The 56,605-nt window shown below is 62.1% G+C and carries 50 protein-coding genes (2 of these 50 only partly in view); 32 read left to right on the top strand and 18 right to left on the bottom strand.

Features of this window, described 5'->3' with window-relative positions; genetic code table 11:
• The 4 genes from AACW87_RS07330 to mltB form a co-directional block, all read left to right on the top strand.
• Nucleotides 1–1,414, top strand: partial view of an ABC transporter permease gene (locus tag AACW87_RS07330; protein WP_241324602.1) — the 3' portion only. Its footprint begins 272 nt before the window's first position; the window shows 1,414 of its 1,686 coding nt (coding positions 273–1,686); its start codon lies beyond the left edge, outside the window; the stop codon is at nucleotides 1,412–1,414.
• 16 nt (nucleotides 1,415–1,430) lie between these two features.
• Complete coding sequence (locus AACW87_RS07325; RefSeq protein ID WP_241324601.1) at nucleotides 1,431–2,096, top strand: ATP-binding cassette domain-containing protein; 666 nt, start codon at nucleotides 1,431–1,433, stop codon at nucleotides 2,094–2,096.
• A complete protein-coding gene (locus AACW87_RS07320; RefSeq protein ID WP_241324600.1) occupies nucleotides 2,089–2,712 on the top strand; it encodes a CDP-alcohol phosphatidyltransferase family protein in 624 nt (207 codons plus the stop codon). Before AACW87_RS07325 ends, AACW87_RS07320 begins: the two co-directional genes overlap by 8 nt.
• An 86-nt stretch (nucleotides 2,713–2,798) precedes the next feature.
• Nucleotides 2,799–3,890 carry a lytic murein transglycosylase B gene (gene mltB, locus AACW87_RS07315; protein ID WP_043557225.1) on the top strand — a complete coding sequence of 364 codons (1,092 nt, stop codon included), beginning with the start codon at nucleotides 2,799–2,801 and terminating at the stop codon, nucleotides 3,888–3,890.
• Nucleotides 3,891–3,935: 45 nt separating this feature from the next.
• On the opposite strand, the gene AACW87_RS07310 is transcribed toward mltB, so the two are convergent.
• A complete protein-coding gene (locus tag AACW87_RS07310; protein ID WP_043557226.1) occupies nucleotides 3,936–4,418 on the bottom strand; it encodes a MarR family winged helix-turn-helix transcriptional regulator in 483 nt (160 codons plus the stop codon).
• A gap of 95 nt (nucleotides 4,419–4,513) precedes the next feature.
• Here AACW87_RS07310 and AACW87_RS07305 point away from each other — a divergent pair, with 95 nt between their 5' ends.
• Nucleotides 4,514–5,395, top strand: a complete 882-nt coding sequence (locus tag AACW87_RS07305; RefSeq protein ID WP_241324599.1) for a DMT family transporter — start codon at nucleotides 4,514–4,516, stop codon at nucleotides 5,393–5,395.
• 105 nt (nucleotides 5,396–5,500) lie between these two features.
• On the opposite strand, the gene pgm is transcribed toward AACW87_RS07305, so the two are convergent.
• On the bottom strand, nucleotides 5,501–7,165 hold the full coding sequence (gene pgm, locus AACW87_RS07300) for a phosphoglucomutase (alpha-D-glucose-1,6-bisphosphate-dependent) (RefSeq protein WP_241324598.1): 1,665 nt from the start codon (nucleotides 7,163–7,165) through the stop codon (nucleotides 5,501–5,503).
• Between the two features lie 57 nt (nucleotides 7,166–7,222).
• A complete protein-coding gene (seqA, locus tag AACW87_RS07295; RefSeq protein ID WP_043138558.1) occupies nucleotides 7,223–7,732 on the bottom strand; it encodes a replication initiation negative regulator SeqA in 510 nt (169 codons plus the stop codon).
• Between the two features lie 289 nt (nucleotides 7,733–8,021).
• Between seqA and AACW87_RS07290 the strand changes: the two genes are divergently transcribed.
• The 4 genes from AACW87_RS07290 to fldA are packed head-to-tail and all read left to right on the top strand — an operon-like array spanning nucleotide 8,022 to nucleotide 9,944.
• Nucleotides 8,022–8,786, top strand: coding sequence for an alpha/beta fold hydrolase (locus tag AACW87_RS07290; protein WP_241325014.1), 765 nt, complete (start codon nucleotides 8,022–8,024; stop codon nucleotides 8,784–8,786).
• 55 nt (nucleotides 8,787–8,841) lie between these two features.
• Nucleotides 8,842–9,063: a DUF2788 domain-containing protein gene (locus tag AACW87_RS07285; RefSeq protein WP_042036907.1), complete on the top strand. Its 222-nt coding sequence runs from the start codon at nucleotides 8,842–8,844 to the stop codon at nucleotides 9,061–9,063.
• A gap of 20 nt (nucleotides 9,064–9,083) precedes the next feature.
• Nucleotides 9,084–9,380: a LexA regulated protein gene (gene ybfE, locus AACW87_RS07280; protein WP_005309699.1), complete on the top strand. Its 297-nt coding sequence runs from the start codon at nucleotides 9,084–9,086 to the stop codon at nucleotides 9,378–9,380.
• Nucleotides 9,381–9,419: 39 nt separating this feature from the next.
• Entirely contained in the window at nucleotides 9,420–9,944 is a 525-nt protein-coding gene (fldA, locus tag AACW87_RS07275; RefSeq protein WP_017412672.1) for a flavodoxin FldA, read from the top strand.
• Nucleotides 9,945–10,015: 71 nt separating this feature from the next.
• Here fldA and AACW87_RS07270 read toward each other — a convergent pair whose 3' ends face one another.
• The gene (locus AACW87_RS07270; protein ID WP_172955377.1) at nucleotides 10,016–10,489 is read right to left on the bottom strand and encodes a DUF4442 domain-containing protein; all 474 of its coding nucleotides are present in this window, start codon (nucleotides 10,487–10,489) and stop codon (nucleotides 10,016–10,018) included.
• Nucleotides 10,490–10,733: 244 nt separating this feature from the next.
• Between AACW87_RS07270 and fur the strand changes: the two genes are divergently transcribed.
• Complete coding sequence (gene fur, locus AACW87_RS07265) at nucleotides 10,734–11,162, top strand: ferric iron uptake transcriptional regulator (RefSeq protein ID WP_042036904.1); 429 nt, start codon at nucleotides 10,734–10,736, stop codon at nucleotides 11,160–11,162.
• 101 nt (nucleotides 11,163–11,263) lie between these two features.
• Here fur and glnS read toward each other — a convergent pair whose 3' ends face one another.
• From glnS to nagE, 3 genes are all read right to left on the bottom strand, one after another.
• Complete coding sequence (gene glnS, locus AACW87_RS07260; protein ID WP_043138570.1) at nucleotides 11,264–12,925, bottom strand: glutamine--tRNA ligase; 1,662 nt, start codon at nucleotides 12,923–12,925, stop codon at nucleotides 11,264–11,266.
• A 349-nt stretch (nucleotides 12,926–13,274) separates the two neighbouring features.
• The gene (locus AACW87_RS07255; protein WP_241324597.1) at nucleotides 13,275–15,938 is read right to left on the bottom strand and encodes a beta-N-acetylhexosaminidase; all 2,664 of its coding nucleotides are present in this window, start codon (nucleotides 15,936–15,938) and stop codon (nucleotides 13,275–13,277) included.
• Between the two features lie 121 nt (nucleotides 15,939–16,059).
• Nucleotides 16,060–17,514, bottom strand: a complete 1,455-nt coding sequence (gene nagE / locus AACW87_RS07250) for an N-acetylglucosamine-specific PTS transporter subunit IIBC (protein ID WP_241324596.1) — start codon at nucleotides 17,512–17,514, stop codon at nucleotides 16,060–16,062.
• 273 nt (nucleotides 17,515–17,787) lie between these two features.
• On the opposite strand from nagE, the gene nagB reads away from it, so the two are divergent.
• The 3 genes from nagB to nagC are packed head-to-tail and all read left to right on the top strand — an operon-like array spanning nucleotide 17,788 to nucleotide 20,962.
• Nucleotides 17,788–18,588, top strand: a complete 801-nt coding sequence (gene nagB, locus AACW87_RS07245; protein ID WP_042872490.1) for a glucosamine-6-phosphate deaminase — start codon at nucleotides 17,788–17,790, stop codon at nucleotides 18,586–18,588.
• Nucleotides 18,589–18,597: 9 nt separating this feature from the next.
• Nucleotides 18,598–19,743: an N-acetylglucosamine-6-phosphate deacetylase gene (gene nagA, locus AACW87_RS07240; RefSeq protein ID WP_098984506.1), complete on the top strand. Its 1,146-nt coding sequence runs from the start codon at nucleotides 18,598–18,600 to the stop codon at nucleotides 19,741–19,743.
• A 4-nt stretch (nucleotides 19,744–19,747) separates the two neighbouring features.
• On the top strand, nucleotides 19,748–20,962 hold the full coding sequence (gene nagC, locus AACW87_RS07235) for a DNA-binding transcriptional regulator NagC (RefSeq protein WP_042872493.1): 1,215 nt from the start codon (nucleotides 19,748–19,750) through the stop codon (nucleotides 20,960–20,962).
• A 196-nt stretch (nucleotides 20,963–21,158) separates the two neighbouring features.
• Here nagC and AACW87_RS07230 read toward each other — a convergent pair whose 3' ends face one another.
• From AACW87_RS07230 to aspS, 3 genes are all read right to left on the bottom strand, one after another.
• Entirely contained in the window at nucleotides 21,159–22,775 is a 1,617-nt protein-coding gene (locus tag AACW87_RS07230) for a phosphoethanolamine transferase (RefSeq protein WP_241324595.1), read from the bottom strand.
• A 287-nt stretch (nucleotides 22,776–23,062) separates the two neighbouring features.
• Nucleotides 23,063–23,803, bottom strand: coding sequence for a YebC/PmpR family DNA-binding transcriptional regulator (locus AACW87_RS07225; protein ID WP_241324594.1), 741 nt, complete (start codon nucleotides 23,801–23,803; stop codon nucleotides 23,063–23,065).
• A gap of 92 nt (nucleotides 23,804–23,895) precedes the next feature.
• Nucleotides 23,896–25,662 carry an aspartate--tRNA ligase gene (gene aspS / locus AACW87_RS07220; protein ID WP_241324593.1) on the bottom strand — a complete coding sequence of 589 codons (1,767 nt, stop codon included), beginning with the start codon at nucleotides 25,660–25,662 and terminating at the stop codon, nucleotides 23,896–23,898.
• A gap of 432 nt (nucleotides 25,663–26,094) precedes the next feature.
• Here aspS and AACW87_RS07215 point away from each other — a divergent pair, with 432 nt between their 5' ends.
• The 6 genes from AACW87_RS07215 (at nucleotide 26,095) to AACW87_RS07190 (ending at nucleotide 32,420) form a co-directional block, all read left to right on the top strand.
• Nucleotides 26,095–26,955, top strand: a complete 861-nt coding sequence (locus tag AACW87_RS07215; protein ID WP_241324592.1) for a DUF72 domain-containing protein — start codon at nucleotides 26,095–26,097, stop codon at nucleotides 26,953–26,955.
• A 388-nt stretch (nucleotides 26,956–27,343) separates the two neighbouring features.
• The gene (gene cmoA / locus AACW87_RS07210) at nucleotides 27,344–28,087 is read left to right on the top strand and encodes a carboxy-S-adenosyl-L-methionine synthase CmoA (RefSeq protein ID WP_241324591.1); all 744 of its coding nucleotides are present in this window, start codon (nucleotides 27,344–27,346) and stop codon (nucleotides 28,085–28,087) included.
• 3 nt (nucleotides 28,088–28,090) lie between these two features.
• Nucleotides 28,091–29,068: a tRNA 5-methoxyuridine(34)/uridine 5-oxyacetic acid(34) synthase CmoB gene (gene cmoB, locus AACW87_RS07205; protein ID WP_241324590.1), complete on the top strand. Its 978-nt coding sequence runs from the start codon at nucleotides 28,091–28,093 to the stop codon at nucleotides 29,066–29,068.
• 52 nt (nucleotides 29,069–29,120) lie between these two features.
• Nucleotides 29,121–29,909, top strand: a complete 789-nt coding sequence (locus AACW87_RS07200; protein WP_043141644.1) for an ATP-dependent zinc protease family protein — start codon at nucleotides 29,121–29,123, stop codon at nucleotides 29,907–29,909.
• Between the two features lie 3 nt (nucleotides 29,910–29,912).
• Nucleotides 29,913–31,451, top strand: a complete 1,539-nt coding sequence (locus AACW87_RS07195) for an inactive transglutaminase family protein (RefSeq protein WP_043141646.1) — start codon at nucleotides 29,913–29,915, stop codon at nucleotides 31,449–31,451.
• A 3-nt stretch (nucleotides 31,452–31,454) separates the two neighbouring features.
• Nucleotides 31,455–32,420 carry an alpha-L-glutamate ligase-like protein gene (locus AACW87_RS07190; RefSeq protein WP_043141648.1) on the top strand — a complete coding sequence of 322 codons (966 nt, stop codon included), beginning with the start codon at nucleotides 31,455–31,457 and terminating at the stop codon, nucleotides 32,418–32,420.
• A 148-nt stretch (nucleotides 32,421–32,568) separates the two neighbouring features.
• Here the strand turns inward: AACW87_RS07190 and AACW87_RS07185 are convergent, their stop codons facing one another.
• Entirely contained in the window at nucleotides 32,569–33,171 is a 603-nt protein-coding gene (locus tag AACW87_RS07185) for a peroxiredoxin C (RefSeq protein ID WP_042872512.1), read from the bottom strand.
• Nucleotides 33,172–33,317: 146 nt separating this feature from the next.
• Between AACW87_RS07185 and AACW87_RS07180 the strand changes: the two genes are divergently transcribed.
• Nucleotides 33,318–34,226 carry a hydrogen peroxide-inducible genes activator gene (locus tag AACW87_RS07180; protein ID WP_043141650.1) on the top strand — a complete coding sequence of 303 codons (909 nt, stop codon included), beginning with the start codon at nucleotides 33,318–33,320 and terminating at the stop codon, nucleotides 34,224–34,226.
• Between the two features lie 86 nt (nucleotides 34,227–34,312).
• On the opposite strand, the gene ahh1 is transcribed toward AACW87_RS07180, so the two are convergent.
• Nucleotides 34,313–36,178: a hemolysin Ahh1 gene (gene ahh1, locus AACW87_RS07175; RefSeq protein WP_241324589.1), complete on the bottom strand. Its 1,866-nt coding sequence runs from the start codon at nucleotides 36,176–36,178 to the stop codon at nucleotides 34,313–34,315.
• 836 nt (nucleotides 36,179–37,014) lie between these two features.
• On the opposite strand from ahh1, the gene AACW87_RS07170 reads away from it, so the two are divergent.
• Nucleotides 37,015–37,461, top strand: a complete 447-nt coding sequence (locus AACW87_RS07170) for a C40 family peptidase (RefSeq protein WP_241324588.1) — start codon at nucleotides 37,015–37,017, stop codon at nucleotides 37,459–37,461.
• A gap of 65 nt (nucleotides 37,462–37,526) precedes the next feature.
• Here the strand turns inward: AACW87_RS07170 and AACW87_RS07165 are convergent, their stop codons facing one another.
• Entirely contained in the window at nucleotides 37,527–37,820 is a 294-nt protein-coding gene (locus AACW87_RS07165; RefSeq protein ID WP_098984514.1) for a hypothetical protein, read from the bottom strand.
• A gap of 213 nt (nucleotides 37,821–38,033) precedes the next feature.
• On the opposite strand from AACW87_RS07165, the gene AACW87_RS07160 reads away from it, so the two are divergent.
• Genes AACW87_RS07160 through AACW87_RS07145 form a run of 4 tightly spaced genes read left to right on the top strand, consistent with a single transcriptional unit; the run spans nucleotide 38,034 to nucleotide 41,789 of the window.
• On the top strand, nucleotides 38,034–39,467 hold the full coding sequence (locus AACW87_RS07160; RefSeq protein ID WP_043141034.1) for a coniferyl aldehyde dehydrogenase: 1,434 nt from the start codon (nucleotides 38,034–38,036) through the stop codon (nucleotides 39,465–39,467).
• Nucleotides 39,468–39,485: 18 nt separating this feature from the next.
• Nucleotides 39,486–40,088 (top strand): TetR/AcrR family transcriptional regulator, encoded by a 603-nt coding sequence (locus AACW87_RS07155; protein ID WP_043141031.1) that lies wholly within the window; start codon nucleotides 39,486–39,488, stop codon nucleotides 40,086–40,088.
• Complete coding sequence (locus AACW87_RS07150; RefSeq protein ID WP_241324587.1) at nucleotides 40,069–40,587, top strand: SCP2 sterol-binding domain-containing protein; 519 nt, start codon at nucleotides 40,069–40,071, stop codon at nucleotides 40,585–40,587. The genes AACW87_RS07155 and AACW87_RS07150 overlap by 20 nt, the downstream gene beginning before the upstream one ends.
• Before the next feature lie 17 nt (nucleotides 40,588–40,604).
• On the top strand, nucleotides 40,605–41,789 hold the full coding sequence (locus AACW87_RS07145) for an iron-containing alcohol dehydrogenase (protein WP_241324586.1): 1,185 nt from the start codon (nucleotides 40,605–40,607) through the stop codon (nucleotides 41,787–41,789).
• Nucleotides 41,790–41,825: 36 nt separating this feature from the next.
• Here AACW87_RS07145 and AACW87_RS07140 read toward each other — a convergent pair whose 3' ends face one another.
• Complete coding sequence (locus AACW87_RS07140) at nucleotides 41,826–42,101, bottom strand: hypothetical protein (RefSeq protein WP_241324585.1); 276 nt, start codon at nucleotides 42,099–42,101, stop codon at nucleotides 41,826–41,828.
• Between the two features lie 156 nt (nucleotides 42,102–42,257).
• Entirely contained in the window at nucleotides 42,258–43,172 is a 915-nt protein-coding gene (gene cysM, locus AACW87_RS07135; protein ID WP_241324584.1) for a cysteine synthase CysM, read from the bottom strand.
• Nucleotides 43,173–43,306: 134 nt separating this feature from the next.
• On the opposite strand from cysM, the gene AACW87_RS07130 reads away from it, so the two are divergent.
• The 6 genes from AACW87_RS07130 to AACW87_RS07105 all read left to right on the top strand — a co-directional run bounded on the left by AACW87_RS07130 (nucleotide 43,307) and on the right by AACW87_RS07105 (nucleotide 48,627).
• Nucleotides 43,307–43,564, top strand: a complete 258-nt coding sequence (locus AACW87_RS07130) for a GNAT family N-acetyltransferase (RefSeq protein ID WP_011705401.1) — start codon at nucleotides 43,307–43,309, stop codon at nucleotides 43,562–43,564.
• Nucleotides 43,554–44,147: a nucleotidyltransferase family protein gene (locus AACW87_RS07125; RefSeq protein ID WP_241324583.1), complete on the top strand. Its 594-nt coding sequence runs from the start codon at nucleotides 43,554–43,556 to the stop codon at nucleotides 44,145–44,147. Before AACW87_RS07130 ends, AACW87_RS07125 begins: the two co-directional genes overlap by 11 nt.
• Before the next feature lie 70 nt (nucleotides 44,148–44,217).
• A complete protein-coding gene (locus tag AACW87_RS07120) occupies nucleotides 44,218–46,041 on the top strand; it encodes a SulP family inorganic anion transporter (protein ID WP_241324582.1) in 1,824 nt (607 codons plus the stop codon).
• A 135-nt stretch (nucleotides 46,042–46,176) separates the two neighbouring features.
• On the top strand, nucleotides 46,177–47,523 hold the full coding sequence (locus AACW87_RS07115; RefSeq protein WP_043141015.1) for an MATE family efflux transporter: 1,347 nt from the start codon (nucleotides 46,177–46,179) through the stop codon (nucleotides 47,521–47,523).
• A gap of 11 nt (nucleotides 47,524–47,534) precedes the next feature.
• Nucleotides 47,535–48,125 (top strand): hypothetical protein, encoded by a 591-nt coding sequence (locus AACW87_RS07110; protein WP_043557254.1) that lies wholly within the window; start codon nucleotides 47,535–47,537, stop codon nucleotides 48,123–48,125.
• A gap of 286 nt (nucleotides 48,126–48,411) precedes the next feature.
• Entirely contained in the window at nucleotides 48,412–48,627 is a 216-nt protein-coding gene (locus tag AACW87_RS07105) for a YdcH family protein (RefSeq protein WP_005313020.1), read from the top strand.
• 72 nt (nucleotides 48,628–48,699) lie between these two features.
• Here the strand turns inward: AACW87_RS07105 and AACW87_RS07100 are convergent, their stop codons facing one another.
• Nucleotides 48,700–49,827, bottom strand: coding sequence for a helix-turn-helix domain-containing protein (locus tag AACW87_RS07100; protein ID WP_241324581.1), 1,128 nt, complete (start codon nucleotides 49,825–49,827; stop codon nucleotides 48,700–48,702).
• Nucleotides 49,828–50,014: 187 nt separating this feature from the next.
• Here AACW87_RS07100 and AACW87_RS07095 point away from each other — a divergent pair, with 187 nt between their 5' ends.
• Nucleotides 50,015–52,507 (top strand): penicillin acylase family protein, encoded by a 2,493-nt coding sequence (locus AACW87_RS07095; RefSeq protein ID WP_241324580.1) that lies wholly within the window; start codon nucleotides 50,015–50,017, stop codon nucleotides 52,505–52,507.
• A 66-nt stretch (nucleotides 52,508–52,573) separates the two neighbouring features.
• On the opposite strand, the gene nifJ is transcribed toward AACW87_RS07095, so the two are convergent.
• Nucleotides 52,574–56,179 (bottom strand): pyruvate:ferredoxin (flavodoxin) oxidoreductase, encoded by a 3,606-nt coding sequence (nifJ, locus tag AACW87_RS07090; RefSeq protein ID WP_241324579.1) that lies wholly within the window; start codon nucleotides 56,177–56,179, stop codon nucleotides 52,574–52,576.
• Nucleotides 56,176–56,605, bottom strand: the 3' end of a protein-coding gene (locus AACW87_RS07085) for an NAD(P)-binding protein (RefSeq protein ID WP_241278314.1). It continues 1,217 nt past the right edge of the window; 430 of the gene's 1,647 nt are visible here — the last part of the coding sequence; the start codon falls outside the window, past its right edge — the gene reads right to left on this strand; the stop codon is at nucleotides 56,176–56,178. The genes nifJ and AACW87_RS07085 overlap by 4 nt, the downstream gene beginning before the upstream one ends.

Raw genomic sequence — 56,605 nt, 5'->3', positions numbered from 1 at the left:
CTTCTCGCTGCTGCAGCGCCTGCTCTCTCCCCTGCTGGCGCTGCCCCACGTCGCCTTCGCCATCGGCTTGGCCTTTCTGCTCGCCCCCTCCGGCTGGCTGCTGCGCCTCGTCTCGCCAGCGCTCACTGGTTTCGAGTTTCCCCCCGACTGGCAGACCATCAAGGATCCGCTGGGTCTTGGGCTGATCTTCGCCCTGATCCTCAAGGAAACCCCCTTTCTGCTGCTGATGGCGCTGGCCGCACTGGAGCCCGCCAAGCTGGCGCGCCAGCAGTGGCTCGGCGCCAGCCTGGGCTTCAGCGCGCCGCAGATCTGGTGGCGCCTGCTGCTGCCGGCGCTGTGGCCCGCCCTGCGCCTGCCTCTCTATGCGGTGGCCGCCTACGGGGTGGCCGTGGTGGATCTGGCCCAACTGCTGGGGCCCGATGCCCCCGCCCCGCTGGCGGTCAGGTTGTGGCTCTGGTATCAGGATCCGGATCTCGTCTGGCGTGGCGCCACCGCCAGCGGGGCCCTCTTGCTGCTCGCCCTCAGCCTGCTGCTGCTCGCCTGCCTCCGGCTGCTGGAGTGGGGCCACACGAGCATCGGCAAGCACGTCTGGCTCGATGGCCGCCGGACCGAGCCTGGTCTGTTGGCCGCCCGCCTGGCCAGCGGCAGCGTATTTGTCCTGATCGCGGTCAATCTGGCGGTGCTGGGGGCGCTGCTGCTCTGGTCGCTGACCCGGCGCTGGTCCTTCCCCGACCTGTGGCCGAGCCAGTGGAGCGGCCAGCATTGGCAAGATCTGCTGCCGGGCCTGATGCCGCTGCTCATTGACAGCGCCCTGCTGGCGCTGGCAAGCGGGATGCTGGCGCTGATCATGGTGGTGCTGAGCCTGGAGGCGCAGCAGGGACGCCGCCCCTGGCCGCTCTGGCTCATCTGTCTGCCGCTCTTGCTGCCCCAGGCCAGCCTGCTGTTCGGCGTCCGCCTGGGGCTCGACTGGTTCAGCCTCGGGTGGGGAGGAGACGGCATCGGCTGGGGCTGGGTGCTCTGGAGCCAGCTGCTGTTTGTCTTCCCCTACGTTTATCTTTGCCTGCACGGCCCCTATCGCCAGTTCGACCCGCGCCTGGTGCAGGCCGCGCTGACACTGGGGGCCGGCCCCTGGCGCACCTGGTGGCGGGTGAAGGGGCCTCTGCTGGCCCGCCCGCTGCTGTTCGCCTTCGCGGTGGGAGCGGCGGTAAGCCTAGCCCAGTATCTGCCGACCCTGCTGTTTGGTGCAGGAAGAGTGGTCACCATCACCACAGAGGCGGTGGCCATCGGCAGCGGCCTCAACCGGCGGCTGGCGGGCCTCTATGGCCTGCTGCAACTGCTGCTGCCGCTCTTTATCTATCTGCTGGCGCTCTGGCTGCCGGCCAGACTCAACCCGGCGCTCAAGGGCGCCCGCTGAACATGAGAACTTGCCGATGCTGAGCACCACGCCCCTTCGCCTCTATCTCGATGAAAACCTGCTGCTCTCGCTCCCCGCCCTGCAGGTGGCCCCCGGCGAGGTGCTGACCCTGATGGGGCCAAGCGGTTGCGGCAAGAGCTCGCTGCTGGCGGCGCTGGCGGGAGTATTGCCCCCCAGGGGCCCCATCCGGCTGGAGGGGGAGATACGGCTCGGCGAGCGGCTGCTCACCCCCTTGCCCCCCCAGGCGCGGCGCATCGGCATGCTGTTTCAGGATGACCTGCTGTTTGCCCACCTGACGGTGGCGGAGAACCTGATGTTCGGCATGCCCGCCACCCTCAAGGGATTGGCGGCCAGACGGGCAGCCGCGCTGGCCGCACTGGCGCAAGTGGCGCTGGCGGATCAGGCCGACAAGTTGCCGGAGGAACTCTCCGGCGGCCAGAAGGCGCGAGTCAGCCTGCTGCGGGCCCTGCTGGCCGAGCCGCAAGCCCTGCTGCTGGACGAGCCCTTCTCGCGCCTCGACAAACCGCTGCGCGCCGCGTTCAGAACCCTGGTGTTCGAGCGGCTCAAGGCCAGAGGCATGCCTGCCATCCTGGTGACCCATGACGAGGAGGATGCCCCCGGCACCATACTCGATCTCACACCCTCTCTTTGTCTGCCAACCGAGGACCCCGACCTTGTTTGATCGCCACCTTATTCCCCTGATCCGCAGCCCCCTCACCCGGCTGGCCAGGCCCCTGTGCCGGGCCGGGATCAGCGCCAACCAGATAAGCCTCACCGGCTTTGCCATCGGCATGCTGGCGCTGCCGCTGCTGGCGTTCGGCCTCTATCCGCTGGCGCTGGTCGTCATACTGCTCAACCGCTTGCTGGACGGGCTGGACGGCGCCGTGGCGCGGGAAACCGGGATCACCGACTGCGGTGGCTTTCTCGACATCACGCTGGACTTTATTTTCTACGCCGCCGTGGTGCTGGGCTTTGCCCTCGCCGCCCCCGCCAATGCGCTGCCCGCCGCTACCCTGCTGTTCGCCTTCATGGGCACGGGCTCGAGCTTTCTGGCCTTCGCCATCATGGCGGGCAAGCGGGGGATCGAAAACCCCGTCTACCACCACAAGTCCCTCTACTATCTGGGCGGGCTCACCGAGGGGAGCGAGACCATAGCCCTGTTCGTGCTGATGTGCCTCTGGCCCGCCGCCTTCCCACCGCTCGCCTACGGCTTTGCCCTGCTCTGCCTCATCACCACCCTGACCCGGCTCTGGAGCGGTTATCACACCCTGCGGCAGCAAGGGCACAGGGAGGGATGAACAAGCCCTGCGATGCACTGAGCACTTGCGCATGGATGACAATGTTTTACCATGGCGGCACTCTTTTTCAGGCTCATGAGAACCTTATGCGTCGCCTTGTCTCCGTGCTCACGCTTTCCCTGTTTCCCCTGCTCTACGGCTGCAGCAGCACGCCGGCTGCCAAACCCGTGGTCAAACCCCAGCCCAACAGCGCCTTCATCAACCAGACTCCGCCCAGCCGCCCCGTCTACGGCCAGGGGGTCAGCAAGGGGGATTTTGCCAATCGCAGCAACGTGGATCAGTTCGTGCAACGCATGGTGCAAAAGCACGGGTTTGATGGCGCAGAGCTGCACGGTGTGCTGGCCCAGGCACAGCGTTATGACTGGATCATCCGGCTGATGGATGCCCAGGCCCCCACACCGAGCAAGCCCACGGGCCCGACCGGCGCCTGGAATCGCTACCGCGCCAAGTTCATCACCCCGGACAACGTGCAAAATGGCGTCAGCTTCTGGCGCGAATACGAGAGCGAGCTCAACCGCGCCCAGCAGGTGTATGGGGTGCCGCCGGAGATCATAGTCGGCATCATAGGGGTGGAGACCCGCTGGGGCCGGGTGATGGGCAAGACCCGCATCCTGGATGCACTGGCGACCCTGGCGTTTGACTACCCGCGCCGGGCCGAGTTCTTCACCAGCGAGCTGGAATCCTTCCTGGTGATGACCCGGGACGAGGGGATGGATCCTACCGAACCCAAGGGCTCCTACGCCGGTGCCATGGGTTATGGCCAGTTCATGCCGTCCAGCTTCCAGCGCTACGCGGTGGACTTCAACGGCAACGGCCACACCAACCTGTGGGATCCGGTGGATGCCATCGGCAGCGTGGCCAACTACTTCAAGGCCCACGGCTGGGAGAAGGGCCAACCGGTGGCGGTGCGTGGTCAGGGCCAGTTGCCCGGCTATGAGCACGGCTTCCAGACCCGCTACCCCGTCGCCTCCCTGCGCCGCGCCGGGCTGACCCCCACCAGCCCCCTGGGCAATCACAGCGAGTCGAGCCTGCTGCGCCTGGACGTCGGCACCGGCTACCAGTACTGGTACGGTCTGCCCAACTTCTACGCCATCACCCGCTACAACCACAGCACCCACTACGCCATGGCGGTATGGCAGCTGGGGTTGGCGGTGAAGGATGCAAGAGGCGGTTACTGAACCGAGATCCGGCGACAACAAAAACGGGCCCTCGGGCCCGTTTTTTTATTCGTTTTCCAGCAGCCAGCGCTTGAGCAGGGCCGCCAGCTGGGCCTGCTCGGCCTGAGTCAAGGGGGCCAGCAGACGCCGCTCGTTGGCCACGTGCAGCTCGACCGCCCGGTCGATCAAGGTCTTGCCCGACTCCGTCAGGCAGACCAGCAGGCTGCGCCTGTCGCTTGGCGCCGCCTGCCGCTCTACCAGTCCCCGCTCGGCCAGCTTGTCGAGCCGGGCCGTCATGGCCCCCGAGCTCAGCATGGCGGATTGATAGAGCACGGTCGGCGTCAGCGGCTCGCCGGCCCGGCGCAGGGTCGCCAGAATATCGAAGTCGCTGCCGAGCAGGCCGCACTCCTTGAGCTCGTCGCTCACCTCGCGTCCGGCGATCGCCGCCATCCGCGCCACCCGACCCAGCACCCCCATGGGTGAGCAGTCGAGATCCGGTCTCTGCCGGGCCCACTGGGCCAGCAGCAGGTCTACATGATCACTGTCCATCTCAGGTCACTTATCTTTTTATCGAGATACTTGATAGTAAACCAATTTGGGACTAGATTATCTTTACTTGAAGATACTTTACAAAGAGATAAATCATGCCTCTGCTGATCGCCCTGCTGGCTCCCCTGCTCTGGGGCAGCACCTATGCCGTCGTCAGCCTCTATCTGACCGACTACTCCCCCTACTGGGTGGCGGTGTGGCGCGCCTTGCCCGCCGGGCTGCTACTGCTGTTGCTGCACCCGCGCCTGCCGCCCCTGCCCTGGGGCAAGCAATTTCTGCTGGCGTTTTGCAACATAGCCGCCTTCTTCGCCCTGCTGTTCGTCGCCGCCTTCCGGCTGCCGGGGGCCGTGGCGGGCACGCTCGGCGCCACACTGCCGCTGGTCTTGATGTTGCTGGCCTGGCTGCAGGATGGCACACGGCCCAGCCTGAAGTGGCTGCTGCTGGGGTTGATGGGGCTGGCCGGGGTCTTGCTGCTGCTCAACCCCTCCGCCAATCTGGATCCCGTAGGCGTGACCTGCGCCCTGCTGGCCACCCTGCTCATCGGCCAATCCAGCCGCTGGATGCAGCGCTGGCCGGTGAGCGATCTGCTGGCGCTGACCGCCTGGCAGTTGCTGCTCGGTGGCCTGATGCTGATCCCGCTCGCCTGGTGGCTGGCCGGCCCCATGCCGCTGCCGCAGCCGGCAAGCGCTCCCGGCCTGCTCTGGCTGATCCTGCTCAACACGGCGCTGGCCTACTGGGCCTGGTTGTGGGGGCTCAAGCGCCATGGCCCGGAAGTGATGGGCATGCTGGCCCTCACCAATCCCATGGTGGCTGTCTCCTGCGGCGTGCTGATGGTGGGTGAAACCCTGGATGGCCGCCAGTGGCTCGGCATAGGAGTGATCCTGCTCTCCCTCTTCCTGATGAAACTGCCGGCGCGGCCCTTCTTCAAGCGCTGGCAGGCCCGCAGGGCGAGCACTGGCCAGTGCGACCAGGCGTGAATGCCAGACCGCCTCGGCCGAGAGGAATAAAAAAGAGGAGCCATTGCGGCTCCTCTTTTGATTTTAAGTCAGTTTTTATTTAGCTTTCAGTGGCTTGATGCTGACTCAGACGCCCGCTTTAGCCAGCGCAGCGGAGACAATCTGCTGGGCTTCCTGCTGTATGAGGTCCAGGTGCGCCTCGCCCTTGAAGCTCTCCATGTAGATCTTGTAGATGGACTCTGTGCCGGAGGGGCGCGCCGCAAACCAGCCGTTCTCGGTCACCACCTTGAGACCGCCGATGGCAGCGTCGTTGCCCGGCGCCTTGGTCAGCTTGGCGATGATGGGCTCACCGGCCAGGGTAGAGGCTTCAACCAGCGCCGGATCCAGCTTGGAGAGCACGGCTTTCTGGGCACTGTTGGCCGGGGCGTCGATGCGGCGATAGCTGGAGCGACCGAACTTGGCTTCCAGCGCATCGTAGTGGGCCTGGGGATCCTTGCCGGTAACGGCCAGGATCTCGGCGGCCAGCAGCGCCAGAATGAAACCATCCTTGTCGGTGGTCCAGACGGTGCCATCCTTGCGCAGGAAAGAGGCGCCGGCGCTCTCTTCGCCGCCAAAGCCGAACTCGCCGCTGTAGAGACCATCCACGAACCACTTGAAGCCGACCGGCACCTCTTTCAGGGTGCGGCCAATCTCGCCGGCGACCCGGTCGATCATGGAGGAAGAGACCAGCGTCTTGCCGACCGCAGACTCTTTCGACCAGCCGGTTCTGTGGGTAAACAGATACTGGATCGCCACCGCCAGATAGTGGTTCGGGTTCATCAGCCCCGCCTTGGTGACGATGCCGTGACGGTCGTAGTCAGGGTCGTTGCCAAGGGCGATGTCGAACTTGTCTTTGAGCGCGATCAGGCTCGCCATGGCGAACGGACTGGAGCAGTCCATCCGGATCTTGCCGTCCTTGTCCAGGGTCATGAAGGAGAAGGTGGGATCTACCTTGTAGTTGACCACCTCTATGTTCAGGCCGTAGGTCTTCGCGATCACGTCCCAGTAGGCGACACCTGAGCCACCCAGCGGATCCACACCTATCTTGATACCCGCTTTCTTGATGGCGTCCAGATCCAGCACATTTTTCAGGTCATCCACATAAGGGGTGACATAGTCGTGCTCAACCACGAACGGGCTCTTGAGCGCCTCTGCAAACGGCATCCGTTTCACCCCGGCCAGGCCGGCTTCCAGAATGGCGTTGGCGCGGTCTTCCACCCACTTGGTGATCTCCCCTTCCGCGGGGCCGCCGTGGGGCGGGTTGTACTTGAAGCCACCATCTTCCGGCGGGTTGTGGGACGGGGTGATCACCACGCCGTCCGCCAGCGCCGCAGGCTTGCCAGCCCCTTCCTTGCCAGCGTTGTAGCGCAGGATGGCATGAGAGATGACCGGGGTCGGCGTGAAGCCGAGTCCTGCCTGAATGCGCGTCTCGACCCCGTTGGCGGCCAGTACTTCCACGGCGCTGGCAAAGGCGGATTCGGACAGGGCGTGGGTGTCCATGCCGACAAACAGCGGGCCCTGGATGCCGGCCTGCTGGCGATATTCCACCAGCGCCTGGGTCACCGCCAGGATGTGGGATTCGGTGAAGGCGTTGTGCAGGGCGCTGCCACGGTGGCCGGAGGTGCCGAAGGCTACCCGCTGCTCGGGGCGGCTCATGTCCGGCTTGTTGAGGTAGTAGGCGCTGACCAGACGGGGAATGTTGGTCAGGTCACTTAAACGGGCCGGCTGACCGGCGTGGGAATGCTGTGCCATGGCGTTGTCCTTGCTTGATGGCGGCCTTGCCCGGCAAGGCCTGAGTCTGATGAAGCGTTAAATTGCGCTGCACACCTGCGCGATCACCTCTTCGCCATAGCCCATGCTGGCCATCAGCTGGGCCACCATGTTCTGCTTGCGACTGGTATTGGTATTGGTGATCACCCAGAACGGGGTCTCCGGCACCGGCTTGGGCTTGGTGGTGCTGCCGCTGGCACGCAGTGCCTCGGGATCCTGCGAGAAATAGACGCGCTTGCGCCCCTTGATTTCGGTGGCCTGGGTAAACCCGACCGGGTCATCCCGGTAGAGGGTACTGAGCACCTGCATGAAGCGGTTGATGGACTTCTCTTCTTTTTGCAGCTCACCCGAGTCGAGCAGGGCCTGCAGCCCTATGGGGTCGGCGACGACGCGCGGCTGGGCAATGGCGACCGGCTCGGCCGGCGGCACTGCGATGTGCGTGGGGTGTTCCAGCAGACGGCGCAGGATATCGGAGGCACTCTCACCAATGTGCCGGGTCTGGCTGGCGATATAGAAGTAGAGATCGTCATCAAGCTCGATGGTTTTCATAGGGATGCGCTGGACTCGTCGAAATTCGGATGCGGCGATTATACATAGGCAAACCCGGCAGCCCAAGCCAAGGGCTGGCAGATGTGCATGAATCTCATCGAGAATACGGCATAATGGCGGGCCAAGTGTGTGATCCTCCGCACTGATAGCGCATACGGGGCCATTTTTTTGAAAAAAAACCACAAAAAAATGCCTCCCAGGGAATGAAATCCTTTTTCTTTCAGTGTGTTAAAAAACAGGCGAAAAAGCCCACGACCGGCAAGGTGTCATTTTGCAACAAAACTCATTATTGAACTTCAAGGAACAGGGCCAGGGCCCGGCCGTCGTGCTGATCCACGGTCTGTTCGGCAGCCTGGACAACCTGGGGCTGCTGGCCCGCGCACTCGGCGAGCACTATCGCGTCATCAGCGTGGATCTGCGCAACCATGGCGCCTCCTTCCACAGCGACGAGATGAGCTATCCCCAGCAGGCCGCCGACGTGCTCGCCCTGCTCGATGCCCTGGCGCTGGATCAGGTATCCCTGGTCGGTCACTCCATGGGCGGCAAGGTCGCCATGCAGCTGGCCAAGCAGGCCCCCGCCCGGATCGGCAAGCTGGTGGTGGCCGACATAGCGCCGGTCGCCTATCCCCATGCCCGCCATCAGAATGTGTTTGCCGGTCTCAACGCCACCCTGCGCCAGCCGGTGCAGAGCCGCAGCGAGGCGGAAGCCCTGCTGGCCCAATACGTCGAGATCCCCGGCGTGCGCCAGTTCCTGCTCAAGTCTTTCGCCAAGGGTGAGTCGGGTTGGGGCTGGCGCTTCAACGTGCCGGCGCTGGAGCGCAACTACGCCAACATCATGGGCTGGCCCGACGACCAGAGCCGCTTCGAGGGGCCCGCGCTCTTCATCAAGGGGGGGGATTCCGACTACATACAGCCTCAGCATACCGAGACTGTGATGGCGCAATTCCCGGCGGCAAGGGCGCGGGTCATCGCCGGAACCGGCCACTGGCTGCACGCCGAAAAGCCGGTTTTGTTCAACAAATTGGTTGTGGATTTCCTGTCGACAGGCGGTTAACAGTTTCAAATCCTTTGTGATATAGTGCGCCCGTCATAAGGAGTGTGCGCAATCCATGCTGAGTGAACATATCGATCTTATCGAGAGTCTGGGCCTGAAGTTGTTCTTTCTGGCCATTTTCATATTGATTGGCCTGGCCATTCACGACGTGCTCAAACGCGGTAATGTGCCCCGTTTCGGCCGACTCATCGTCTGGTTGGTTCTCTTTCTCGGTTGCGCGGGTTTTGTCGCCAAGGGGCTGATCGAATTGGGCTGGGAAGGCTCAGGGATCGGCTAACTTATTTTCATCTGTGATGTATGGCCAAACAGCAAACTGATCGAACAACACTGGATCTGTTCGCAAATGAGAAGCGCCCCGGCAGGCCAAAGACCAATCCACTCCCCCGTGAGACCCAGCTCAAGATCAACAAGCGCAACCAGCTTAAGCGCGATCGAGAGAATGGCCTGAAACGGGTTGAGTTAAAGGTGGAGGCCGAGTTGCTGGAGCGCCTGAACCAACTTGCGTTACAACAGAACGTCAGCCGAGCCGAGCTGATCCAATCTATCCTGAAGCAACAGATTGAGTCTGCTTTCGCAGCAGGCATCGCAATCTGACCGTTAAGCATTAACACCAGATACGGGTAACTAAACACTATGGCTAGTGTAGGTCTGTTTTTCGGCAGCGATACCGGTAATACCGAAGCTGTCGCCAAGATGATCCAGAAAGAACTGGGCAAACAACTGATTGAAGTCCGTGACATTGCCAAGAGCAGCAAGGCCGACATCGACAGCTTCGATCTGCTGATGTTCGGTATCCCGACTTGGTACTACGGCGAAGCCCAAGCCGATTGGGATGACTTTTTCCCCGAGCTGGAAGAGATCGACTTCACCAACAAGCTGGTCGCCATCTTCGGATGCGGCGATCAGGAAGACTATGCCGAGTACTTCCTCGACGCCATGGGCACACTGCGTGACATAGTCGAAGCCAAAGGCGCCATCATCATCGGCAACTGGCCAACCGCCGGTTACGAATTTGAAGCCTCCAAGGCTGTGGTGGATGACAAGCACTTCGTCGGTCTGGGTATCGACGAAGATCGCCAGCCGGAGCTGACCGCCGAGCGCGTCAAGGGCTGGTGCAAGCAGCTGCATGAAGAGATGTGCCTGGCCGAGCTGGAGTGATCCGGCAAGCCAGCCACCTCTGACAACAAGGGCCCCATCGGGGCCCTTGTTGTTTCTGCGACATGCTCTTGCTAGCCGCCCCTGTGTTCGGGTTTGGCGCGCACATAGAGGGTGCGTTTGACCTGGGCCACCAGCTCGCCCCCCTTGTCCTGCACCGTCACCTCGAACTCGGGGAAATGCTTGTTGCCCCCCTCGGTCGCCGCCGCTATCTCGGCCAGCTTGCCGTCGGTCAGGTTGAATTCGGCCACCAGCTTGCCCTTGCCCGGCTTGATGTAGTTGATGCTGCCCGCCTTGTCCCAGACGTAATAGCGGTTCTTGAAATAGCCCATCAGCATCAGCGGATAAATGGGGTCCGTCATCGCAAACATGCTGCCGCCAAACTGGGTACGGTTGGCGTTCTTGTTCCACCAGCGGGACTTGAGCGTCACCCGGCAGTAGCGAAAATCATCGCTCAGCGCCTCTATCTTGATGCCGGCGCCCCAGAAGGGGGGCCAGGCGTTGAGGGCGCGGCGCACCCAGGCCGCGTTGTCAAAAAGCCAATCCATGGATCTCATCCGACCAGACAATGAAGAAGGTTACATCTTATCAACATTCGACGGGCGAGCAAGCCGGTGCCGCGATTTCACCAATTCGGCCAGATAGCGGACTTTGCGCTAAAGCCCTTGAATTACTGGGTTTATTTTTAGGTAAGCTACGACCTATAATGACAGGCCAAGCGAGTTCGTGGTTGCCATTCCAGCGGCAGTCAATCAGAATAACCACACCTTCGAGAATGCGAATAAGTAGAATATGGCAGACAACAACCAAGCGTTAAAAAAGGCCGGGCTCAAGATCACCTTGCCCCGCGTCAAAATCCTGGAAATCCTGCAACAGCCGGATTGCCAGCACACCAGTGCGGAAGATCTGTACAAACGACTGATCGACCAGGGTGAAGAGATTGGTCTCGCTACCGTATATCGCGTTCTCAACCAGTTTGATGATGCCGGTATTGTTACCCGTCACCACTTCGAAGGGGGCAAGTCGGTGTTCGAGCTGGCCACCCAGGAACACCACGACCACCTGGTCTGCCTCGATTGTGGCAAGGTGATCGAGTTCTCCGACGAGGTGATCGAGCAGCGTCAGCGCGACATCGCCAAGCTGCACAACATTCGCCTGACCAATCACAGCCTCTATCTGTACGGCCACTGCGCCAACGGCGACTGCAAGCACGACGATTGATAACGGCTTGCACCGGTCAATAAAAAAGCCAGCATAGCGCTGGCTTTTTTTGTGTCCGCAATCCGGACAAGAGGAGCAGGGTCTCCCCTGCCCTCTGCTTGTCAGGCCTCGGCCTTGCCCCAGACGTCACGCAGGGCCACGGTGCGGTTGAACACCAGGTGCTCGGCGCTGGAGAGCTTGTTGTCGGCGCAGAAGTAGCCTTCACGCTCGAACTGGTAGGCAAACTCCGGCTTGGCGTTCTGCAGGGAGGCTTCCACGCGGGCGCCTTCGATGATCACCAGGGAGTCCGGGTTGAGCGCCGCCTCGAAGTCAGCCTCGGCACCCGGGTTCGGCATCTTGAACAGACGGTCATAGAGACGGATCTCGGCCGGCAGGGAGTGAGTGGCGGAGACCCAGTGGATCACGCCCTTCACCTTGCGGCCATCGGCCGGATCCTTGCCCAGAGTCTCGGGATCGTAGGAGCAGTAGATGCAAGTCACCTTGCCATCCGCATCCTTCTCGACCCGCTCGGCCTTGATCACATAGGCGTTGCGCAGGCGCACTTCCTTGCCCAGCACCAGCCGCTTGAACTGCTTGTTCGCTTCTTCTTTGAAGTCCGCTTCATCGATGAAGATCTCGCGGGTAAAGTTCAACTCGCGGGTGCCCATCTCGGCGTTGTTCGGGTGCGCCGGTGCAGTCAGCACCTCGTCGGCCGCCAGGTTCTCGATGACCACCTTCACCGGATGCAGCACGGCCATGGCGCGCGGTGCATTCTCGTTGAGATCGTCACGGATGCAGGCTTCCAGCATGCTCATCTCGACTATGTTGTCCTGCTTGGTCACGCCGATGCGCTTGCAGAACTCGCGGATGGAGGCAGAGGTGTAGCCACGACGACGCAGACCGGAAACGGTCAGCATACGCGGATCGTCCCAGCCATCCACGTGCTTCTCGGTCACCAGCAGGTTCAGCTTGCGCTTGGACATGACGGTGTATTCGAGGTTCAGACGAGAGAACTCGTACTGACGTGGGTGGCAGTCGATGGTGATGTTGTCCAGCACCCAGTCATACAGACGACGGTTGTCCTGGAATTCCAGGGTACAGATGGAGTGGGTGATCCCTTCCAGCGCGTCCGAGATGCAGTGAGTGAAGTCATACATCGGGTAGATGCACCACTTGTCACCTGTCTGGTGGTGGTGGGCAAACTTGATGCGATAGATGACCGGATCGCGCATCACCATGAAGGGGGACGCCATGTCGATCTTGGCGCGCAGGCAGGCGCTGCCTTCGGCGAACTCGCCGTTCTTCATCTTGGCAAACAGCGCCAGGTTCTCTTCCACACTGCGATCACGGAACGGGCTGTTCTTGCCGGCTTCGGTCAGGGTGCCGCGGTATTCGCGCATCTGCTCGGCAGACAGCTCGTCCACATAGGCCAGACCCTTTTCGATAAGCTCGATGGCGTAGCCGTGCAGCTTGTCGAAATAGTCGGAGGAGTAGCAGATCTCGCCGTTCCACTGGAAGCCGAGCCACTGCACGTCCTGCTTGATGGACTCCACGTATTCGATGTCTTCTTTCACCGGGTTGGTGTCATCGAAACGCAGGTTGCACTGGCCCTGATAGTCACGGGCGATGCCGAAGTTCAGGCAGATGGACTTGGCGTGGCCGATATGGAGATAACCGTTCGGCTCGGGCGGAAAACGGGTATGCACGCTCTTGTGCTTACCGCTGGCCAGATCTTCATCAATGATCTGACGAATAAAGTTAGTTGGGCTGTTCGCCTGACTCATGGCTCACCTCAAAAATGCGTCACTGGCGGAAGTTGTGCCGGCTGGCACCCTCATACCCCCGCCGTCAAGCCGGTTATGATCCCTCATTACGCGCCCTGTCTCAACCTGAATTTACCCAATTCGGGGCGCGGGCAGGCCAAAATGGCACGCGCCCGCAGGCTGAATGTCATGACGGATAAAAAAAGACCCCGCACTGGGCGGGGTTCAAGGTGATGAAAAAACAAAAACAGACAATACACACACACAACAAAGGCTCACACGCACAGTCAACCTTTCCCAAGACCGATGTGTTATCGGGCTTGGGAAAGGCGGGTCTTGCGACCCACCTTGCGTTATGGATTGAGGGCTATCAGTTCAGCTCGGTGACGCGGCTGGTGCGCTTGCCATCGAAGCTGGTGGTACGCAGGTAGACCTTGCCGGTCACGCTCGGCTTGGCCGCGGCGTCGTAGGCGCTCCAGCTCTTGCCGTCCAGGCTGTACTGGATGGGCAGACCCGGCAGATCCACGTTCGCTTCCAGCTTGCCGTCGATGACCTTGGCGCCCGGCACCGAGAGACGATACTCGACGCCCTGGACATCCAGTTTCGGCAGGATGCGCTGACCCAGCAGGTTGGCGAACTGGTTCCACTCCTTGTTCAGGGTGGCCTTGTTGACATGCTTGGTCTCGCCGGAGAACTCGCGACCCTTCACATAGTTCAGCTCGAAGCCGCCCTTGTGCCAGGCACGCTCGGCCATGGAGAAGATGCGCGGGTAGACCATGTACTCGTATTGAGCATCGGTACGCACGGTTTCACTCCACTGCTGACCGGAGATCCCGCGGAACTTGACCGGATCCTGGTCACCCTTGGCCACGAAGGCGTTGCCGTCGCGGTCAACCGAGGTCTCGGCGTTCTGCGGCAGGTTTTCCGGGGCGAAGGCGAACACCTTGCGGGTGTCGTTGACGCGGGTTGCCCAGTAGTAGCCGCGCTCGGCCGGGTGCACCTCGTTCGGGAAGTCGAAGTAGAGGTAATCCGGGTTGGAGAGCACGACGTCATAGCCCTTGTGCGCCCACTTCATCGCCTCGTTGAAGCCACCCCAGTAAAGGGTTTCCCAGAAGTTGACCACTGTCTTGTCGGTGGCAAAATCCTTGGCGCTATTGGCGTACTTGAGGCCATCTTCCCATGCCTGCAGGGTGGAGAAGCCACGGCTCTTGGCCAGCTCGCTCACTTCCTTGGCGAAATAGACCGGCAGCTCGGCCACGTCCTTGATCTTGCCATCGTCGATCATCTTCTGGCAGACCGGCGACTTGCCGAACGGCTTGTCCTGCTTGCTGGAGTCGACGTTGCCCTTCCAGGCGACCAGCTCTTCTTTTTTGGTGACGGCCGGATCCTGATAGCCACCGCCCTGCATGATGTTCTTCGCCTCATCACCACCGTAGTGCCAGGCAGTCAGCGGCTGGCCGGCGGCCTGGTGCATCTGGGCCACTTCATCCATCACCTTGCTCACGAAGGTGGCAGCACCCGGCTGGCAAGGGTTGATGAAAGACATCTTGTCGTAGAACTGCACCGAGGTGACGTTGGAGGTATCCGCCGGGTCGGTCAGACGGAACTGGTTGGCTTCCGCTTCTTTGCCCTCGGCCATCAGACGCTGGTAGCGCGCCTCCATGGAGACCACGGCGGCACGAGCGTGGGCCGGCATGTTGATCTCGGGGATCACGGTCACGCCACGGGCCTTGGCATAACGCACCAGGTCGATGTAGTCGGACTTGCTGTAGAAACCGGAGCCCTGGTTGTCGCTGGTCGGGCCGGAACCCAGCTGCGGCATCAGGCATTTGGTCTCGGAGATATCATGACAACGCTGGCTGCCCACGTCGGTCAGCTCCGGCAGCCCCGGGATCTCCAGACGCCAGCCTTCATCGTTGGTCAGTCCCAGGTGCAACTTGTTGAGCTTCATGGCCGACATCTGGTCGATCAGCTTGTGCAAGGTTTCCGGGCTTCTGAAGTGGCGGGCCACGTCGGTCTGCATGCCGCGGTATTCAAAGCGCGGCGCATCCTCGACGCTCATCTGGCTGACCAGCTTGTCGTTGACCCCCAAGAGGGAGATCAGGGACTGCGCGCCCCAGAAGGCGCCTTCGATGTCATGACCCTGGATCACAGTGCCTTTCGGGCCTACGGTCATGTCATAACCTTCGGCCTGCTTGAGCTTGCTGCCGAGCTTGACGGTCACTGGATAGCCGGTGTCGGAGAGGGTAACACCCAGCTTGGTCAGTTGAGCCTTCAGGGCGTCGGCGCGATCGCTCGGCAGATCCAGCGCATTGAGCTTGATGGCGGAGAAGTCAACCTGCGGGCCCGCCTTGATGACTTGCTTGAGCGGGGTCGGCAGTATCTGGTCATCGATCTTGCTGGCCGGCAGCAGGCTGCTGGTCAGGTTGGCGGCGAAACGGGTTTCGCTGTTCATCAGGATGTTGTTGTCATCCTTGGTGCGCTTCCAGCCGTCGGCCGGCATCGGCTTCTCGTAGGTGCTGGCGTCGTCGATGTTGCTCATACTGGCCAGCACTTTCGGCTCGGCACCTTCGCTGGCGACATACCAGTTCGGCATGATGTCAGATTCGAACAGTACCCAGTATTCCACCACCAACGGCACTTCGACCGTGGCGTCCTTGGCAAAGCCCTTAAACTGCTCGGTTGGCGTCAAACGATAGAGGTCGCCGGTCAGATGGGTGATGGTGAACTGGTCGTTGTCGACACGCTGGATGCGACGGATGGAGGAGACATAGATGCTCCAGTCCTTGGAAGTCACGTCAGCACCTGTATTGGTCAGGTGCAGCTTGGCAACGCCACAGCTCGCCCACTCGGAACCCAGTGCCTGGCAATCGAGGCCGGCGCCGGCACCGTCGTTGGTGACGACTTCGTACTTGACGACGAGGTTGCTGGCGAGGGAATCGACCACGGCTTGCTTGGCGGCATCGGCTGCCTGTACCTGGCTGACGAAAACGGTAGACATGGCAATGGCTAACAGAGAATGTTTCAAGTTCATAACTGCTGCTCTCATTTGAAGTAAAGGTTGGAATTTCTTGGCTTTTTTTATATTGGGCCCCGAGGCGGGGCCCTAGTTATGTCAACAATGGACTTAGACTTGAGGCGAGCTTGGCGCCCGATTAACGCAGGGCCTTCATCTCACCGGCGATGATTTCGGCCAAGGGGCCCAGAATCACCTGCAGGTTCTGTTCACCGAGCTTGACCACACCGGCCGCGCCCAGGGCTTTCAGCTTGCGCTCATCCACTATGCTGCGGTCTTTCAGGGTCAGACGCAGACGGGTGATGCAGGCATCTATGGTGACCAGGTTCTCTTGACCACCCAGTACTTCCAGATACTGGCGAGCCAGTTCGGTGCGGTCTGTGGTCTGAGCCTGTACCGGTACGGCTTCGTCATCTTCACGACCCGGGGTTTTCAGGTTGAACTTGACGATGACGGCACGGAATATGACGTAGTAGAGGCCGAAGAACACCAGACCCTGTGCCAGCAGCATGTACCAGTGAGTCGCCAGCGGGTTGCGGCTGGAGAGCACCATATCCACCAGACCGGCACTGAAGCCGAAACCGGCAATCCACTGCATGCTGGCGGCGATGAACACGGAGATACCGGTCAACACGGCGTGGATGACATAGAGCACGGGTGCCACGAACATGAAGGAGAATTCGAGCGGCTCGGTCACACCGGTGAAGAAGGCGGCGAAGGCGGCGGCGATCATGATGGATGCAACCTTGTCCTTGTTCTCTTTCTTGGCGGAGTGGTAGATGGCCAGCGCGGCGCCCGGCAGACCGAACATCATGATGGGGAAGAAGCCAGCCTGGTACATACCAGTGACACCCACAACCGCTTTACCGGCGTCGATGGAGGATTGGCCACCCAGGAAGTTCGGGATGTCGTTGATGCCGGCCACGTCGAACCAGAACACTGAGTTCAGGGCGTGGTGCAGACCCACGGGGATCAGCAGACGGTTGAAGAAGGCGTAGATACCGGCACCGGTAGAGCCCAGGTTGACGATGGATTCACCGAAGGAGACCAGGCCACCATAGATAACCGGCCAGACGGCCATCAGGATGAAGGCGACGACTATCATCACCACTGAGGTCACGATCGGCACCAGACGACGGCCAGAGAAGAAGGCCAGCGCCTTGTGCAGTTCGACGCTGCTGAAGCGGTTGTAAAGCTCGGCGGCGATCACACCGGTCAAGATACCGATGAACTGGTTCTCAATCTTGCCGAATGCGGCAGGCACTTGATCCAGCGGGATCTGCTGGATTTGCGACACGGCGCCCGGGCTCAGCAGTGTGGTCACCACCAGGTAGCCGACCAGACCGGCCAGCGCGGCGGAACCGTCTTTATCCTTGGACATGCCATAGGCGACACCGACAGCAAACAGTATGGCCATCTTGTCGATAATGGCGGCACCCGCCTTGATCAGGAAGGCAGCCAGCGCGCTGTCACCACCCCAACCGTTCGGATCAATCCAGTAGCCAACCCCCATCAGGATCGCGGCGGCAGGCAATACCGCTACCGGCACCATCAGGGCACGGCCGATCTTTTGCAAATAACCGAGAATGTTCACGGTTCCTCTCCTTAGTTAATGTTTTTCTAGAAATTAAGTGCTTATCACGTTTGACGCATAAGCCATCAAGGCTTGTTTGGCAGTCTAGGGCTTTTATTTCGCTGCGCAAATTAATAAACGTATATTCGTGATCATTATCACCCAAACGAGATAAAGGTAGCGGATACATGTGGCTTAGTTCGCAATCTTTATTTACGCTATAAAACAACTTGAATCCGTCTCAGCCTATTTGCCGCCGACACCCCGGCAGCAACCCGTACAGAGGTATCTACAATGCGCCTGATCCCGTTGAAATCTGCCAGCCAAGTGGGCCTGTGGTCTGCCCGTTACATCGTTGACCGTATCAATGCGTTCAAACCCACTGCCGATCGCCCCTTCGTACTGGGCCTGCCCACCGGCGGCACCCCGCTCAACACCTACAAGCGCCTGATCGAGCTGCATAAAGCGGGCGAGGTGAGCTTCGAGCACGTGGTCAGCTTCAACATGGACGAATACGTCGGCCTGCCGGAAGATCACCCCGAGAGCTACCACAGCTTCATGCACAACAACTTCTTCTGTCACATCGACATCCGCCCCGAGAACATCAACATCCTCAACGGCAACGCCCCGGATCTGGTGGCCGAGTGCAAGCGCTACGAGGAGAAGATCAAGTCCTACGGCAAGATCAACCTCTTCATGGGCGGCGTCGGCAATGACGGCCACATAGCGTTCAACGAACCGGCCTCTTCCCTCTCCTCCCGTACCCGGGTCAAGACCCTGACAGAAGACACCCGCATCGCCAACTCCCGCTTCTTCGGCGGCGACATGGAGCAGGTGCCCAAGCTGGCGCTGACCGTGGGTGTCGGCACCCTGATGGACGCCGAAGAGATCATGATCCTGGTGACCGGCCACGGCAAGGCCCAGGCCCTGCAAGCCGCAGTGGAAGGCAGCGTCAACCACATGTGGACCATCTCCACCCTGCAACTGCATCCGAAGGGAATGATGGTGTGCGACGAGCCCTCCACCATGGAGCTCAAGGTCAAGACGGTGCGTTACTTCCAGCAGCTGGAAGCCGCCAACATCGGCCGTCTGTAAGGAGCCACCATGTACGCATTGACCAACTGCACCCTCTACACCGGCAGCTGTGTGCTGACCGGTTACGGGGTGGTGATCGAGGGCGACAAGATTGTCGCCATCTCCCGCCGGGCCGAACTGCCCGCCGGCATAGAACAACATGATCTGCACGGCGCCAACCTCTGCGCCGGCTTCATCGACGTGCAGCTCAACGGCTGCGGCGGCGTCATGTTCAACGGCCACATCACCACCCAGACTCTGGCGACCATGCAGGCCGCCAACCTGAAATCCGGTACCACCAGCTTCCTGCCGACCCTGATCACCAGCCCGGATGCGGACATGAAGCAGGCCGTCGCCGTGACCCGCGACTACATGGCCGCCCACCCCAACGAAGTGCTGGGCGTGCATCTGGAGGGGCCCTACACCAACCTCAAGCGCAAGGGCATTCACCCGGCCGAGCAGATCCGCCAGCCCGCCGACGAGATGATCGACTTCTTCTGTGCCAACAGCGACGCCATCGCCAAGATCACCCTGGCGCCGGAGCGCAACAAGCCGGAGCACATCCGCCAGCTGGTGGAAGCGGGCATCCTGGTCTCTGCCGGCCATACCGCCGCCAACTACGATCAGGCCATGGCCGGCTTTGACAACGGCATCCGCTTTGCCACCCACCTCTACAACGCCATGACCCCGACCGTGAACGGCCGCGAGCCGGGCGTAGTGGGCGCCATCTACGATCGCAAGGATGTCTATGCCGGCGTCATCGTCGATGGGCATCACGTGCACTGGGCCAACGTGCGGCTGGCCCACAAGATGCTGGGGGATCGGCTGGTGCTGGTCACCGACGCCACCGCCGCAGCCGGTGCGCCGGAAGGCTTTGAGAAGTTTGATTTTTGTGGCGCAACCGTCTATTTCCGCGATGGTCAGTGCGTCGACGAGAATGGTACACTCGGCGGTTCTGCCCTCACCATGATTGAAGGGGTGGAAAATCTGGTCAAACAGGTCGGATTACCGCTCGATGAAGCACTGAGAATGGCCACCCTATATCCCGCTCGCGCCATTGGATGGGACTCACGTCTCGGTAGTATCCAGGTCGGAAAAATAGCCAACCTGACTGTCTTTGATCAGGCCTTCACGGTCTGCGGGACCGTGGTTAACGGACACTACACAACACAGTGACACTATGACTGGCGGACAAATAGCAAACGTAGATCTTATCAAGCAGGTCAACAGTGCGGCCGTATATCGGCTCATCGACCTGCAAGGCCCCATCTCGCGGGTCAAAATTGCCGAGTTGAGTCAGCTGGCCCCGGCCAGCGTGACCAAAATAACCCGGCAACTGATCGAACATGGCCTGATCAAGGAGACCTCACCGCAAGCCTCTACCGGCGGGCGGCGCGCCATCTCCCTGACCACCATCAAGCATCGCTTTCAGTTTGTGTCCGCCAAGCTCGGCCGCGGCTATCTGCAGCTGAGCCTGTACGATCTCGACGGCAAGGAGCTCGATCAGCACATCACCCAGGTGACCGAGATCGACCAGCAGCCCGTGGTCGACATGCTGCTGCGCGAAATTGGTGCCTTCATCGACGCCCAGCAGGAGCGCAGCCGCAACCTGATCAGCATAGCGCTGACCATGCCGGGTCTGGTCAATCCGGAATCGGGCATGGTCATCTATACCCCCAAGTACCAGATCCGCAATCTGGCGCTGGCCAAGCTGCTGGAGAACCACTTCAACCTGCCCTGCTACGTGGGCAACGACACCCGCTCCCTGGCGCTGGCCGAGCACTTCTTCGGTGAATCCCGCGACTGCATGGACTCCATCCTGGTGAGCGTGCACCAGGGGGCCGGCTCCGGCATCATCACCAAGGGCAAGGTATTCCTAGGTCAGAACCGCAACGTCGGCGAGATCGGCCACATCCAGGTCGAACCGCTCGGCAAGCGCTGCCACTGCGGCAACTTCGGCTGTCTGGAGACCATCGCCTCCAACGAGGCCATCGTCGACAAGGTGAAGGAACTCATCAGCCGCGGCCACCTCAGCTCGCTGCAGGAGAAGCACATCACCATCCAGGAGGTGTGTAAGGCCGCCATGGCCGGCGATGAACTGGCCCGCAGCGTGATCGAGAACGTGGGTGAGCATCTGGGACGGGCGGTGGCCATCACGGTCAACCTGTTCAACCCGCAGAAGGTGCTGATCGCCGGTGAAATCACCGCCGCCGAAGAGATCCTCTTCCCGGCCATCCGCCGCTGTGTCGAGCACCAGTCTCTGCCGAGCTTCCACCGTGGTCTGCCCATAGTGAAGGCGCGCTTCCAGAACCAGCCCACCATAGGCGGCTTCGCCCTGGTGAAGCGGGCCCTGCTGGAGGGTGATCTGTTGCAGATCATCATGGAGCAGAAGTAAGGCGCTGGCCTTGCGAGATAAAAAAACGGCAGCCACTGGCTGCCGTTTTTTTATTGTGTGCTGTTCGCCGGGTTAGCCCGCCCGGCACGGTTTGAACAGATCCAACGCGCCATCATAGACGCGGGTCTGCTATCCATGATCCCCAGCATGGTGCAGGGCAACAGCTTGTCGCGTGCACTCAACCTTGCTTGCTCATTCACCCCGCCCGGCACGGTTTGAACAGATCCAAGGCCCCGTCATAAACGCGGGTCTGCACATCCATGATCCCCAGCATTGAGTGGAACAGGTTGTCGTGGGAGAAGCGCTGGCTGGCCGCCTCCTGCTGCAGGCAATCCATGTTCAGCCGCCGATCCGCCTGCAACTGGGGGGAGAGCCAGGTCAGCAGCGGCACCCGGGTCTGATCGTCCGGCGCGAACTTGTAGGGGGTGCCGTGCAGGTAGAGCCCCATGGCACCGAGGGACTCGCCGTGATCGGAGAGATAGACCAGCCCCACGTTGTAGTCGTTCTGCAGCGTCTTGAGCTTGTCGATCAGCTGTGCCACCACCTTGTCGGTGTAACGTATGGTGTTGTCATAGCTGTTGACCAGCTCTTCATTGGTGCAGTTTTCGATGTCGCTGCGCGGGCAGTCCGGCACGAAGAATCGCTCGGAGGCGGGGTAGCGCCGATAGTAGGTCGGGCCGTGGCTGCCCATCAGGTGAAAAGCCACCAGCTTGTTGCCCTTCATCTGCGCTATCTGCTGATCCAGCCCCTCCAGCATCACCTCGTCGTAGCAGGAGCCTCTCTGGCAATACTGCGGGAACGCCTTGGCCTCAATGTCTATGGTGGGCACGTTCTTGCACACCCCCTTGCAGCCGCCGTCGTTCTCCTTCCACAGCACGGAGATGCCGGCGTGTTGCAGCACATCCAGCATGCCATCCCGCGACTGGGCCAGGGTGTCGTCATATTCCCGGCGCGTGAGATTGGAGAACATGCAGGGCACGGAGACAGCCGTGGCGGTGCCGCAGGAGCGCACGTTGCGAAACGAGACCATGCCCGCCTCCTGCGCGGTGAAGCTGTTGGTCTGCTTCCCGTAGCCGTTGAGGGAGTAGTTCTGGCTGCGGGCCGTCTCCCCCACCACCAGGAACATCAGGGTCGGCTTGCCGCCCTGCCCCACCACTTTGGCATCCGTTCCCAGCGGCTGGTACGGGATGGGGGTGGCAAACAGGATGTCGGTGGCATAGCGATAGAGACCGTGCACATAGTTGGCGGGCACTATCTCCTTGCCGAGGGACTTGTTGTTGCGCCCGACCGAGGCGTAATCCTGGTAATAGAGGGCGGCCACCCCCACCAGAAACAGCAGCGACAGGGTGATGGAGCCAAGGCGCAACCCCAGTCCCTTATACCAGGGGCTGGGATAGGTTATTTTCACCCACAGCAAGGCCAGCGCCGGCAGCAGGCCGGTCAGCAGGAACCAGAGCGCGACCGAGCCATTGAGGTAAGCCGTCGCCTCCCCGCTGTTGGTCTCGACTATGTTCTGCACCATGCTCACGTCAAAGATGACGCCGTACTTGAGCATGGCGTAGCTGACCACAGAGCCCATCAGGATCAGCAGCACGAAGAAGGGCTTGAGCAGATAGCGGAAGGTAAAGGGCAGAAACACCGCATTGAGCGCGGCCAGCAGCACCAGGGGGATAGAGAGGGCAAAGCCCGCCTTGACGTGCTCCAGCTGGGTGAGAATGTGGTAAAAGTGCAGGAAGATGGGCCAGTTGAACACCAGTGCAAACAGCAGCACCAGCAACAGATTCACCTTCATCACTCCCAGGGTGATGCGCATAACGATACTCCGACAAACCAGGCAGGACTGGGGCCCCTGCATGGGGGCACCCGTTGTGAGTGCTCGCTTGCCGCGCACCTCTTCCTGAGGGCAAGCGCGGCAAGGGGCTGGGGCGCCCGGACACGGCAGGCAGCTTAAGTCGTCAAACTTAAGGGAAAATTAAGGCGGGCAATGCCATGGTCGGCACGATCTTCAGGTGCCAGCTCATCATAAGAAAAACGGCAGCCGAAGCTGCCGTTTTAGCGGGGGCGAACAGAGCGTCGCCACCTGAGTGTTCACGGACCGGATTACAGGGTCGCGGCAACTTCGTCGGAGATGGAGCCGTTGTGGTACACCTCCTGCACGTCGTCCAGATCTTCCAGCATGTCGATGAGGCGCATCAGCTTAGGGGCGGTTTCCGCATCCAGCTCGGCTTCGGTGGAAGGGATCATGGTCACTTCGGCGCTCTCGGCCTTGAAGCCGGCGGCTTCCAGCGCATCCAGCACGGTCCCGAAGTCGTTCGGGGTGGTGTACACCTCGATGGAACCATCTTGCTCGGTCACCACGTCATCGGCGCCCGCTTCCAGGGCCGCATCCATCAGGGCATCTTCATCGACACCGACGAAGGTCAGCAGCCCTTTCTTGCTGAACAGGTAGGCGACCGAGCCGTCGGTGCCCAGGTTGCCGCCGCACTTGCTGAAGGCGTGACGCACTTCCGCCACGGTACGGTTGCGGTTGTCGGTCAGGCACTCCACCATGACGGCGGAGCCAGCCGGGCCGTAGCCTTCGTAGACTATGGTCTCGAGCTGCTCGCCGTCACCACCACCGGCCCCACGTGCGATGGCGCGGTTGATGGTGTCGCGGGTCATGTTGCCGGTCAGGGCAGCCGCCACCGCCGCACGCAGGCGTGGGTTGTTGGCGGGATCCGGATCGCCGATACGAGCCGAGGTGGTGATTTCACGGATCAGCTTGGTGAAGATCTTGCCGCGCTTGGCATCCTGAGCTGCCTTGCGGTGTTTGATGTTGGCCCACTTACTGTGACCTGCCATAGAGACTCTCCGTTATATTTTTTAGATTTCAATAACACAAAGTGACCGGGTAGGCCGCGCCGGGCGCGGCCGGGACTGTGCCGGATGCCGGCTTATTCATCACCCTTGACGGTCGTCGCAATCGCCAGTTCGCTCATCTGCGCCTGGTTGGCAAAGCTGGGGGCGTCTGTCATCAGACAGGCGGCCGCCGTGGTTTTCGGGAAGGCAATCACGTCCCGGATGTTATCGGTACCGGTCAGCAGCATGCTGAGGCGATCCAGGCCGAAGGCCAGACCGGCGTGCGGCGGGGTACCGTATTTCAGCGCGTCCAGCAGGAAGCCGAACTTCAGACGCTGCTCGGCCGGGGTGATGCCGAGGATGTCGAAGACGGTGGCCTGCATCTCGCTGTTGTGGATACGCACAGAACCGCCACCCACTTCGTAGCCGTTGATGACCATGTCGTAGGCGTTGGCATAGGCGCTGAGCGGGTTGGCTTTCAGCTCGCTCGGGCCCAGGTTGCTCGGCGCAGTGAAGGGGTGGTGCATGGCCGCCAGGCCGCCTTCGCTGTCTTCCTCGAACATGGGGAAGTCGATGACCCACAGCGGCTTCCAGCTGTTTTCCATCAGACCCAGATCGCGGCCCACTTTCAGACGCAGAGCGCCCATGGCATCGCAGACCACTTTCTTGCTGTCGGCGCCGAAGAAGATGATGTCGCCGTCGGCTGCGCCGGTACGGGCCAGGATCTCGCGCACTATCTCGTCAGACAGGAACTTGGCAACCGGAGACTGTACGCCTTCAATACCGTTGGCCGCTTCGTTGACCTTCATCCAGGCCAGACCCTTGGCACCGTAGATGCCGACAAACTTGGTGTACTCGTCGATCTGCTTGCGGGACAGCTCGGCGCCGCCCGGCACTTTCAGGGCCGCCACACGGCCTTTCGGGTCGTTGGCGGGGCCGGCGAACACGGCGAACTCGACTGAGGTCAACAGGTCAGCCACATCGACCAGCTCCATCGGCAGACGCAGGTCCGGCTTGTCGGAGCCGAAACGGCGCATGGCCTCGTCGAAGGTCATGATCGGGAAGTCGCCCAGATCCACATTCAGGATGTGCATCCACAGTTTGCGGATCATCTCTTCCATGATTTCACGCACTTGCGGCGCCGTCATGAAGGAGGTCTCCACGTCGATCTGGGTGAATTCCGGCTGGCGGTCGGCACGCAGGTCTTCGTCACGGAAGCACTTGACGATCTGGTAGTAACGGTCGAAGCCGGACATCATCAGCAACTGCTTGAACAGCTGGGGAGATTGCGGCAGGGCGTAGAACTTGCCCTTGTGCACCCGGCTAGGTACCAGATAGTCACGGGCACCTTCCGGAGTGGCCTTGGTCAGCATGGGGGTTTCGATGTCGAGGAAGCCGTGCTCGTCCATGAAGCGACGCACGAAGGCGCTGGCCTTGGCACGGGTCTTCAGGTACTTGGCCATCTCGGGGCGACGCAGATCCAGATAACGGAACTTGAGGCGCTGCTCTTCGCTGTTGACCTGGTTGAAGTCCAGCGGCAGCGGCTCGGCGCGGTTGATGATGGTGAGCTCGTGGGCGAACACTTCGATGGCGCCTGTGGCCATGTCGCTGTTGCGCTGGGAGTCAGGACGGGTACGTACCACACCGGAAACCTGAATGCAGAACTCGCCGCGCAGTTCGGAGGCCAGGGCGAAGGCGTCCGGCTGGTCCGGATCGAAGAACACCTGCACGATCCCTTCCCGGTCACGCATGTCGATAAAGATCAGACCGCCGAGGTCGCGACGACGATGGACCCAACCGCACAATGTAATGGTCTGCCCAGCATGGGCCTCATTGACCTGTCCGCAATAGATAGAGCGCATGGACTTCTTCCTTCGAAATTGTAGAGAGACGGTGAACCTGGGTCGCCGGGCACGACTGGCAAGCACCGTCTGTCTCACAGCTGGCCAGAGTCTTGTTCTTACCCGGTTTGAAATCTGTCTCATACCGTCCGATCCCCTGGATCGGACACCTGCCACCGATATCGGCTCGACCAGAGGCGGCTGGCAAGCGGCCGGGCAGTCGGTCAGAGGGCATCGGAAAGCGTCGTTGTTTGGCCAATTCATGGCCGCTACCGTCGCCACAATATGCGCACAGCGGCGTGAGTCACAACAAATTGGCAAACAAAAGGGCTGGTATTATAGAGGAAAACCCCCATTTGGGTAAAATGGCCAGCAGCCCCCTTTGCCCTGTTTTTTACATCTCAAGGCAAAAAATGGGCGCAAAACGAGATAAACCCGCAGACAGGATCCGCCATGAGCCTCTTTTTGGGCCTGCCACAATGGTCACACCCGGCCTGGCCCGGTCAATTATTGGGCGTGGGGGCCAAACCCGCCGAGCACCTCGCCCACTACGCCCGAGTGTTCAACACGGTAGAAGGCAACACCACCTTCTACGCCTCGCCGACCCCGGAAACGGTGTTACGCTGGGCCGATGCGGTGCCCGCCCACTTTCGCTTCAGCTTCAAGTTTCCGCAGACCATCAGCCATCAGAGCGATCTGGTGAGCGCCGACAAGCAGGTGACCGACTTCATCCAGCTGCTCACCCCGCTGCACGACAAGCTGGGGCTGCTCAAGCTGCAACTGCCCGCCCGCTTCGGCCCGAGCGGCCTTCCCCGTCTCGCTGAATTCTTCAACCGGCTGCCGACACAGTTTCGCTATGCCCTCGAGGTGCGCCACCCCGATTTCTTCGCCAAGGGCGAGGCGGAGCGCAGCCTGAACCGTATGCTGATGGGAAAAGGCATCAACCGCATCATGCTCGACAGCCGGCCGCTGTTCTCTGTGCCGGCCAGTATCGCGGCAAAGAGTGCAGCCATGATAGATGCCCAGGGCAAGAAGCCCAGACTGCCGGTACATCTGCTGGCCACCGCCAACGCCCCCGTGGTGCGGCTCATCGGTCTGCCGGATCCGGCCGCCAATCACCCCTTCCTGCCCAGCTGGTTGCCCCACTGGCGTCAGTGGCTGGCGGAAGGCAAGGATCTCTACCTCTTTATACATACCGCTGACAATGCCCAGTCACCCGAGCTGGCCCGCCAGATAACCCGCCTGTTGGGGCAGGAGATGGCCCCCTGGCCGGGGGAAAACGATCGCGCGCGCCAGGGCGTGCTGCGCTTTTAGTCAGCCATTTCATGGGCCATCGGGCATGCGTAAAAAAAGCCGCTTTTTTGTGGCTGGACGGGGCTCGGCGTCAAGACAAACGCCCATCAATCCTCTACACTAGCGCCCCAAGCAAGGGGCCTTCGTTGACCACTGCAATTCATTGCAACAAACAACATGGCTCCGAATAAGGGGCCTGTCGTTGACCACTGCAATTCGTTGCAACAGACAACGCGGCTCCGGATCAAGGGCCCGGATGATGGCCCATTGCGAACAGGGTCGGCCCGAAGGATCTCACGGCCAGCCACCCCGTTCGTAAACCGGTGATAAAACAACCCAGAAGGGTGTCACCCAACGACTCAATTGAAAAAACAGTCGGTTCATATACCGGCTGTCAGGTTGCGCCAGCATGCATACCAAAGACCAGATTTTTGCCGCCCCCATCGCCCGATTGGGGGACTTTTGCTTTGACGAACAGGTCGTCGACGTCTTCCCCGACATGATCCAGCGCTCGGTGCCGGGTTACAGCAACATCATCTCCGCCATCGGCATGATGGCCGCCCGCTACGCCCAGCCCGAGAGCCGGCTCTATGACCTCGGCTGTTCGCTGGGCGCCGCCACCCAGGCCATGCGTCGCCACGTGACCCAGCCGGGTTGCGCCATCACGGCGGTGGATCTCTCCCATCCCATGATCGAGCGCGCCCGCGCCCACCTCTCCGGCTTCAAATCCGAGGTGCCGGTAGCGCTGGTGGAAGCGGATATCTGCGACGTCGAAATCGAGAACGCCTCCGTGGTGGTGCTCAACTTCACCTTGCAGTTCGTGGACCCCGAAAAGCGGATGACCCTGATCCAGCGCATCTTTGATGGGCTGCGTCCGGGCGGCATCCTGATCCTGAGCGAGAAGTTCCGCTTCGAGGATGAGCCGGTCAACGAGCTGCTCATCGATCTGCACCTGGATTTCAAGCGGGCCAATGGCTACAGCGAGCTGGAGATAAGTCAGAAGCGCAACGCCCTCGAAAACGTGATGCGCACCGACAGCCTGGAGATACACAGAGCCCGCCTGCGGGACGCCGGTTTTGTTCACCAGGATCTCTGGTTCCAGTGCTTCAACTTCGGTTCCATGATTGCCATCAAATCCAGCGACACCAACTAAGCCATGATCGACTTTGCCAATTTTTATCAACTGATCGCCAAAAACCGGCTGAGCCACTGGCTGCATACCCTGCCCGCCCAGTTGCACGTCTGGCAGCATGACAACCAGCACGGGGATCTGCCGCGCTGGAATCGTGCCCTCAACAAACTGCCCACGGTCGCGCCCGGCTCCATAGAGCTGCAACATGGGGTCGAGATCGGCCATGCCGAGAGCCTGGGCGAGGGGGAGCGCAAGAAGGTCGAGAGCCTGCTGCGCCACTTCATGCCCTGGCGCAAGGGCCCGTTCACCGTGCACGGCATCCACATCGACACCGAATGGCGCTCCGACTGGAAGTGGGATCGGGTATTGCCCCATATCAGTCCGCTGGCCGGTCGCTATGTGCTGGATGTGGGCTGCGGCAGCGGCTATCACCTCTGGCGCATGGTGGGGGAAGGCGCCAAACTCGCGGTCGGCATAGACCCAAGCCCGCTGTTTCTCTGCCAGTTCGAGGCCATCCGCCACTTTCTCGGCGGCGACCAGCGCGCCCACCTGTTGCCGCTCGGCATTCAGGAGCTGCCGGCGCTGCGCGCCTTTGACACCGTCTTCTCCATGGGGGTGCTCTATCACCGCAAGTCCCCCATCGAGCACATAGAGCAGCTGCGCAACCAGCTCAAAGATGACGGCGAGCTGGTGCTGGAAACCCTGGTGATCGATGGCGGGGTCAACGACGTGCTGGTGCCCACCGACCGTTACGGCAAGATGCGCAACGTCTGGTTCATCCCCTCGAGCGCGGCCCTCAAGCTCTGGGTCGAGCGCTGCGGCTTCACCGACGTGCGGATAGTAGACGAGAATATGACCAGCACCGACGAACAGCGTCGTACCGACTGGATGATAAATGAATCCCTGAGCGATTACCTGGACCCTCAAGATCCAGCGCTCACGGTGGAAGGACACCCGGCGCCGAAACGTGCCGTACTGATTGCCAGAAAGGCCAAAGACTAGCCGATGGCGCCTGTGGAAGTTACACTGACCCAATTCCAGGAAGCACAGTTAAATGAATGACATGAAAAGCAAATTAAAAGGAATGACCCTGCTCTCCCTGCTCAGTCTCGGCGGGTGTGTCAGTATGGAGAAAGCGCCCCCGGTACCTACCTTGACGCTGGCCGAGCTTCGCACCGAGATCAATCTGAGCGAGCAACGTCTGCAAACATCCATGGAACAGCAACAGAAGCAGTACGTGCAGCAACAGCACCTGCTGGTTCAGCTCAACACTGATGTCAACAACATGAAAGAGTCCGTGAAAAAAGTCGACAGCAAGCTCGAATCCTTGCCGCCAGAGCCGCCCAAGCCCATGGCGATCCCGACCGAGAAGTGCCAGGCACCAAGCCAGGGCCACACGGTCGATGGCAAACTGCTGGTCGGTGAAGCCGAGTGGATCTGGGTAGACGCCGCCAATGACGCCTTCCAGGCGCGGGTCGATACCGGTGCCACCACCTCCTCCATCAGCGCCCAGGACATCACCATCTTCGAGCGCAACGGCAAAAACTGGGTGCGCTTCTTCCTGAGCCACCAGGAGATGGATGACAAGATCCAGATCGAAGCGCCGCTGGTGCGTCACGTGCGGGTGCGTCAGGCGTCCGCCGACGATCTCGATCGTCGTCCCGTGGTGCGTCTGGCTGTGCGGATCGGCGACATGACAGAAAAAGCTGAATTTACCCTGAAAGACCGCAGCGACATGACCTTCCCCGTGCTGCTGGGTCGCGAATTTTTGAAAGACATCGCCGTGGTTGATGTGGCCCGCGAATATATCCAACCAAAACCCAAGCTCAAGGATGTGAAATAATCCATGGTTTCCCGTAAGCCGTTCTATTTGCTGGTCGCCCTGCTGTACATTGTCGGCCTGGGGATGACGTTTTATCACCACATAGCGTTGGACGTGCCGCTGACGCCGGGTGAAAAACGCCAGATCTGGTCCATCGAGGCCAAGCTGGAATTTGAAGCCACCGGCGAGCCTGTGATCGCCTCCCTGGCCATTCCGGGCACCCAGCCCGGTTTCACCCTGATGAACGAGAACGCCGCGAGCCCGGGCTATGGCCTGTCGTTTGTCGAGAAGGATGGCGATGCCCGTGCCGAGTGGTCCATTCGCACCGCTTCCGGCCGTCAGGAGCTCTACTACCGCGTCGACATGATGGCTGACGAGCACGCCAAACCGGCGGCGCTGGCCCAGCCCCCCGTCATCGAGAAGCAGATCGAGAGCGAGCCTTACGCCACCGCGATGAAGCAGATCTCCGAGCGGGCGCAGGAGCGCTCCGCCGACGGCTACACCCTGACCCGCGAGATCATCAAGGAGATCGAGAAGCAGGAGCAGAACGCCGAGCTGCTGAAGTCTCACAAGAGTCGCGCCAACCTGATCGCCGAGCTGCTGAGCAACGCTGACGTCCCGGCCCGGGTCGTCCATGCCCTGAGCCTGGAAGACGGCCGCCGTCGCCAGGAGCTGGTGGATTACCTGCAGGTGTTCAACAGCCCGACCGACTACAAGCTGTTCAACCCGCAAACCGGTGAACAGGGTCGCCCTGCCAACCTGCTGCTGTGGGAATACAACTCGGGCGCCCTGCTGGACGTGACCGGCGGCCACAACTCCAAGGTGACCTTCTCGATGATCGAGCAGGAGCAACCGGTGAACGTGGCGCTGGCGCAGAAGTTCGAAAAATCAGAGATGATGAACTTCTCCATCCACAGTCTGCCGCTGGAAGAGCAGGCGCTGTTCAAGGGCTTGCTGCTGATCCCCATCGGCGTGCTGATGGTGGTGTTCCTGCGGGTCATCGTCGGTATCAAGACCTCGGGCACCTTCATGCCTGTGCTGATCGCGGTCGCCTTCATCCAGACCTCCCTCATCACGGGTCTGATCGGCTTCCTGCTGATCGTCGGCACGGGTCTCATCATCCGTTCCTACCTGTCGCGGCTCAACTTGCTGCTGGTGGCCCGAATATCGGCGATCATCATCATGGTGATCTCGATGATCGGCATCTTCTCCGCGTTCGCCTTCAAGCTGGGGCTGACCGACGGCATGAAGATCACCTTCTTCCCGATGATCATCCTCTCCTGGACCATAGAGCGGATGTCCATTCTGTGGGAAGAAGAGGGTCCGAAAGAGGTCGTCCGTCAGGGCGGTGGTTCCCTGCTGGTGGCGGTCATCGCCTACCTGGCCATGGACAACGAGCTGATCCGTCACCTGACCTTCAACTTCCTCGGCCTGCAGCTGGTGCTGATGGCGACCGTGCTGCTGCTGGGTAACTACACCGGCTACAAGCTGAGCGAGCTCAAGCGTTTCAAACCGCTGGTGAACGAGATCAAGTCTGGCGCCACCCCGGGTAAGGACAAGTAACAGATGTGGTTCTGGGAAAAATACACCAGTCCGTGGAGCCTGTCCCAGGCAGGCATCCTCGGCATGAACAAACGCAACCACTCCTACATCAGCCGCTACAACCCGCGCAGCCTCTACCCGCTGGTGGATGACAAGCTGCAGACCAAGCGCATCGCGCTGGATGCGGGGGTGACTGTGCCGGAACTGATCGGCACCATCCGCGAACAGCATGACGTGACCCGCATCACCCAGCTGGTCAAGGATTGGCCGGGTTTCTGCATCAAGCCGGCGCGCGGTTCGGGCGGCAAGGGGATCCTGGTGATCCTGCGTCAGGAAGAGGGTCTCTTCTACAAGCCAAACGGCAGCGCCAGCAATGGTCAGGATCTGGAGCGCCATGTCTCCAACATACTGGCCGGGCTCTACTCGCTGGGCGGCAAGCCCGACGTGGCGCTGGTGGAAGGCCTCATCAACTTCGATGACGTCTTCGATGGCTACTCGTTCGAAGGGGTGCCCGATGCCCGGGTGATCATCTTCAAGGGCTTCCCTGTGATGGCCATGATGCGCCTCTCCACCGCAGCCTCCGACGGCAAGGCGAACCTGCACCAGGGCGCCGTGGGCGTGGGCCTATGCCTGCGCACCGGTCGGGCACTGCGGGCGGTGCAGTTTGGCAATCCGTTGCGTCATCACCCGGATACCGGCCTCGATCTCTATGAGCTCAAGGTGCCCCACTGGGACACCCTGCTGACCCTGGCGGCCTCCTGCTACGAGATGTCGGGCCTGGGCTACATAGGCACCGACATGGTGCTGGACAAGTTCCGTGGCCCCATGCTGCTGGAGCTCAACGCCCGGCCGGGCCTCGCCATCCAGATCGCCAACGGTCGCGGCCTGGTGCCCAATCTCAAGACCATAGAGAAGCTGGGCCAGGTCAAGATGAACGTGGAGCAGCGAGTCAACTTCGCCAAGGATCACTTCGGTATCTTCGACGAGTAGCCTGACGGCCTGACTAGCAAAAGCGCGCCTCTGGGCGCGCTTTTTTATGGCTGGCATTTGGCCGGGTGACGAGATCCGGCGCAAAAAAAAGACATAAAAAAACCGATGCCTGGGCATCGGTTTTTCAGTATCCGGTACGCAGACCCGATTACAGGGAAGCGGCGTTCTCGGACAGATACTTGGCAACGCCATCCGGGGAGGCGGTCATGCCTTTTTTGCCTTTCTCCCACTGAGCCGGGCACACTTCGCCGTGCTCTTCGTGGAATTGCAGGGCGTCGACCATGCGCAGCATCTCGTCGATGTTGCGACCCAGCGGCAGATCGTTCACGACCTGGTGACGAACCACGCCGTGGCTGTCGATCAGGAAGGAGCCACGGAACGCTACACCGGCTTCCGGGTGCTCGACGTCATAGGCTTTGCAGATCTCGTGCTTGATGTCGGCAACCAGCGGGTACTTGACCGGGCCGATGCCGCCGTCTTCGATCTTGGTGTTGCGCCAGGCGTTGTGGGAGAACTCGGAGTCGATGGAGACACCGATCACTTCCACGCCACGCTTGTTGAACTCTTCCAGGCGGTGATCGAAGGCAATCAGCTCGGACGGGCAGACGAAGGTGAAATCGAGCGGATAGAAGAACAGGACGGCTGCCTTGCCTTTGATGTGGGATGCCAGGTTGAAGGTGTCAACGATCTGGCCATTGCCCAGAACGGCAGCAGCGGTGAAATCGGGTGCGGGACGGCCTACCAATACCATATTCAATTCCTCTTTATGTGAAGTGAACAATCCTGTCAGGATTGGGCTACCTAGAGCCAAGTCCGTCTAATTCAAGCGACAAACCATAGACCCGGTGGTAGATTAGTTAAATCAAATTAAATAGATAGCATTAATCGGGTTTTCCTATGCAACGTTGGCCCAGCCTGAAACAGCTGCAATATCTGGTCGCTCTCGACGAGCACAAGAACTTCAACCGCGCCGCCAAGGCCTGTCATGTCAGCCAGTCCACCCTGAGTACCGGGATCCAGACGCTGGAAGACATGATGAACCTGCAACTGGTGGAGCGGGACCACAAGAGCTTCATTATGACCCCGGTCGGCATGGAAATCGTCGAGCGGGCTCGCAATTTGCTCTCGGATGCACGGGATCTGATGGAACTCGGCCAGCATCAGGGCGGCGTCATGCATGGCACTGTGCGGCTCGGTTGCATCCCCACCATAGCCCCCTTCCTGCTCAGCAAGCTGCTGCAGGTATGTGGCAAGGCCTATCCTGAGCTGGAATTGTTGCTGCGTGAAGACACCACCACCAACCTGCTCAAGCAGCTGGAGCAGGGTCAGCTCGACTTGCTGATCCTGGCGCTGCCGGTGGAGATCGGCGGCTTCCACTGCAAGATGGTCGGCCAGGACCCCTTCCACATGGTGATGCCCGCCAGCATGGCGGCCGGTCTGCACACCCCGTTCGACTACAAGGAGCTGCCCAATCAGAGCATCTTCCTGCTGGAGCGGGAGCACTGCCTCACCGAGCATGCGGTCAGCGCCTGCCGGTTGCGGGACAAGAGCAAGATCAACCCGTTCGCCGCCACCAGCCTGCACACCCTGGTGCAGATGGTCGGCGCCGGGCTTGGCACCACCTTCCTGCCGCAGATGGCCATCGATGCCGGTATCCTCGACAACACGGATCTGGTGGCCATTCCCCTGCCAGGGGAAAAACCGTACCGCGAGATAGGCCTAGTGTGGCGTCCCAGCACCACCCGGGTACAGACCTTCTACAAGCTGGCCGAGCTGCTCACCCCGCTGATCGAACCCAAGGCCTGAACTTAGACTGACCTCCACGAAAACGCCGGCAACTTGCCGGCGTTTTCATTGGTCCAGACTCTGACACTAGATCAGCTGCCGAACCGTCAGTTGCCGGTCGGTGGCCCGAAGATCTGGGTGTAGGAGGTCAGGGTTCGCAGGCTAACGTCACCAGGCTGGCCATTCTCGTCATAGAGCGCCAGCGCCCCGCTCTGCTTGTCGTGACCCAGCAGCTGATGTGCACTCAGGTTGCTGAGGGCATCGCTGTCCGCTTTCCACTCCCAGCGTTGTCCCAGGCTCAGGCTGCAGCTCTGCAACTGGCCCAGGTTGTTGCCATCCAGGCAGTGACGGGTATCCAGTGCACTGACATAGCGGCCGTACTGGTCATAGATGAAAGACTGGGCGGCCGAGGTCTCGTCACAGGTCACGGCGCTCACACCTTGCTGGGCATCGGCGCTCAGGCAACGGTTGTCAAAGCCGCCCAGCTGCAGGTTGACCGGGCGACCGCCGGTAAACACGGGATGGTTCCAGTCCACCTTGAAGCTGGTGGAGGCGGTCACCCGTCTGCGCTTGTCGACATCCTCGAAGCCCTGGAAGGAGACATGGGCGCCCACCACGTAATAGTGCTTGTAGATGCCGGTGTAGATGGGGCGGATGTTGACCGAGGAGCCAATCTTGAACTCTGTGCTGCCCTGCTCGTTGGGCGCCGCCTTGTAGATGACGTCCAGATTCGGCACGAAGCCCTTGTAGCTCAGCGGCTGGATGCGATTGTGATCCACATCGTACCCCATGCCCCAGACGGTGGCCGTCTTGGAAGAGAGCAGAGACTCTGCCGTCGCGTATTGATCCCGCACCCAGCTGAAACTCACCTTCTGGGCGCTGGGCGCCGAGCGCTCGACCCGATAGTCCTGGGTGTTGTAGGCGAGCTGGCGCTGCTGGCTGAACTTGGCCGAGGCCTCCAGCTTGGCCTTGGGCCCGTCCTTGTTCACTTCGACCCCGCCGGTCACCCCCACCTCGAAGCCGGAGATCTCGCGATGCTCATACTTGCTGTTGAGGTTGGTTGGCAGGCTCTTGAGCACGGCCGCTTTGGCGTTGGAGGCTTCGATGGTGAAGCGGTAGTCCTGGGCGATGGCATCGGTGGCATAGTCCCGCGCCCAGCCGTCGAGCAGGGTGTAACCGGCAAAGTTCTCGCTCCAGGTGAGATCTTCGTTGAGCTGGATGCCGGCACCGGCCGACTCCTCATCCAGCGAGATCCGCACTATCTTGGCATCCGGTGTGGCGGAGCCCGTGTTGCCAAATTGCAGGGAGCGCTCCAGGTTCACCCGATAGACCAGTGAGATGTTCGGCAAGTCACAGAACAGCCGATCCCCCCGATCCCAGGTGCGCGAGCGCGGGAAGGTACACTCGGCATCGCTGATCTTGCGATTGACGTTGAGGTAGAAGGCCACGTGCGGCAAGCCCGCTTCGGCGGTGGCCGGCTGGGTCAGGGAGCGTTTGTGGCGTTTGCCCTGCCCCGCAAGACTCTCGACCCGCTCCATCACCCGATAGAAGGCCGGATCATCGACGCCCCCCAGCGGGGTAAACAGCAGCGCGCCCTTGTAGGCGGAGACCAGCACCCAGTCGGCATCGAACGAGATGCCGGCCAGCTGCTCCATGGCCTTTCTGGCCTGTTGCCGCTCGCCCTTGTCAGTGATGGCGCTGAAGTCGATGAAGACGCGCTCCCCCTGCCCCAGCACGCGCTCGCGCAGTTGATCAGGGGTCAGCCCCCTGGCGGCCTGCTGTTCATCCAGCCAGACGCCGGCGTTGAGGTAGACAAGTCCCTGCTCCGATTGCAGGCTGGCCAGCATGGCGGTGCCCTGATCGGTACGCTCGCCTATGTCTTCGGCATGCACGCTGCCTGCCAGCAAGGCCAGCGCGAGCAGACTGAGAGTGGGAGCTTGAGTGATGAATTTGCGTGGTTTTTTGTTTTTCATTGTTAGCTCCTTGTCGAATCACACCAGACTATTTCCACCATGAGGTGGAACAGCATAACCCTATTATTGATGGTTATATTTCGGTGTTATTCTGCTTGCTTGCCGCGCAATGCCAGCCATTTTTCTCGCTGTGAATTAACAGCATATTCATGGCGGGTATTTCATATGACAAAACAAGGACTGCGGTGCAGTCTAAGGTGGAAGATTCGGTGCTCGCCGATGCTATTACACTGTTGTCGCGCTCTGATAGCGCTGCCCATTTTAGATGCGGGTGACACCTGTCTTTAGCCTCGCGTCCCTGTTCATCGGCCTGAACGATGAAGCGGGAGCCTGATGCCTTGGGCATTCTGCCGCGAGGAAACACTCACTGCTATGGGCTCGATATCATGGGGTGGCCCTCCTCTGTCTGGTGATATTGTCAGCCAACGCCAGTCATTGACCGAATATTATTATGTGAACCAGTTGCGGGAATATACCCATATATATCTAATTTGCTGCCACCATATTGATGACGGGGTGGCCTGTCTAGCGGCCTGCTGTAATAGGGTTTCATCATAACGAATTAGCCTGAAATAAGAACGTGACACAGATCACGCGACGGCGTCAATAACGTTAATGATAAAATCATTCAAACTTGAATAGAATAATTACGTTAATATTGAAATGCTCATTCAAGATAGCCGCCAAATATTATTCAAATGAATACAACCGATAATATGACGTCACTCGGCCCATGCCCTTTCCGGGCGCTCAGGCGCGGTTTATTGCCAACAAGGCTATGTTCGAGCCCCAAACCCCGTTTATGATGAGCGGGTCGTCGAGTCGAAGGAGCCCCCATGCATTGCAAGTTACTGCTGCCCCTGCTGGCCCTGTTGCTGGCCGCCTGTTCCAGCACGCCCGAACCGCCGCCGCCCCGTCAGAGCAGTGCCTTCGACGGCTTCTACCAGCAGTGGCGTGGCGTACCCTATCGCATGGGTGGTGCCAGCCGGGCCGGGCTCGACTGCTCCGCTTTCACCCAGCTTGCCTACCAGCAGGTGCTCGGCTTCAACCTGCCCAGAACCACTGAATCCCAGGCCAGCCTGGGCACGCCGGTCGAGCGCTACCGCTTGCAGCACGGCGATCTGGTCTTCTTCAAGACCGGCTGGCAGCAATACCATGTCGGTGTCTACACGGGGGCCGGGGAGTTCATCCACGCCTCCACCAGCAAGGGAGTGATCCGCTCGCGCCTCGACAATGTCTACTGGAACAGCCGCTACTGGCAGGCGCGTCGTCTGACGCAGTGAGCCCCGCTCACCATGAGAAATGAGAAAGGCCCGTGACGGGCCTTTCTCATTAGCTGTTTGCCGACTCAGTGCTTGCGATGCCAGCGCGGCGAGGTGGCCTTCTCGCCCCAGGGGGTGACACATGGCAACAAGGCCCCCTCGATCACCGCATCGCTGCTGGCCAGCGCCTCGGCAATCTTCTGATGCAGCACCCGCAGCAAGCGTCCCTCCTGCTCGGCCAGGGAGTGACCCGCGGCAAAGAACTCGCGCTGGTGTTGCAGCGCCAGCTTCTGGGCAAATTCATAGGTGTTGAAGCAATCCGGCATCCGCTCGACCACATCATCAAGCCGGGCCAACAAGCTGTTCAGTTCCCTGGTCATGTCGCTCACTCCTTGTAGGTTGATGGCCAAAAACTACCCCTAATTGGATAAGTCACCAACCACCAAATCTCGAAACTGTGGTGGGTCGCACAGTTCACAGGTGAGTCATCCGCGACCCTATGCTAAGCCAGATGGCAAAACTTTACAGCCGATTAACAAGCCGCTAGATTTAGACCGACCAATCAGTCGGTCAATTAACGCGCGAGGTATGCCATGGAAGCGGTTCAGTTGCAGGAGACCACCACAGACAAGCTGTCGCTACCGGGCAAACTGGCCCGGCTCAGGCAGGCCTGTCAGGCCAATCCCATGCCGGGTCTGAGCGAGCGCAGAGCCCACCTGAGCCAGCTCAAGCGCGCCCTGCTGGCCCACAAGCAGCCGTTGTGTGACGCCCTGGCCCGGGATTATGGCCAGCGCAGCGACTACGACAGCCTGATCGCCGACATACTCCCCAGCGTCATGCAGATCAACTACACCCAGCGCCGGATCAAGCGCTGGATGCGCCCGCACCGCCGCCACACCGGGCTGCTGCTGGCCCCGGCCAGGGTCGAGGTGTTCTATCAACCGCTCGGGGTGGTCGGCATCATAGTGCCGTGGAACTTCCCCGTGATGCTGAGCCTGGGGCCCCTCATCAGCGCCATCGCCGCCGGCAACCGGGCCATGCTAAAACTCTCCGAATTCACCCCTCACACCAACGCCGTGCTGCGCACCTTGCTGGATCAGGTGTTCGATGAGGATGAGGTCACAGTGGTCGAGGGGGATGCCCAGGTGGCCGCCGCGTTCAGCGCCCTGCCGTTCGATCATCTGCTGTTCACCGGCTCGACCGCGGTGGGCAAGCTGGTGATGGCCGCTGCCGCCCCCCAGCTCACCCCGCTCACCCTGGAGCTCGGTGGCAAGAGTCCCTGCCTCATAGCCCCCGACATGCCCATAGCGCTCGCGGTGGAGCGGATGATCTTCGGCAAGAGCCTCAACGCCGGCCAGATCTGCGTGGCCCCCGACTATGTGCTGCTGCCACGGGGCCAGGAGCAGGCCTTCATCGAGGCCTACCGCAACCACTTCGCCCGCCTCTATCCCCAGGGGCTGGGGAGCCCGGATTACGGCTCCATCATCAACGGGCGCCAGTATGAGCGGCTCACCGGCTGGCTGGCCGAGGCCGAGCAGGCCGGTGCCCAGGTGCACCCCTGCGGCAGCCCGGCCCGGGACGACGTCGCCCACCGGCTGGTGCCCCACCTGCTGACCGACGTGCCCAACCACTGCCAGCTGATGCAGCAGGAGATCTTCGGCCCCCTGTTGCCGCTGGTGCCCTACGACAGCCTGGACGAGGCGCTCGCCTACATAGCCGCCCGCCCGCGCCCCCTCGCCTTCTATCTGATGAGCCTGGATCCGGCTCTGCAAGCCAGGGTGACCCGGGAGACCCACTCAGGCGGCATGGCCATCAACGAGAGCCTGTTCCAGGTGGCGGCCGATGACGTGCCGTTTGGCGGCATCGGCGCCTCCGGCATGGGCCACTACCACGGTCACGAAGGCTTTCTCACCTTCTCCAAGGCGAAAACCGTGTTGAGCCGTGGCAGGTTCAGCACAGGCTCCCTGGTTCACCCCCCTTATCGGCGCTGGCACCAGCGGCTGATGATGGCGCTGTTTTTGCGCTGACGGGCGCCGGAGACCTGCATGCACAAACCCATGACAGACAAGCGCCGCCAGATCCTGGATGCCGCCCTCGCCCTGTGCGCCGAGGATGGGCTGCAAGGCGCCGCCACCGCCCGCATCGCCAAGGCGGCCGGGGTGGCCAACGGCACCCTGTTTCACCACTTCCCCAGCAAGGAGGTGCTGATCCAGTGCCTCTATCAGGATGTCAAACTGCGGCTCGGCGCCGCCATCACGGAGGCGGATGCCGCCCTGCCCCTGCGCGAGCAGGCCAGCCATTACTGGCAGCAGGCGATGCAGTGGATGCTGGCCCATCCCAACGAACTCAAGTTCGTGCTGGGCTTCTTTCACTCTCCCCTGCTGGCGCGCCCCCTGCGCAGCCAGATCCTGAGCGATACTCTGCGCTTTCTGCCGCGTCTGCTGAGCCTGGGCCAGGCCAGCGGTGCCCTGATGCAAGCCCCGCCGGCCCTGATGCTGGAGGTGTGCCAGAGCCAGTTTCTGGCCTGCGCCTCCCTGTTTGTCGACCAACCTGAACTGGGACGGGACGCTCACTGGCAAGCCAGTGCCTTCGCCCTGTTCTGGTCCGCCATCTCGGGAGTGAACCCTCATGCAAAACCGGACGCTTGAATCCCTGGCGGCCCTTGGCCGCCGTCTCTGGATAGCCACCCTGCTCTGGGTCATAGGGCGCACCCTGTGCCGCGCCGCCCGGGTCGATGAGGCGGTGCGACAAGAACTCGCCCCCCTGCCCGACGGCCTCACCATACGGCTGGAGGTGGCGGGCCTCAGCCAGGCGCTGATCATCCACAAGGCGGCAGGTCGCTGGCAGTGCGGCGCACCGACCCATGCCAGCGGCGATCTGCACCCGCTGCGAGTGCGTTTCAAGCATCCGGGCATCGCCTTTCGCGCCCTCAGCTTTCGGCTCGGGGTCAATCAGGCATTCAGCGAAAACCGCTTGCTGGTGGAGGGGGATCTCACCGTCGCCATGCACCTAGTGCGGGCGCTGGAACAGCTGCAGGCCCTGATCCTGCCCACCTTCATCGCGCGGCCACTGCTGCGCCACTATCCTGACCCGCGCCGCAAGCTGGCGCGTGCCTGCCACATCTACCTGGGTCTGTTGACCGGCTGAACGAGAGGATGAGCACCATGAGTCGCTATTACGATTTTTTCTGCCCGGTCAAGCTGATGGCGGGCGAACAGGCACTGGAGCAGCTCGCGGGCGAGCTGGCCGGATTGGGCGCACGCCGCCCGCTGCTGCTCACCGACAAGGGGGTCAGCGGCACCGGACTCGCCACCCTGCTGGCCAATGTACTGGCCGAGGGGGAGCTGCCGGTCGCCGACATCTGGGACGAGATCCCGGCCGACTCCTCCACCGCCGTGGTGGAGCGGATCGCGGCCCGCTATCGGGAGCTCAAATGCGATAGCCTGGTGGCGCTTGGCGGCGGCTCCGTCATCGACACCGCCAAGGCGGTCAACATCCTCGCCTCCATGGGAGGGACGCAGCTGCTGGATTACGCCGGCGCAGGCTGCCTGACCAGACCCCTGCAACCGCTGGCGGTGGTGCCCACCACGGCGGGCACGGGCTCCGAGGTGACGCTGGTGGCGGTGATCAAGGATGAGGCGAGCGGGCGCAAGGTACCCTTCACCTCCCCCTTCCTGCTGCCGCAGCTGGCGGTGCTGGATCCGCGCCTCACCCAGGGCTTGCCCCTCAACATCACGGCCGCCACCGCCATGGATGCCATGACCCACGCCATCGAGGCCTTCATCGGCAACGCCAAGAACCCGGTCAGCGACGCCCTGGCGCTGATGGCGGTGGAGAAGATCGCCAGTGCCCTGCCCCAGGTGCTGAACAACCCGCAAGACAAGCGGCTGCGGCTGCAACTGGCGGAAGGCTCCACCCTGGCGGGCATGGCGTTTTCCAACTCCATGGTGGGGCTGGTGCACGCCCTCGGCCACAGCCTGGGGGCCCGCTGTCACCTGCCCCACGGTCTGTGCATGAACCTCTTCCTGCCGACCGTGCTCGACTACAACCGGCCGGGCATAGATGAGGAGCTGGCTCGCCTGCTGCTGCCCCTGGTCGGCGCCGAGCGCTTCGCGGCGACCCCGGTCGCCGAGCGGGCACAGGCCAGCATCCAGGCCCTGTGCGCCTTGCGCGATACCCTGTGGCAGGCGGTGAAGCTGCCGCGCACCCTGCGCGAAGCCGGCGTCACCGACAAGGCCCTGCTGCCCGAGATCCGGGATCTCGCCATCAACGACGGCGCCCTGCTCTACAACCGCAAGGATGCCGACCGGACCCAGCTGCTCGGCCTGCTGGAGCTGGCCTGGGAATAGCCAGCTTGGCCAGGCCCCGCATGGCGGGGCCGCTTGCTACCAGCTGATGGTGGCACCGGCGCCATAGTTGTCCCTTCCCTCCGGCGTCTTCTCGCGCCAGATGGACTCCTTGTTGCGGCGAATGGCCTCTTCCCGCTCTTGGTTGCGCTCCCAGACGGGTTTCATCTCATCCAGTGGCCGCTCATGTTTCTCCCCCTTGTGATCGATGACGGCGCAGTGCTTTTCGCCGCACTGGTAGGCATAGGGTTCGACGGTGCAGCCCGCCATGGCCAGGCCAATGAGAGAAATTCTCAGGGAGTAAGGCAAGATCATGTGACGCTCCTGTTTGCATCGGTGACGAGAGGGCGCCGAGTGTCAAACAGGAGACAAAGGGATTCAACCTTGTGAAAGCTGTTGATTGTTACAAAGGGTACATCAAGCTGTTTGTCAGCAACTTACTGATAACTATCATGTTACTGACCGGTTCACTCAGGTAGGCTCTGCCGGATCCGGCGTAAAGACCCCGGTGGAGAGGTAGCGATCCCCCCGATCGCAGATGATGACCACCACCACCCCCTGCTTGATCTCTGCCGCCACCCGCAGGGCACCGGCCACGGCGCCACCGGAGCTGACCCCGCAGCAGATCCCCTCCTCCCGCGCCAGCCGGCGCATCATGAGCAGCGCCTCCTGCTGGGTCACGTCCAGCACCCGATCGACCCTTTGTGGCTCGAAAATGGCGGGCTGATAGGCATCGGGCCAGCGGCGAATGCCCGGGATCTGGCTCCCCTCTGCCGGTTGCAGACCTATCACCTGCACCGCCGGGTTCTGCTCCTTGAGGTAGCGGGAGACCCCCATTATGGTGCCAGTGGTGCCCATGGCCGAGACGAAGTGAGTGACCGCCCCCTCGCTCTGGCGCCAGATCTCGGGGCCGGTCGATTGATAGTGGGCATCCGGGTTGGCCGGGTTGTTGAACTGATCGAGCACCAGTCCCTCCCCGCGTGCCTCCATGGCCAGCGCCAGATCCCGCGCCTCTTCCATGCCGTTTTCCACCAGCACCAGCTCGGCGCCATAGGCCTGCATGGCATCGCGCCGCTCCTGGCTCATGGTGCGCGGCATGATGAGCCGCATCCGGTAGCCCCGCGCCGCCGCCACCATGGCCAGCGCTATGCCGGTGTTGCCGGAGGTGGCCTCGATGAGCCGGGCTCCCGGCAGCAAGCGACCGCTCGCTTCGGCGCTCTTGATGAGGTTCAGCGCCGGCCTGTCCTTGACCGAACCGGCGGGATTGTTGCCCTCCAGCTTCACCAGCAGGGTGACCTCTGGCCAGGGATTGATGCGGCGCAGCGCCAGCAGGGGGGTATTGCCAATCAGATCTTCCAGCGTGGCGAAGGCCATAATGGGATCCATCCTCTGTTAACTGTTCTATACCTTGGCTAGCGGGTATGCACCCGGTCGGGCTCGCAGTGTAAGCGAGCCCCTGCAGTTGGCAAAGGGCTGCCAACGTGGTCAGATAACCCCATTCCCCGTACCGAGGAGCAAGCATGAGCGAGATCATTCATCAGGCCAACCAGCAACAATTCATCTGTGTGGTGGACGGCAAGGAGTCCAGACTGCGTTACCGGCGGCTCGATGCCAAGACCATAGACGCCTACAGCACCTTCGTCCCGCCGGAGCTCAGGGTACAGGGCATCGCCGATCAGCTGGCGCGCACCTTCTACAGCTGGACCCAGGCGGAGGGGCTCACCATAGTGCCCAGCTGCAGCTACATAGACGTCTGGCTGCGCCGCAATGCAGGTTGACACACAGACGCGTCAGAGTACGCAAGAGGCGCGCCTGCAAGCGCAGACCGAAATCCTGCTGCGGGCCGATGGCCAGCGCATGGCCTGCCTGCAGGCGGCGCGCGAGCTGGCACTGCCCGACTGGGCGCTGGGGGCCGGCTTTATCCGCAATCTCATCTGGGATCATCTGCACTGTAAATCAGTCCCTACCCCGCTCAACGATATCGATCTCATCTATCTGGATCTCGCTGATCCGCAAGGGCTGAGCGAAGCGGATTACGAGGCCTGGCTGGCCGCCAGGGTGCCAGGCCAGCACTGGGAAGTGCGCAATCAGGCCCGCATGCATGTGCGCCAGCGGGTTCCCCCCTTTGTCAGCAGTCTGGAGGCCCTCAGCCACTGGGTGGAGGTGCCCACCTGCATCGGGGTCAGGTTGCGGCCAGACGGCGAGTTCGAGTGGCTGGCCCCCTATGGCTTTGCCCCCAACTGGTCCCTGCAGGTGGATCCCAACCCGCGCTGCCGGCAGGAGAGCCGGGTTTTTACCGATCGGGTCAAGGCCAAGGGGTGGCAACTGCTGTGGCCTGACTTGGTGGTGAACTGGCCATAACCTGATTGCAATGTTTCGGCAACCTTGGGCACACTAGGGAAAAGCTGTTTGTAACTCAATGGGTTAAATAATGCGCGACTTCTTCTCACTCGAACGCTGGCTACCGGGCCTCGCCGCCCTGCTGCAATACCAGCGGGCCTGGCTGATGCCGGATGTGCGCGCTGGACTGTCGGTGGCGGCCGTGGCGCTGCCCGTGGCCATCGCCTATGCCGAACTCGCCGGCGTGGGACCCCTGGTCGGCCTCTACTCCTGCATACTGCCCATGCTGGTCTACGCCCTGTTTGGCACCTCCCGCCAGCTGATCGTCGGCCCGGACGCCGCCACCTGCGCCGTGATCGCCGCCGTGGTCACCCCGCTCGCCGCCGGTGATGCCACCCGCCACTGGCAGCTGGTGATGACAATGACCGCCATGACCGGCTTCTGGTGCCTCATCGCCAGCCGCTTCAAGCTGGGGGTGCTGGCGGACTTTCTCTCCCGCCCCATACTGATGGGGCTGCTCAACGGCGTGGCCATCACCATCATGGTGGGCCAGCTCTCCAAGATCTTCGGCTTCACCTTCAGCGAGCGCTACCTCATAGAGCGGATCGCGGGCGGTGCCAACTACATTACCCAGACCCATCTGCCGACCCTGGCCATGAGCCTGACCGCCTTGCTCACCCTGCTGCTGGCCAAGCGCTATAAGCCGGCCTGGCCCTCCTCCATGGTGGCCATGGTGGTGACGGCGGCCCTGGTGTGGGGACTGGATCTCGGCCAGTTCGGCATCGCCACCCTGGGGGCCATCGGCTCGGGTATGCCCGTCTTCCAGTTGCCGGAATTTCCCCCCGGTCTGATGCGCGAGCTGGTGCTGCCGGCGCTCAACCTCGCCATGGTGAGCTTCGTCTCCATGATGCTCACCGCCCGCAGCTTCGCCGCCAAGAACGGCTACGAGATAGATGCGGACAAGGAGTTTCGGGCGCTCGGCATGGCCAACCTGGCGGCCGCCGCCTCCCAGGGCTTTGCCATCAGCGGGGCGGATTCGCGCACCGCGGTCAACGATGCCAACGGCGGCAAGAGCCAGCTGGTCTCCATCATAGCGGCCGCCGCCATCGCCCTGGTCACCTTCTACCTGACGGCGCCGCTGCAATACATACCCACGGCCGCCCTCGGCGTGGTACTGGTGATGGCGTCATTGTCGCTGACCGATTTTCGCGGCCTGTGGGCGCTGCGCCACTCGGATCGGGCCGCCTTCTGGCTGGCGCTCATCACCTTCATCAGCGTGCTGGCCATGGGGGTCATTCCAGGGATCACCCTCGCCGTGCTGCTGGGGCTGTTCCAGTTCCTGCGCAACGTGATGCGCCCCACCGACCAGTTGCTCGGCATGGATGACGAGGGGGTGGTGCGTACCCTGGGGGACAACGAGCAGGCCAAGGCCATTCCGGGCATCCTGGTCTATCGCTTCAACTCGCCGCTCACCTACTTCAACGCCCCCTACTTCAAGCGGCGGGTGCTGGCGCTGCTGGTGCAGGATCCCCACAACCCCAAATGCCTGGTGGTGGATGCGGTGGCCTGTTTCACCCATCAGGACATCAGCGTGATGAGCATGGTGGGGGAGCTGCACAAGGATCTGAAACGGCGCGGCATCCACATGGTGATGGCCGGTCGCCACGGCCAGATGAGCCAGTGGCTCAAGCAGGCGGGGATCCGGGTGGGCGACGAGGGAGTCATCCTCTGCCCCGACATGTATCAGGCGCTGCGCATGACCCGCTGCTACCGGGAGCCAGTGTTCAAGGATGAGGCCGTGGTGGAGAGCACCACGGACGCCATCCTCTCCCACTGGCCCCAGGATGATGCGCTGCCGGACTCGGCGCGCCTCACGCTCCCCTCTGAGCAGGAGGCGGGCGCCACCCCGGCCTGATCGGGCGCCGGACTCTCCCCTGGGAGGGTCTGGCGCACTCTCCGCTCAGGGCAGGATTGCACCCTGCGGACTCTTGGTGTTAAATGCCCGTCCAGATGGCGCTGACGAGGGCCATCCCCAGTATTTGGACACCCCATGCAAACTCAATCCCACGCGGGCCCGGGCACTCTCTTCTCCCTGACCTGGCCGCTGTTTATCGATCTCGCCCTGCACTTTCTAACCGGGGCCCTCAACACCTTCATGGTGGGCCACGTCTCCTATCAGGGCGTGGCGGCACTGGCGGTCGGCAACCAGGTGTTCGATCTGGCCATCACCTTGTTCAGCTTCGTCAGCATAGGCACCAGCGTGGTGATCACCCAGTATCTGGGGGCCGGCGATCGGGAGAAGGCGCGCATCGTCATCCACACCGCCATCGGCTTCAACCTGCTGGTGGGGCTGGTGGCCGCGGTCGGCGTGCTCGCCGGCGCCAGCACCATGCTCTCCCTGATGAACCTGCCTGCTCATCTGATGGGCGATGCCACCCTTTATCTGCAGATCATCGGCCTGTGCCTGCTGCCGGAGGCGGCGGCACTCTGCCTGGCCGCAACCCTGCGTGCCCACGGCCATACCCGTCAGGCCATGTACGTGACCCTGACCGTCAACCTCATCACCTTCGTCGGCAACCTGCTGCTGCTCTACGGCTGGTTCGGCCTGCCCCAGCTGGGGGTAGCCGGGGTCGCCATCAGTACGGTGGCGGGTCGCATCGTCGGCGTTGTGTTGCTGGTGTGGCTGGTGGCGCGCAAAACCGGTATCAAGTTGCGTTTGCCCGAGATAGTCCGCCCCAGCAAGGTCATGCTGGACAAGGTGCTGCACATAGGCCTGCCGGCGGCGGGGGAGAACCTCTCCTGGATGCTGCAGTTCATGGTGGTCACCGCCTTCGTCGGCCTGCTCGGCGACAAGGCGCTGGCGACCCAGTCCTATTTCTTCCAGATCTGCCTGTTCATCCTGCTGTTCGGCCTCTCCATCGGCCTTGGCAACGAGATCATCATCGGCCATCTGGCGGGGGCCCGCCGCTTCGAACAGGCCTACAACCAGCTGATGAAGAGCCTCAAGCTCGGCCTCATCGTCACGACCCTGATCGCCATCGCCGCCGCCCTCAATGGCCGCGCCATCATCAGTTTGTTCACCGACGATCCGGACATCATCACCCAGGTGGCCCAGCTGTTTCTCATCAGCCTCATCCTCGAACCCGGCCGCACCTTCAATCTGGTGGTGATCAACGCCCTGCGTGCCACCGGGGATGCCCGTTTCCCGCTCTACATGGCGCTCGTCTCCATGTGGGGGATTGCCGTTCCGCTCGCCTATTTCCTTGGTATCATGCAGGGCTATGGACTGGTCGGCATCTGGTTGGCGCTCGCCTGCGATGAGTGGGTGCGCGGTCTGGCCATGTTCTGGCGCTGGCGCAGTCGTCGCTGGCAAAACAAAATTCTTGTTGAAACATAAGCGGAATCACAATGAAGAAAATCGGACTCTTGTTGGCTGCCATCCTGCTCAGCCCGCTGGCCATGGCGCAAACCGCGCCCGCGGCTCCCAAGGCGCAAGCCGCCAAAACCTGGTATGTGGCACCCATCGCCATCGACGAGACAAGCGAGGCCCAGAAGGCGCTGACCAAAGATTTTACAGCCCAGATGATAAAGACCATCAAGATCAACGAATACCAGACCGGCAAAGCACTCGGCAAGACCCAGGATCCCAAGTGGCTGATCCGCACCAAGTTGATGCCCGCCAGCACGGAGCCGCTGGTCGGCAAGAAGCACCCGCAGGGTCTCACCTACGGCAAGGGCATCCCCACCCAGGAGATAGTCGGCGAGCTCATCATGAACGGCACGCTCGTCGCCCATGTGGGGCAGGGCTGGCGTGAGCCCATACTCCCGGGCACCCCGGTGGCCGAGAAGATCACCATAGCCAACTACCAGTACGCCATCGGCAACGAGGCCAAGGCGCCGGATCTGGAAGAGCTGGCGGCGCAGATTGGCTTCGAGGTGGGCAAGGTGATTGCCAGAGACGGCAAGCCGCTGCCCGAGAAGAAAAAGAAAAAAGAGTAAACGCCACACCTGTTCTCAAGAAGGGGCCCCTGGCCCCTTTTTGCTGCCCGCTTGCCAGCCCGCCACCGTCATCAAACCGTCACAACTGTGATCGCGATTCCAGTTTCAAGCTCAGTTTCTTACTTACAAATGGCTTATCAGCTTGTGATTCAAGCAGTTAAAAATCATCCCCCAGATGCAGCAAATCATTGGTCCCGAATTCGATCGGGATCACATTTATCTGTGGGGGGAAGGGGTACTTTGGTTTTGAAGGCACAATCAAACGAAACCAAGGAGGCTTCATTACATGTTCCCAGAGTACAGAGATCTCATCTCGAAACTGAAGAGCAGTGATGTCCATTTCCAGAAGAAGTTTGACTTGCACAACGACCTGGATGCGGAGATTAGAAAGTTGGAAAAGCATCACGCCAGCGACTACAGCTCCGAGGTGAAGGATCTGAAAAAACAGAAACTTAAACTGAAAGAGGAGATATACGACATCCTCAAACAACATCCACACTAGACGCCTCGACGAATACCCGGATAAGCAACTTATCCCTCCAGCCCGGCTCAAGCCGGGCTTTTTATCGTCTCGTCACGGGGACGCCGTCCGAAACGCTGGCAGGCCCTGACGGCGAAATTCGCTCGGGGTCTGCCCCGTATGGCGGCGAAAGGCGGTGTTGAAGGTGGACTTGCTGTTGAAACCGGCCCGGTAGCAGATGCTGGCCACCGTCTCGTCTCCCGCCTGCAGCAGCCGTTTGGCCTCCTCCACCCGATAACGGTTTAGCCAGTCGTAGAAGTTGCCCCCCGAGCAGGCGTTGATGGCGGTGGAGGCCTGATGGGTAGTCAGGCCGCACTCGCCAGCCAGCTTGCCGAGGGAGAGCCCGGGATCCCGATAGGCCCCCTCCTTCAGCCGCCGCTCCAGCTCGTCAAACAGCGGCTGCTGGCTCGCGTCCTGTGCCGGGCTCATGACGCAGGCCTGACCCTCACTTCCCCCGGGTTGCGTGATCTCTGCCGAAGCCGCCTGTTGCGGCAGGCGGGCATGGGCCAGCACCTGCAACAGCAGATAGGCGGTGACGGGGGCCTGCAGATAGACGGTGGAGAGCGGCCAGCCGAGCCAGCTCAGGGCGATCCGCCCCAGCAGCAACAAGGCCACCAACAGTTGCAGTCCCTGCAACTGGCTCACCCATGCCCGCAGCGCCGGCTTGCGGCTGACGATCCCAAGCCGCTGCTGCCGCCACCAGTAGATCAGCCCCAGCAGGGCCATGATGGCCAGATAGCGATTGCCGTAGAGGGTGATGCCGGGCCACAACCCATCCCCCTGCTTGCCGAGCAGGATCCAGCGCACCTTCTCGGCGCCAGGCAGCAACCAGTAAGGCAGCGCCAGCACGGCCACCAGCAACAGCGGCAGACTGTGCACCATGCGGTCACGCCAGCGGCCGAGCACAGGCTCCCCCTGCAGGGCCCGGATATAGCCATAGAGGCAGAACGGCAGCATCACCACCAGGGGATCCGCCAGTTTGAGCAGATGAGGCCAGCGTTCGAACAACTGCTGCTGATGGTAGAGATACTCCAGCGCCTGCACGCTGCTCAGGGCGAGCAGGGCCAGCAGATAACCGGAGGCTGAGTCCCAGCGTCCCCGCCACTGCCAGCCGAGCGCCGCCAGCAACAACATGCCCGCCAGGCTCAGACTGAGCAAGGCCGCCACTTCTTCCCACTGCATATGCTTGCTCCCCCAGGTACGGCTCCATCGAGACGGACCTGTTTATCCTTGTTTTTATTCTGTTTTTGGAACTATGACCGGTTCCATCCAGCGGAGCGACAGCCAGCTCGCCCTGCTCTTAAATACCCTCTCCTGCGGGCAAAAAGCAACAGAACCATAACAAGCACGGACAACAGAAGGAACTCAAATGCGATCTCCCTTTCCCCTTACCCTGCTCGGCTGCCTCGTTCTGGCCGGCTGCCAGGAGAACAGCAGCGAGCCGGATCCCGCTCGCCACTATGACGTCACCCTCACCTACACGGAGCAGGGGGTACCCCACATCAAGGCGAATGACTACGCCAGCCTCGGCTTCGGGGCGGGTTACGCCCATGCCGAGGAGAACCTCTGCACCCTGAGCGAACAGATCATGAAGCTGCGGGGGGAAAAATCCCGCTGGCTGGGGGCGGGAGAGCAGCAGCGCAACCTGCTTTCCGACGTGGGCTATCGCTCGCTGGATCTGCCCGCCCAGGCCGCCACTCTGTATGGCAAGCTGGCGCCGGATGCCCGCGATCTCATCGAGGGCTATGTGGCGGGCTTCAACCACTCACTCGCGGGACGAGCCAGCCCGGTGGACTACCCCTCCCCCTGCCGTGGGGCCGAGTGGGTCGAGCCCATCACCCCGACCCAGCTGCTGGCCTATCACCTGGATCTCGCTCAGCTCGCCAGCGGCCGCAGCTTCATCGGCGCCATGGCGAGCGCCCAGTTCCCCGGCAGCGGCACGCAGGCGCGCGCCCTGCCTGACCCGGAAGCCGAATGGCTGCTCACCGCCGAGGGGATCGGCAGCAACGGCTGGGCACTGGGGGCGGATCGCAGCAGCAACGCCAACAGTCTGCTGCTCGGCAACCCCCACTTCCCCTGGGATGGCGAACTCAGGTTCTACGAACAGCACCTGCAGATCCCGGGCAAACTCAACGTGACCGGCGCCACCATGATGGGTTTTCCCGCCATCCTGATCGGCTTCAACGAACAGCTGGGCTGGACCCATACCGTCTCCCAGTCCAAGCGCTTCACCCTCTATCAGCTCACCCTGGATCCCGCCAATCCGCTGCGCTACCGCTACGGCGACCAGTGGCGGGAGATGAGCCAGAAAACCGTCACGCTGCAAGTGCGTCAGGCCGATGGCAGCCTGCAGCCCTATGCCCAGACCGTCTATGCCAGCCACTTCGGCCCCGTGGTCAATCTCGCCTCCCTCTCGCCCAGCCTGGGCTGGACCAGCAGCAGCGCCATCAGCTTCCGCGATGCCAACGCCGGCAACTACAAGATGCTGGAGCAGTGGCTGGCCATGGCCAGGGCCCAGAGTACCCCGGCCTTCTTCGACGCACTGGCCGAGCATCAGGGGGTGCCCTGGGTCAATATCCTGCTGATCGACAAGGCGGGCCAGGCCAGCTATGTGGATGCCACCCAGGTGCCCCGCCTCGGCGCCAAGGCCGAAGCCTGGTGGCGAATGGCCTCCCAGACCCCGCAGCTGGCCCCCGTCTGGCTGGATGGCGAGGGCAGCGTGCTGCTGCCGGGCAACGACCCCGACTTCGAGTGGGTCGACAGCGGCCAGACCCGGGCTCCCGGCCTTGTTCCCCTGAGCCAGGCCCCCCGTCAGACCCGCAGCGACTACGTCTACAACGCCAACAGCAGCCACTGGCTGACCAACCTGGCGGCGCCGCTGGAGGGTTACTCCATCCTCTACGGACCGGAGCAGACAGTGCGCAGCCCGCGCACCCGCTACAACGCCCAGCTCATCAGCACCCCAGAGACCATGGGACTGACCGGGGCCGATCGCCGATTCACCCTGCCGGCGCTGCAACGGGTGCTGACCCACAACGGCTCCCTGTTTGCCCGCGAACTGAGGGAACCCCTGCTGGCCCGCTGCCAGGCCCATCCGCTGATCCAGCTGACGAGCGGCCCGCTGGACCTGACCCCGAGTTGCAATGCGCTCGCCAACTGGGATGGCGAGTATCAGCTGGAGAGCCGGGGTGCCCACCTGATGCGCGAATGGCTGACGGCGTTTCGCACCAGCGGCCACAGAGACATCAAGGATGCCCTGTTTGCCATCCCCTTCGATCCGGCCCGGGGTGCCACCACGCCGAGCGGGCTGGCTCCCTGGGGCGGCGCGCCGGATCTGGATCCCGCCCTGCTGGCGCTGGCCCATGCCCAGCAGCGGTTGCAGGCCGCCGGTATCGCGCCGGATGCCGAACTCGGCACGCTGCAGTTCGTGCAAAAGGCGGCCGGGCTGACCCCCATAGCGCTGCCGGGAGGCAACTCGTTCGAGGGGCTGTTCAACATGGTGCAGACCAATCTGCCTTCGCGCAGCAGATCGGATCTCGCCAACATAGTGACCGGCAAGAGCGTGGCGGATACCACGCTGCGCAGCCTGGATGACGACGGTGACGGCCAGCCCGAGCTGCGCTATCGCGCCAACTACGGCTCCAGCTTCGTGCTGGCCCTGCAGTTCGATGCCGCCGGGCCCAAAGCGGAGCGCTTCCTGAGCTATGGCCAGTCCCACGATCCCGAGAGCCCGCACTTCACCGATCAGACCGAGCAGTTTGCCCGCCAGCAGTGGCAGCCCATGCGCTTCACCGAGCAGGAGATAGAAGCCCATCAGGAGCGCAGCCTGCACCTCAAGGTGCTGCGTGCCACCAGCCCCTGAGCCACGCCTCTCTCCAGCCATAAAAAAAGCGGGCCGACAGGCCCGCTTCGTCATTCAGGATCCGGCTCAGACGGGAGGATGGAAGGCGCTGGCCTCCCGGGTCGCCATCTCCTCGTAGGTGGCCCACTTCTGCCAGGCCACTTTTTGCGCCACCTGCATCAGCCGCTCGGCCTCCTCTGGGTGGCTCTGGGCCAGCACCCGGTAGCGGTTCTCCTCTGCCCTGTACTCGGCGAGCGGAATCGAAGGGCGCAGGCTGTCAAGGCTGAAGGGGTTCTGCCCCGCGTGGCGCAATACCGGGTTGTAGCGCAGCAGCGGCCAGTGGCCCGAGTCCACCGCCCGTTTCTGCTGGGTCAGCCCCAGCTCCATGTCGATGCCGTGGGCGATGCAGTGGCTGTAGGCGATGATGAGGGACGGGCCCGGATAGGCCTCCGCCTCCCGCAGGGCCTGCAGCGTCTGCTGCGGATTGGCGCCAAAGGCGATGCGGGCGACATAGACATTGCCATAGGAGATGGCCTGAAATGCCACATCCTTCTTGGCCAGCGTCTTGCCTCCCGCCGCGAACTTGGCGACGGCCCCCAGCGGGGTCGATTTCGACATCTGGCCGCCGGTGTTGGAGTAGACCTCGGTATCCATCACCAGCACGTTCACATCCCGCCCGGAGGCGAGCACGTGATCGAGCCCCGCCGAGCCAATGTCATAGGCCCAGCCATCGCCGCCGACGATCCAGACCGAGCGACGCACCAGTTGATCGATGAGGGACAGCAGCTCGCGGGCTTGTCCCGAGTTCACCTCCTCCAGTCGTTCGCGCACCTGCGCCACCCTGCCACGCTGGGCGCGGATCTCCGACTCCAGCCGCTGCGGGGCGCTGACAAGCGACTCGACCAGCTCATCCCCCAGCTCCCCCTTCATCGCCTTGAGGGCGGCCACCGCCTGACCATGATGCTGATCGGCGGTGAGGCGGAAGCCAAAGCCGAACTCGGCGTTGTCCTCGAACAATGAGTTGGACCAGGCCGGTCCCTTGCCTTCGCCGTTCTTGGCCCAGGGGGTGGTCGGCAGGTTGCCGCCATAGATGGAGGAGCAGCCGGTGGCGTTGGCCACCAGCATGCGATCGCCAAACAGCTGGGTCAGCAGCTTGAGATAAGGGGTCTCGCCACAGCCGGCGCAGGCGCCGGAGAACTCGAACAGCGGCTCCAGGAACTGGGCACCGCGCACCGTGGAGAAATCCACCCGCTCGCGGGCAGGCCAGGGCAGGCTTTCGAACCAGCGCAGCGCCTGTTTCTGACCGGCCAGATGGGGCGCCTTGTCCATCATGGTGATGGCGCGATCCCCTTCGTGGCTCTCCCCTTCAACACGCTCGCCTTGATGGCTTGCATCAGCCCCAGCCCGCACCGGACAGGCCTGCACGCACTGGCCGCAGCCGGTGCAATCCTCCGGGTAGAGCTGCAAGGTGTAGCGGCTGTCGGGGAAACCCCTGGCGGTGACGGGCACCGACTGGGCCGCCTCGGGGGCGGTGGCCAGCCAGTCCTGGTGATAGAACTTGGCCCGCAGCGCAGCATGGGGGCAGACGAAGACGCAGTTGCCGCACTGGATGCAGATATCCGAATGCCAAATCGGGATCTCGCGGGCGATATCCCGCTTCTCGAAGCGACTGGTGGCTGTGGGGTAAGTGCCATCCACCGGCAACATGGAGACGGGGATGAGATCGCCGCGCCCCGCCAGCATCTCGCCGGTCACCCGCTGGACAAACTCGCTGCCGCCGGGGGCCAGTGGCAGCGGATAGTCGCTGATCGGCTCATCACCGGCCGGGATCGCCACCTTGCAGAGATGAGCCAGGGTATCGTCCACCGCCGCGAAGTTGCGCGCCACCACCTCTGGCCCCTTGCGGGCATAGCTCTTCTCTATGCTCTCCTTGATCAGCGCAATGGCCTCGTCCCGCGGCAAGACTCCGGCCAGCGCGAAGAAGCAGGTCTGCATTATGGTGTTGATGCGATTGCCCATGCCGTTTTGCTCGGCCACGCGATCCCCGTCGATGCAGTAGAGCTGGATGTTGAGGGCGCGGATGCGGGCCCGCAGCCGCTCGGGCAGGCGGGCCCAGACTTGGCTTGCCTCACAGGGGGCGTTGAGCAGCAGTATGGCCCCCTCGGCGGCGTGCTCCAGCAAGTCCACCGACTCGACAAAGCTCCACTGGTGGCAGCCAATGAAGCTTGCCTGCTCGATGAGCCAGGGCGCATCTATGGGCTCGGGGCCAAAGCGCAGGTGGGAGACAGTGCGCGAGCCCGACTTCTTGGAGTCGTAGACGAAGTAGCCCTGGGCGTGGAAGCCCTCCAGCTCGCCGATGATCTTGATGCTGTTCTTGTTGGCGCCGACCGTGCCGTCGGCGCCCAGGCCAAAGAAGAGCGCCCGCACCCGGCTGGCTGGCTCCAGATCGCCGATGGGGTGCCAGGCCAGACTGAGGCCCGAGACATCATCCACTATGCCCACGGTAAAGCGCGGGCGCGGCGCATCGGATGCCAGCTCCTCGAACACGGCGGCGCACATGGCGGGGGTGAACTCCTTGGAGGAGAGGCCATAGCGACCGCCGCTCAGCCAGGGCAGCCGCTTGATGAGGCCCCGCTGCAAGCCGTCGATGAGGGCGCTCTGCACGTCCAGCAGCAGCGGCTCGCCGCCGGCCCCCGGCTCCTTGGTGCGATCCAGCACAGCCAGCCGGCGCACGCTGGCGGGCAGGGCATCGAGCAGCGCCTGCACCGGGAAGGGGCGATAGAGGCGCACCACCAGCACCCCTGTCTTGCGATCCTGCCGGTTGAGCCAGTCGACCGTGGTGCGGGCGGTGGCCGCTCCCGACCCCATCAGCAAGATGACGTCGGTCGCGTCGCTGGCGCCGTGGTACTCCACCAGCCGGTAGTGGCGACCGGTGAGGGATCCCAGCTTGTCCATGCACTGCTGCACCCGCGCCGGCACCGCCTCGTAGAAGGGGTTGACGCTCTCGCGGGACTGGAAATAGGTATCGGGGTTCTGGGCGGTGCCGCGCATCACGGGGTGATCCGGGTTGAGCGCCCGGGCGCGATGGGCCCGCACCCAGTCGTTGTCGATGAGGGCACGGATCTCGTCCCTATGCAGGGCCGTGATCTTGTTCACCTCGTGGGAGGTGCGAAAGCCGTCGAAGAAGTGGATGAAGGGCACCCGGCACTGCAGGGTGACGCTGTGGGCAACCAAGGCCAAGTCCTGCGCCTCCTGCACAGAGCCGGAGGCGAGCATGGCAAAGCCGGTGCTGCGCGCCGCCATCACGTCCTGATGGTCGCCAAAAATCGAGAGCCCCTGCGCCGCCAGCGATCGGGCCGCCACATGGAACACAGCCGCGGTCAATTCCCCGGCGATCTTGTACATGTTGGGCAGCATCAGCATCAGCCCCTGACTGGCGGTGAAGGTGGTGGCGAGCGCCCCCGCCTGCAGGGCGCCGTGCACAGTCCCGGCCGCCCCCCCTTCGCTCTGCATCTCCACGACTGTGGGGATGTTGCCCCAGAGATTGGTCTGCCCCTCGTCCGCCCAGGCGTCAGCCAGCTCGGCCATGGTCGAGGAGGGGGTGATGGGATAGATGGCGCACACTTCGCTCAGCTGGTACGCCACCCGGGCCGCGGCTTCGTTGCCATCGACCATGATCAGTTCATGTTTCATTGGGACTCCTCCGGTTGGCGCAACTCGATGGCGTGGCAGGGGCATTGATCGTGACAGGCACCGCAGCCGGTGCAACGATCCGCATCCACCCGATAGCCGTGGCCCGGCCCCAGCTTCTCGATGGCCTGCTCGGGGCAGCTACCGTAGCAGCCGTCGCACTCGAAGCAGTTGCCGCAGGAGTAGCAGCGCGCCGCCTCGTAGCGGGCCGCCGTCTCGTCCAGCCCACCTATGATCTCGCCAAAGTCGTCCCGCGCCCACGCCGGTTTGACCGGCTGACTGCTGGCGGGCGCATGGGTCTGGAACCAGAGCTGCAGCTGCTCAGGCCCCACCAATGGATAGGAGAGCGGTTTGTGGTAGTGGCGACCGCGCAGCCAGGCATCCATGTGGCGCGCCGCCTTCTTGCCATGGCCGGTGGCTATGGTGACT

Origin of the sequence: Aeromonas sp. MR7 (genome assembly GCF_963899385.1) — a bacterium.
GTDB classification, from domain to species: Bacteria; Pseudomonadota; Gammaproteobacteria; order Enterobacterales; family Aeromonadaceae; genus Aeromonas; species Aeromonas bestiarum.
The sequence above is the reverse complement of the archived record's forward strand: the minus strand, read 5'-3'. Positions and strand labels throughout refer to the sequence as shown.

Excerpts from the sequence above, each read along its gene's own strand:
- AACW87_RS07170 (WP_241324588.1), top strand. The coding sequence starts at position 37,015 with ATGCATTGCAAGTTACTGCTGCCCCTGCTGGCCCTGTTGCTGGCCGCC.
- AACW87_RS07150 (WP_241324587.1), top strand. The coding sequence starts at position 40,069 with ATGCAAAACCGGACGCTTGAATCCCTGGCGGCCCTTGGCCGCCGTCTC.
- mltB (WP_043557225.1), top strand. The coding sequence starts at position 2,799 with ATGCGTCGCCTTGTCTCCGTGCTCACGCTTTCCCTGTTTCCCCTGCTC.
- AACW87_RS07140 (WP_241324585.1), bottom strand. The coding sequence starts at position 42,101 with ATGATCTTGCCTTACTCCCTGAGAATTTCTCTCATTGGCCTGGCCATG.
- AACW87_RS07270 (WP_172955377.1), bottom strand. The coding sequence starts at position 10,489 with ATGGATTGGCTTTTTGACAACGCGGCCTGGGTGCGCCGCGCCCTCAAC.
- nagC (WP_042872493.1), top strand. The coding sequence starts at position 19,748 with ATGACTGGCGGACAAATAGCAAACGTAGATCTTATCAAGCAGGTCAAC.
- AACW87_RS07190 (WP_043141648.1), top strand. The coding sequence starts at position 31,455 with ATGTGGTTCTGGGAAAAATACACCAGTCCGTGGAGCCTGTCCCAGGCA.
- AACW87_RS07165 (WP_098984514.1), bottom strand. The coding sequence starts at position 37,820 with ATGACCAGGGAACTGAACAGCTTGTTGGCCCGGCTTGATGATGTGGTC.
- glnS (WP_043138570.1), bottom strand. The coding sequence starts at position 12,925 with ATGAGTCAGGCGAACAGCCCAACTAACTTTATTCGTCAGATCATTGAT.
- AACW87_RS07100 (WP_241324581.1), bottom strand. The coding sequence starts at position 49,827 with ATGCAGTGGGAAGAAGTGGCGGCCTTGCTCAGTCTGAGCCTGGCGGGC.
- AACW87_RS07230 (WP_241324595.1), bottom strand. The coding sequence starts at position 22,775 with ATGCGCATCACCCTGGGAGTGATGAAGGTGAATCTGTTGCTGGTGCTG.
- fldA (WP_017412672.1), top strand. The coding sequence starts at position 9,420 with ATGGCTAGTGTAGGTCTGTTTTTCGGCAGCGATACCGGTAATACCGAA.
- nagB (WP_042872490.1), top strand. The coding sequence starts at position 17,788 with ATGCGCCTGATCCCGTTGAAATCTGCCAGCCAAGTGGGCCTGTGGTCT.
- ybfE (WP_005309699.1), top strand. The coding sequence starts at position 9,084 with ATGGCCAAACAGCAAACTGATCGAACAACACTGGATCTGTTCGCAAAT.
- AACW87_RS07145 (WP_241324586.1), top strand. The coding sequence starts at position 40,605 with ATGAGTCGCTATTACGATTTTTTCTGCCCGGTCAAGCTGATGGCGGGC.
- nagA (WP_098984506.1), top strand. The coding sequence starts at position 18,598 with ATGTACGCATTGACCAACTGCACCCTCTACACCGGCAGCTGTGTGCTG.
- AACW87_RS07155 (WP_043141031.1), top strand. The coding sequence starts at position 39,486 with ATGCACAAACCCATGACAGACAAGCGCCGCCAGATCCTGGATGCCGCC.
- AACW87_RS07225 (WP_241324594.1), bottom strand. The coding sequence starts at position 23,803 with ATGGCAGGTCACAGTAAGTGGGCCAACATCAAACACCGCAAGGCAGCT.
- AACW87_RS07215 (WP_241324592.1), top strand. The coding sequence starts at position 26,095 with ATGAGCCTCTTTTTGGGCCTGCCACAATGGTCACACCCGGCCTGGCCC.
- AACW87_RS07310 (WP_043557226.1), bottom strand. The coding sequence starts at position 4,418 with ATGGACAGTGATCATGTAGACCTGCTGCTGGCCCAGTGGGCCCGGCAG.
- AACW87_RS07185 (WP_042872512.1), bottom strand. The coding sequence starts at position 33,171 with ATGGTATTGGTAGGCCGTCCCGCACCCGATTTCACCGCTGCTGCCGTT.
- AACW87_RS07130 (WP_011705401.1), top strand. The coding sequence starts at position 43,307 with ATGAGCGAGATCATTCATCAGGCCAACCAGCAACAATTCATCTGTGTG.
- AACW87_RS07325 (WP_241324601.1), top strand. The coding sequence starts at position 1,431 with ATGCTGAGCACCACGCCCCTTCGCCTCTATCTCGATGAAAACCTGCTG.
- seqA (WP_043138558.1), bottom strand. The coding sequence starts at position 7,732 with ATGAAAACCATCGAGCTTGATGACGATCTCTACTTCTATATCGCCAGC.
- AACW87_RS07195 (WP_043141646.1), top strand. The coding sequence starts at position 29,913 with ATGGTTTCCCGTAAGCCGTTCTATTTGCTGGTCGCCCTGCTGTACATT.
- AACW87_RS07110 (WP_043557254.1), top strand. The coding sequence starts at position 47,535 with ATGAAGAAAATCGGACTCTTGTTGGCTGCCATCCTGCTCAGCCCGCTG.
- AACW87_RS07125 (WP_241324583.1), top strand. The coding sequence starts at position 43,554 with ATGCAGGTTGACACACAGACGCGTCAGAGTACGCAAGAGGCGCGCCTG.
- nifJ (WP_241324579.1), bottom strand. The coding sequence starts at position 56,179 with ATGAAACATGAACTGATCATGGTCGATGGCAACGAAGCCGCGGCCCGG.
- AACW87_RS07200 (WP_043141644.1), top strand. The coding sequence starts at position 29,121 with ATGAATGACATGAAAAGCAAATTAAAAGGAATGACCCTGCTCTCCCTG.
- cmoA (WP_241324591.1), top strand. The coding sequence starts at position 27,344 with ATGCATACCAAAGACCAGATTTTTGCCGCCCCCATCGCCCGATTGGGG.
- aspS (WP_241324593.1), bottom strand. The coding sequence starts at position 25,662 with ATGCGCTCTATCTATTGCGGACAGGTCAATGAGGCCCATGCTGGGCAG.
- AACW87_RS07180 (WP_043141650.1), top strand. The coding sequence starts at position 33,318 with ATGCAACGTTGGCCCAGCCTGAAACAGCTGCAATATCTGGTCGCTCTC.
- cysM (WP_241324584.1), bottom strand. The coding sequence starts at position 43,172 with ATGGATCCCATTATGGCCTTCGCCACGCTGGAAGATCTGATTGGCAAT.
- pgm (WP_241324598.1), bottom strand. The coding sequence starts at position 7,165 with ATGGCACAGCATTCCCACGCCGGTCAGCCGGCCCGTTTAAGTGACCTG.
- AACW87_RS07305 (WP_241324599.1), top strand. The coding sequence starts at position 4,514 with ATGCCTCTGCTGATCGCCCTGCTGGCTCCCCTGCTCTGGGGCAGCACC.
- AACW87_RS07160 (WP_043141034.1), top strand. The coding sequence starts at position 38,034 with ATGGAAGCGGTTCAGTTGCAGGAGACCACCACAGACAAGCTGTCGCTA.
- ahh1 (WP_241324589.1), bottom strand. The coding sequence starts at position 36,178 with ATGAAAAACAAAAAACCACGCAAATTCATCACTCAAGCTCCCACTCTC.
- AACW87_RS07095 (WP_241324580.1), top strand. The coding sequence starts at position 50,015 with ATGCGATCTCCCTTTCCCCTTACCCTGCTCGGCTGCCTCGTTCTGGCC.
- fur (WP_042036904.1), top strand. The coding sequence starts at position 10,734 with ATGGCAGACAACAACCAAGCGTTAAAAAAGGCCGGGCTCAAGATCACC.
- AACW87_RS07120 (WP_241324582.1), top strand. The coding sequence starts at position 44,218 with ATGCGCGACTTCTTCTCACTCGAACGCTGGCTACCGGGCCTCGCCGCC.
- AACW87_RS07115 (WP_043141015.1), top strand. The coding sequence starts at position 46,177 with ATGCAAACTCAATCCCACGCGGGCCCGGGCACTCTCTTCTCCCTGACC.
- cmoB (WP_241324590.1), top strand. The coding sequence starts at position 28,091 with ATGATCGACTTTGCCAATTTTTATCAACTGATCGCCAAAAACCGGCTG.
- AACW87_RS07285 (WP_042036907.1), top strand. The coding sequence starts at position 8,842 with ATGCTGAGTGAACATATCGATCTTATCGAGAGTCTGGGCCTGAAGTTG.
- AACW87_RS07105 (WP_005313020.1), top strand. The coding sequence starts at position 48,412 with ATGTTCCCAGAGTACAGAGATCTCATCTCGAAACTGAAGAGCAGTGAT.
- AACW87_RS07255 (WP_241324597.1), bottom strand. The coding sequence starts at position 15,938 with ATGAACTTGAAACATTCTCTGTTAGCCATTGCCATGTCTACCGTTTTC.